At 36.5% G+C, this 57,671-nt stretch carries 47 protein-coding genes and 1 pseudogene (2 of these 48 running past the window's edge); 19 read left to right on the plus strand and 29 right to left on the minus strand.

The genetic code is table 11. From position 1 onward, the window contains the following. From L2586_RS16790 to L2586_RS16820, 7 genes are all read right to left on the minus strand, one after another. A protein-coding gene (locus L2586_RS16790; RefSeq protein ID WP_235294091.1) for a S26 family signal peptidase crosses the window boundary here: on the minus strand, positions 1 to 1,491 show its 5' portion. The gene continues 282 nt to the left of window position 1, outside the view; the window shows 1,491 of its 1,773 coding nt (coding positions 1-1,491); it begins with the start codon at positions 1,489 to 1,491; its stop codon lies beyond the left edge, outside the window. Positions 1,492 to 1,655: 164 nt separating this feature from the next. Next, positions 1,656 to 3,131 carry a magnesium chelatase gene (locus L2586_RS16795; protein WP_235294092.1) on the minus strand — a complete coding sequence of 492 codons (1,476 nt, stop codon included), beginning with the start codon at positions 3,129 to 3,131 and terminating at the stop codon, positions 1,656 to 1,658. Continuing rightward, the gene (locus L2586_RS16800) at positions 3,128 to 4,231 is read right to left on the minus strand and encodes a vWA domain-containing protein (RefSeq protein WP_235294093.1); all 1,104 of its coding nucleotides are present in this window, start codon (positions 4,229 to 4,231) and stop codon (positions 3,128 to 3,130) included. The genes L2586_RS16795 and L2586_RS16800 overlap by 4 nt, the downstream gene beginning before the upstream one ends. 106 nt (positions 4,232 to 4,337) lie before the next feature. After that, positions 4,338 to 4,760, minus strand: coding sequence for a DUF2452 domain-containing protein (locus tag L2586_RS16805; RefSeq protein ID WP_235294094.1), 423 nt, complete (start codon positions 4,758 to 4,760; stop codon positions 4,338 to 4,340). A gap of 1,170 nt (positions 4,761 to 5,930) precedes the next feature. Beyond that, entirely contained in the window at positions 5,931 to 6,686 is a 756-nt protein-coding gene (locus L2586_RS16810; RefSeq protein ID WP_235294095.1) for a LytR/AlgR family response regulator transcription factor, read from the minus strand. A 300-nt stretch (positions 6,687 to 6,986) separates the two neighbouring features. Then, on the minus strand, positions 6,987 to 7,913 hold the full coding sequence (locus tag L2586_RS16815) for an FAD:protein FMN transferase (protein ID WP_235294096.1): 927 nt from the start codon (positions 7,911 to 7,913) through the stop codon (positions 6,987 to 6,989). Positions 7,914 to 7,989: 76 nt separating this feature from the next. Further along, entirely contained in the window at positions 7,990 to 9,321 is a 1,332-nt protein-coding gene (locus tag L2586_RS16820) for a Gfo/Idh/MocA family protein (protein WP_235294097.1), read from the minus strand. A gap of 345 nt (positions 9,322 to 9,666) precedes the next feature. Here L2586_RS16820 and L2586_RS16825 point away from each other — a divergent pair, with 345 nt between their 5' ends. Both L2586_RS16825 and L2586_RS16830 read left to right on the plus strand, forming a co-directional pair. After that, positions 9,667 to 12,033: a glycoside hydrolase family 95 protein gene (locus L2586_RS16825; protein WP_235294098.1), complete on the plus strand. Its 2,367-nt coding sequence runs from the start codon at positions 9,667 to 9,669 to the stop codon at positions 12,031 to 12,033. 44 nt (positions 12,034 to 12,077) lie between these two features. After that, entirely contained in the window at positions 12,078 to 12,659 is a 582-nt protein-coding gene (locus L2586_RS16830) for a TetR/AcrR family transcriptional regulator (protein WP_235294099.1), read from the plus strand. Positions 12,660 to 12,685: 26 nt separating this feature from the next. Here the strand turns inward: L2586_RS16830 and L2586_RS16835 are convergent, their stop codons facing one another. Together L2586_RS16835 and L2586_RS24860 are read right to left on the minus strand one after the other, a co-directional pair. Continuing rightward, positions 12,686 to 13,465, minus strand: coding sequence for an alpha/beta fold hydrolase (locus tag L2586_RS16835; RefSeq protein WP_235294100.1), 780 nt, complete (start codon positions 13,463 to 13,465; stop codon positions 12,686 to 12,688). A gap of 163 nt (positions 13,466 to 13,628) precedes the next feature. Further along, positions 13,629 to 13,757, minus strand: a pseudogene (locus tag L2586_RS24860) (helix-turn-helix domain-containing protein); the annotation flags it as partial. 62 nt (positions 13,758 to 13,819) lie between these two features. Between L2586_RS24860 and L2586_RS16840 the strand changes: the two are divergent. Then, positions 13,820 to 14,332 carry a zinc-binding dehydrogenase gene (locus L2586_RS16840; protein ID WP_284284040.1) on the plus strand — a complete coding sequence of 171 codons (513 nt, stop codon included), beginning with the start codon at positions 13,820 to 13,822 and terminating at the stop codon, positions 14,330 to 14,332. Between the two features lie 133 nt (positions 14,333 to 14,465). Here the strand turns inward: L2586_RS16840 and L2586_RS16845 are convergent, their stop codons facing one another. The 5 genes from L2586_RS16845 to L2586_RS16865 form a co-directional block, all read right to left on the minus strand. Beyond that, the gene (locus tag L2586_RS16845) at positions 14,466 to 15,263 is read right to left on the minus strand and encodes a DUF4097 family beta strand repeat-containing protein (RefSeq protein ID WP_235294101.1); all 798 of its coding nucleotides are present in this window, start codon (positions 15,261 to 15,263) and stop codon (positions 14,466 to 14,468) included. Positions 15,264 to 15,276: 13 nt separating this feature from the next. Then, positions 15,277 to 16,140 (minus strand): DUF4097 family beta strand repeat-containing protein, encoded by an 864-nt coding sequence (locus L2586_RS16850; protein ID WP_235294102.1) that lies wholly within the window; start codon positions 16,138 to 16,140, stop codon positions 15,277 to 15,279. Positions 16,141 to 16,191: 51 nt separating this feature from the next. Continuing rightward, complete coding sequence (locus L2586_RS16855; protein ID WP_235294103.1) at positions 16,192 to 16,947, minus strand: HEAT repeat domain-containing protein; 756 nt, start codon at positions 16,945 to 16,947, stop codon at positions 16,192 to 16,194. Position 16,948: 1 nt separating this feature from the next. Beyond that, positions 16,949 to 17,497 carry an RNA polymerase sigma factor gene (locus L2586_RS16860; RefSeq protein WP_235294104.1) on the minus strand — a complete coding sequence of 183 codons (549 nt, stop codon included), beginning with the start codon at positions 17,495 to 17,497 and terminating at the stop codon, positions 16,949 to 16,951. 237 nt (positions 17,498 to 17,734) lie between these two features. Beyond that, on the minus strand, positions 17,735 to 18,151 hold the full coding sequence (locus tag L2586_RS16865; RefSeq protein ID WP_235294105.1) for a cupin domain-containing protein: 417 nt from the start codon (positions 18,149 to 18,151) through the stop codon (positions 17,735 to 17,737). Positions 18,152 to 18,249: 98 nt separating this feature from the next. On the opposite strand from L2586_RS16865, the gene L2586_RS16870 reads away from it, so the two are divergent. Together L2586_RS16870 and L2586_RS16875 are read left to right on the plus strand one after the other, a co-directional pair. Continuing rightward, a complete protein-coding gene (locus tag L2586_RS16870; RefSeq protein ID WP_235294106.1) occupies positions 18,250 to 19,785 on the plus strand; it encodes an arylsulfatase in 1,536 nt (511 codons plus the stop codon). 58 nt (positions 19,786 to 19,843) lie between these two features. Next, complete coding sequence (locus L2586_RS16875) at positions 19,844 to 21,286, plus strand: sulfatase family protein (RefSeq protein WP_235294107.1); 1,443 nt, start codon at positions 19,844 to 19,846, stop codon at positions 21,284 to 21,286. Positions 21,287 to 21,295: 9 nt separating this feature from the next. Here L2586_RS16875 and L2586_RS16880 read toward each other — a convergent pair whose 3' ends face one another. From L2586_RS16880 to L2586_RS16890, 3 genes are all read right to left on the minus strand, one after another. Next, positions 21,296 to 22,333, minus strand: a complete 1,038-nt coding sequence (locus L2586_RS16880; RefSeq protein ID WP_235294108.1) for an LLM class flavin-dependent oxidoreductase — start codon at positions 22,331 to 22,333, stop codon at positions 21,296 to 21,298. A gap of 102 nt (positions 22,334 to 22,435) precedes the next feature. Beyond that, entirely contained in the window at positions 22,436 to 23,209 is a 774-nt protein-coding gene (locus tag L2586_RS16885; RefSeq protein ID WP_235294109.1) for a formylglycine-generating enzyme family protein, read from the minus strand. A 142-nt stretch (positions 23,210 to 23,351) separates the two neighbouring features. Further along, positions 23,352 to 24,332 (minus strand): coiled-coil domain-containing protein, encoded by a 981-nt coding sequence (locus tag L2586_RS16890; protein ID WP_235294110.1) that lies wholly within the window; start codon positions 24,330 to 24,332, stop codon positions 23,352 to 23,354. Between the two features lie 227 nt (positions 24,333 to 24,559). On the opposite strand from L2586_RS16890, the gene rpe reads away from it, so the two are divergent. Next, the gene (gene rpe / locus L2586_RS16895) at positions 24,560 to 25,231 is read left to right on the plus strand and encodes a ribulose-phosphate 3-epimerase (protein ID WP_235294111.1); all 672 of its coding nucleotides are present in this window, start codon (positions 24,560 to 24,562) and stop codon (positions 25,229 to 25,231) included. Between the two features lie 20 nt (positions 25,232 to 25,251). After that, positions 25,252 to 27,768 (plus strand): TonB-dependent receptor, encoded by a 2,517-nt coding sequence (locus L2586_RS16900; RefSeq protein ID WP_235294112.1) that lies wholly within the window; start codon positions 25,252 to 25,254, stop codon positions 27,766 to 27,768. Between the two features lie 656 nt (positions 27,769 to 28,424). Here L2586_RS16900 and L2586_RS16905 read toward each other — a convergent pair. The 4 genes from L2586_RS16905 to L2586_RS16920 are packed head-to-tail and all read right to left on the minus strand — an operon-like array spanning position 28,425 to position 34,082. Next, the gene (locus tag L2586_RS16905) at positions 28,425 to 32,681 is read right to left on the minus strand and encodes a choice-of-anchor L domain-containing protein (protein ID WP_235294113.1); all 4,257 of its coding nucleotides are present in this window, start codon (positions 32,679 to 32,681) and stop codon (positions 28,425 to 28,427) included. 55 nt (positions 32,682 to 32,736) lie between these two features. Continuing rightward, complete coding sequence (locus L2586_RS16910; RefSeq protein ID WP_235294114.1) at positions 32,737 to 33,126, minus strand: c-type cytochrome; 390 nt, start codon at positions 33,124 to 33,126, stop codon at positions 32,737 to 32,739. After that, on the minus strand, positions 33,116 to 33,739 hold the full coding sequence (locus L2586_RS16915) for an SCO family protein (RefSeq protein ID WP_235294115.1): 624 nt from the start codon (positions 33,737 to 33,739) through the stop codon (positions 33,116 to 33,118). Before L2586_RS16915 ends, L2586_RS16910 begins: the two co-directional genes overlap by 11 nt. After that, positions 33,714 to 34,082 carry a hypothetical protein gene (locus L2586_RS16920; protein WP_235294116.1) on the minus strand — a complete coding sequence of 123 codons (369 nt, stop codon included), beginning with the start codon at positions 34,080 to 34,082 and terminating at the stop codon, positions 33,714 to 33,716. Before L2586_RS16920 ends, L2586_RS16915 begins: the two co-directional genes overlap by 26 nt. Before the next feature lie 72 nt (positions 34,083 to 34,154). On the opposite strand from L2586_RS16920, the gene L2586_RS16925 reads away from it, so the two are divergent. Beyond that, the gene (locus L2586_RS16925) at positions 34,155 to 35,450 is read left to right on the plus strand and encodes a DASH family cryptochrome (RefSeq protein WP_235294117.1); all 1,296 of its coding nucleotides are present in this window, start codon (positions 34,155 to 34,157) and stop codon (positions 35,448 to 35,450) included. Here L2586_RS16925 and L2586_RS16930 read toward each other — a convergent pair. From L2586_RS16930 to L2586_RS16940, 3 genes are read right to left on the minus strand one after another with little or no spacing between them, the layout of a single operon-like run. Next, positions 35,447 to 36,553, minus strand: coding sequence for a glycoside hydrolase family 3 protein (locus tag L2586_RS16930; protein ID WP_235294118.1), 1,107 nt, complete (start codon positions 36,551 to 36,553; stop codon positions 35,447 to 35,449). The genes L2586_RS16925 and L2586_RS16930 overlap by 4 nt on opposite strands. Further along, positions 36,550 to 37,974 carry a TIGR00341 family protein gene (locus tag L2586_RS16935; RefSeq protein WP_235294119.1) on the minus strand — a complete coding sequence of 475 codons (1,425 nt, stop codon included), beginning with the start codon at positions 37,972 to 37,974 and terminating at the stop codon, positions 36,550 to 36,552. The genes L2586_RS16930 and L2586_RS16935 overlap by 4 nt, the downstream gene beginning before the upstream one ends. A gap of 5 nt (positions 37,975 to 37,979) precedes the next feature. Continuing rightward, positions 37,980 to 38,633 (minus strand): ABC transporter ATP-binding protein, encoded by a 654-nt coding sequence (locus tag L2586_RS16940; protein WP_235294120.1) that lies wholly within the window; start codon positions 38,631 to 38,633, stop codon positions 37,980 to 37,982. A gap of 261 nt (positions 38,634 to 38,894) precedes the next feature. On the opposite strand from L2586_RS16940, the gene L2586_RS16945 reads away from it, so the two are divergent. Further along, positions 38,895 to 40,109 (plus strand): glycosyltransferase family 4 protein, encoded by a 1,215-nt coding sequence (locus tag L2586_RS16945; RefSeq protein ID WP_235294121.1) that lies wholly within the window; start codon positions 38,895 to 38,897, stop codon positions 40,107 to 40,109. Between the two features lie 16 nt (positions 40,110 to 40,125). On the opposite strand, the gene L2586_RS16950 is transcribed toward L2586_RS16945, so the two are convergent. Further along, positions 40,126 to 41,538 carry a sulfatase family protein gene (locus tag L2586_RS16950; protein WP_235294122.1) on the minus strand — a complete coding sequence of 471 codons (1,413 nt, stop codon included), beginning with the start codon at positions 41,536 to 41,538 and terminating at the stop codon, positions 40,126 to 40,128. Between the two features lie 56 nt (positions 41,539 to 41,594). On the opposite strand from L2586_RS16950, the gene L2586_RS24695 reads away from it, so the two are divergent. From L2586_RS24695 to L2586_RS16970, 4 genes are read left to right on the plus strand one after another with little or no spacing between them, the layout of a single operon-like run. Beyond that, positions 41,595 to 42,788: a glycosyltransferase gene (locus tag L2586_RS24695; RefSeq protein ID WP_235294123.1), complete on the plus strand. Its 1,194-nt coding sequence runs from the start codon at positions 41,595 to 41,597 to the stop codon at positions 42,786 to 42,788. Further along, positions 42,748 to 43,893, plus strand: coding sequence for a 3,4-dihydroxy-2-butanone-4-phosphate synthase (ribB, locus tag L2586_RS16960; protein ID WP_235294124.1), 1,146 nt, complete (start codon positions 42,748 to 42,750; stop codon positions 43,891 to 43,893). The genes L2586_RS24695 and ribB overlap by 41 nt, the downstream gene beginning before the upstream one ends. A 1-nt stretch (position 43,894) precedes the next feature. Beyond that, positions 43,895 to 44,662 carry a hypothetical protein gene (locus tag L2586_RS16965; RefSeq protein ID WP_235294125.1) on the plus strand — a complete coding sequence of 256 codons (768 nt, stop codon included), beginning with the start codon at positions 43,895 to 43,897 and terminating at the stop codon, positions 44,660 to 44,662. A gap of 3 nt (positions 44,663 to 44,665) precedes the next feature. After that, a complete protein-coding gene (locus L2586_RS16970; RefSeq protein WP_235294126.1) occupies positions 44,666 to 44,950 on the plus strand; it encodes a hypothetical protein in 285 nt (94 codons plus the stop codon). A gap of 56 nt (positions 44,951 to 45,006) precedes the next feature. On the opposite strand, the gene L2586_RS16975 is transcribed toward L2586_RS16970, so the two are convergent. Then, positions 45,007 to 46,350: a DEAD/DEAH box helicase gene (locus tag L2586_RS16975; RefSeq protein WP_348535555.1), complete on the minus strand. Its 1,344-nt coding sequence runs from the start codon at positions 46,348 to 46,350 to the stop codon at positions 45,007 to 45,009. A 239-nt stretch (positions 46,351 to 46,589) separates the two neighbouring features. Here L2586_RS16975 and L2586_RS24865 point away from each other — a divergent pair, with 239 nt between their 5' ends. From L2586_RS24865 to L2586_RS17000, 5 genes are all read left to right on the plus strand, one after another. Then, the gene (locus L2586_RS24865; RefSeq protein ID WP_284284002.1) at positions 46,590 to 47,051 is read left to right on the plus strand and encodes a cold-shock protein; all 462 of its coding nucleotides are present in this window, start codon (positions 46,590 to 46,592) and stop codon (positions 47,049 to 47,051) included. Positions 47,052 to 47,185: 134 nt separating this feature from the next. Continuing rightward, positions 47,186 to 48,877, plus strand: coding sequence for a thioredoxin family protein (locus tag L2586_RS16985; RefSeq protein WP_235294128.1), 1,692 nt, complete (start codon positions 47,186 to 47,188; stop codon positions 48,875 to 48,877). A gap of 57 nt (positions 48,878 to 48,934) precedes the next feature. Continuing rightward, positions 48,935 to 50,611 carry a TlpA family protein disulfide reductase gene (locus L2586_RS16990; protein WP_235294129.1) on the plus strand — a complete coding sequence of 559 codons (1,677 nt, stop codon included), beginning with the start codon at positions 48,935 to 48,937 and terminating at the stop codon, positions 50,609 to 50,611. Next, positions 50,608 to 52,251, plus strand: coding sequence for a T9SS type B sorting domain-containing protein (locus L2586_RS16995; RefSeq protein WP_235294130.1), 1,644 nt, complete (start codon positions 50,608 to 50,610; stop codon positions 52,249 to 52,251). Before L2586_RS16990 ends, L2586_RS16995 begins: the two co-directional genes overlap by 4 nt. A gap of 191 nt (positions 52,252 to 52,442) precedes the next feature. Beyond that, entirely contained in the window at positions 52,443 to 53,480 is a 1,038-nt protein-coding gene (locus L2586_RS17000) for a bestrophin family protein (RefSeq protein WP_235294131.1), read from the plus strand. On the opposite strand, the gene L2586_RS17005 is transcribed toward L2586_RS17000, so the two are convergent. Further along, on the minus strand, positions 53,472 to 53,819 hold the full coding sequence (locus tag L2586_RS17005; RefSeq protein WP_235294132.1) for a DUF2752 domain-containing protein: 348 nt from the start codon (positions 53,817 to 53,819) through the stop codon (positions 53,472 to 53,474). The two genes, L2586_RS17000 and L2586_RS17005, sit on opposite strands and share 9 nt — an antisense overlap. Before the next feature lie 65 nt (positions 53,820 to 53,884). Then, on the minus strand, positions 53,885 to 54,328 hold the full coding sequence (locus L2586_RS17010) for a YqaE/Pmp3 family membrane protein (RefSeq protein WP_235294133.1): 444 nt from the start codon (positions 54,326 to 54,328) through the stop codon (positions 53,885 to 53,887). A gap of 282 nt (positions 54,329 to 54,610) precedes the next feature. On the opposite strand from L2586_RS17010, the gene L2586_RS17015 reads away from it, so the two are divergent. After that, positions 54,611 to 56,134: a SulP family inorganic anion transporter gene (locus tag L2586_RS17015; RefSeq protein WP_235294134.1), complete on the plus strand. Its 1,524-nt coding sequence runs from the start codon at positions 54,611 to 54,613 to the stop codon at positions 56,132 to 56,134. A 477-nt stretch (positions 56,135 to 56,611) separates the two neighbouring features. On the opposite strand, the gene L2586_RS17020 is transcribed toward L2586_RS17015, so the two are convergent. Beyond that, positions 56,612 to 57,671: the 3' portion of a hypothetical protein gene (locus tag L2586_RS17020; RefSeq protein ID WP_235294135.1), read on the minus strand. It continues 161 nt past the right edge of the window; the window shows 1,060 of its 1,221 coding nt (coding positions 162-1,221); the start codon falls outside the window, past its right edge — the gene reads right to left on this strand; the stop codon is at positions 56,612 to 56,614.

A 57,671-nucleotide genomic window follows, 5' to 3' on the forward strand; every position in this document is an offset into this window, starting at 1 on the left:
AATCCCAATATTTTGCGGTGTGATGATGACTTCATCACCTTCTTTCGGAACGTAAATTGGCCCAAAATTATCAACGGTCCACTCTTCTGACATTTTATTGTTTGGGAATAAATCTCTGAATGGATTGCCAATGTTAAAGTTCTTGTAGCTAGGTAATTTTTGAATAGCTTCGAATTGCTCTGGACTCAACTTTAAGTGTGTTATCGCTTGCGTACCTGTAGGGAATACTTGATCCGCAAGTCCAAGCTTCTCGGTTAATCCAGTAGCCTCAAATGCAGGTTTGTTAAAATAAACATTTAAGTATGGAAAGATCTTCGCATCTGGATATTTAGCCTTTAGTTGTTCTCTTTCATTTTCTGTGAGGAATGCTACGATTTCTTTGCCATCACTTCCTCCTATTTTATTCTCTCGATCGAAAAAAGGCATCTTTTCTATATCAGATCTTAACACACCCTTAGGAGGTAGGATAAAGGTCTGCAACTGCATTTGAGATGGATTATGTTGCTTTTCACCATTAATATAAACTTGGCTATTAATAATCTGAAGACTATCTCCTCCTATCGCTACACATCGTTTAATGTAATGATCCTTTTTATCAATTGGTCTTACTCTATAATCTTGTTTTTGCCACATTGATGCTAATTCTGGAATATTTCTAATTCTACCTGATTCGGCTAGTTGTTTAACTTGATCATAAGAAAAAGATCTACTGCTGGTAAGAAAAATAGAATCACCTACAGGCCAGTTGAAAACAATCGGCTCTAATCGGTCGATTGATTCAATTGCTGGTAATCTATAATAAGGCAGTTGTGGTTTTTTTAAGTAAGATTCACTTCCAGTTCCTGGGATAACATTATGAAGTAATGGAATCATTGCAATCGTCATCGGCGTTCTGATTCCGTAATGTGCTTTTGAAACAAATAGAAAATCACCTACGAGTTGTGATCCTTCCATAGATGGAGTAGGAATAACATAGGCTTCTATTAGAAACATTCTAATAAATGCTGCCGCGAATACAGCAAAGAATATGGATTCTACCCATTCTCTTGGTGCAGATTTTTTATACGGATTATCTTTCATTAACCTATTATAGGCCAGATTATCGTTGTTCTTTTTAGCTTCTTCTAATTGCGCAGCGTATGCTTTTTCTTTAGGAAGAGTAGGAGCGTCATACTGATCTGTTTCTGAAAGACCTATCGAAGCAAAAATCGCTGGTGCATATAAAACAGCAATTGCAGTATGGATAAATTTGTATTTTCTAAATGACCTAACCAGATCAACTGCCATTCCACAGAAAATGAAAATATTGACAATAGGGAATAATAGCCAAAGCGCATAAATAGGTTTTCTACCTATCAGTTTACACCATTCTATAAAGTTAACACCTGGGATAAGCCCCTTGATAGGATCAACTTCTGTTTTCTTAAATAATAAGAACAAACTAATGCTCAACAAAACATAGGAAACAATCAAAAATATTAATACACTCACAACTTCTTTTTTTAAATCGCAGCAAAGATAAATTAAAATCTAATAGCGGTGCATGCAACAATTATTTTCTATACTAAGTATAAATAAAAAGAGACCAATCTGGTGGATCGGTCTCCTTAAAATTCTATTTTGTTTAGTCGATAGGAACTTGATTTCTATCGATTTTAGAAGCTGTCATCATCAAAGTCGTCGAACATTTCTGACAGTGGGTCAGAGAATTCTGTACTTTTGTCTAAGAAATCCTTAGAGATAATATCCAACTCAGAAAGTCCATGAATGGCTAATTCTTTATAGAACGTTTCTTTTTCTTTATCTAGATTTAAACTCTGAATCATCTTTTTTAAACCAGCAACTCCATCTAGGCTTGACTCAAATTCAGCATTAGAGGCATCATTTAATAATTCTAAGTGGTTACCTGCTCCGAACCATTCCTTGATCACGCCATAAGGATCTTTTTCTTCTCGCTTACTTCGTTTATCAGGATTCGGGAATATGGATAGAAACATTTCTTTGATGGCTTGACCGATTAACTTGATCGCTACATTGTAAGGACCTTCTTGTTCACCTTCATAGACTAATTCTACCTTACCTGTAATTGCAGGAATAATTCCCCATAAATCAGTTACTCGAACTTGGGTTTCATCATCACCACTAATTAACATCCTTCTTTCTGCTGTACTAACTAGATTTTCATAAGCACTGATAGAAAGTCTTGCAGAGACACCAGATTTTTCATCTATTAATTCTGATTCCCTAGCATTAAATGATACCATTTCAAGTAGGCGCTTGAGCTCGTCTGGGAAAGATATCTTCTGAGCTTGAATTTCTGTTATACCAGCTTCTTGTGCCGTTATTTCCATGGCCGTTTCGATCTCTCTAGGATAATGGGTTAGGATCTGTGATTCTATTCTATCTTTCAGTGGCGTAATAATGCTACCTCTATTCGTATAATCCTCCGGATTTGCAGTAAAGACAAATTGAATATCTAAAGGTAGTCTTAGTTTAAAACCTCTAATTTGTAAATCGCCTTCTTGAAGAATATTAAATAAGGAAACTTGGATTCTTGGTTGTAGATCTGGCAATTCATTGATCACGAAAATACAACGGTGAGATCTTGGTACCAATCCAAAGTGAATGACCCTTTCATCCGAATATGGAAGCTTCAATGTGGCCGCTTTGATTGGATCCACATCACCGATAAGATCAGATATACTTACATCTGGTGTAGCTAATTTTTCCACATAGCGATCATCTCGGTGCATCCATTCCACTTCGGTCTTATCTCCATGCTCTTGGATTGTTAATTTCCCTTGCTTAGTAATCGGATTCAAAGGATCATCATTCAGCTCATTACCTTTGATTACCGGAATGTATTCATCCATCAATCTTACTAATAACCGAGCAATTTTTGTTTTTGCTTGGCCTCTTAATCCGAGAAGTAATACATTGTGCTTAGATAATATTGCTCGTTCTAGATCTGGTATTACCGTATCTTCGAAACCTTTGATTCCTGTAAAAATTTCTTGCTTGTTCTGTAGTGCCGTAATTAGATTATCTCTTAATTCTTCCTTTAAAGACTTAGAAACGTATCCACTCTTTTTTAAGGCGCCTAGTGTTTTTATCTTTATCAATTCTGTCATTTCTTTCTTCGTCTTTTATTTTGTTTGTAATCCATGAAAATAAATTCACCTAAGCCTTGCAATGAACTATAGAATGCTTTCCCATCATTCGCTTTCGTAAATTGATCTACAAAATTGACTAGGTAAGGATCTCTAGCGATCATAAAGGTGGTGATCGGTATTTGTAATTTTCGGCATTTTACAGCAAGACCTAATGTTCTGTTTAAGATTGTTTTGTCCAGCCCCATGCTGTTTTTGTAATATTTTTTTCCTCTCTTGATGCAGGTAGGCTTCCCATCTGTAATCATCATAATTTGTTTGTTAGGATTTTTGCGCTTTCGCAACAAATCCATGGCTAACTCGAGACCAGCGACTGTATTGGTATGATAAGGTCCTACTTGGAGGTAAGGCAAATCTTTTATTTGGATCTGCCATGCATCATTTCCAAATACAATAATATCAAGTGTGTCTTTCGGGTATCTAGTGGTAATCAGTTCCGATAAGGCCATTGCCACTCTCTTTGCTGGAGTGATACGGTCTTCTCCATACAAGATCATAGAGTGAGAGATGTCTATCATTAGAACCGTACTCGTCTGGCTTTTGTAATAACTCTCCTGAACTTGTAGGTCTTGTTCGGTCAATTTGAAATCGTCTATACCGTGATTGATTTGAGAATTCTTAATGGATTCTGAAATGGCAATATTATCTAGATTATCTCCAAAATTATAGGGTCTAACTTCAGATGTAGTCTCGTCCCCTTGACCAGTGAAATTTGTATTATGATTACCTCTTTTAGACTTTTTTAATTGATCGAAAACATCATCCAGCGCTTTTTTTCTGAGTTCGCCTTCCATTTTCTTTGTTGGAACACTGCCGCCTCCTGTTCGGCTCTTTTCCGGATCGGAAATAAATCCTTTATCTACAAGATCTTGCACAAAATCCGCAATTCCATAATCAGGAGTTGTCAGATTGTATTGTTTATCAAGTTCAGTTAACCATGAAATAGCTTCGGCTACATCACCTGAGGTGTGCAATAAGAGATCTTTGAAAATTTTCAGAAGACGTTCGAAAGGATCTTGCGGTCCCCTTTCCTCTGCCTTTGAAAAAACATATCCTATCATCTATTTATTTGCTTTTTAGCGAAGTAAGGTTAACAATAAGTTTAGGTATTTTGTTTTAGAGAATATCTGCTAAAGAAAAATGGACTGTGGAATTTTTGCGGATTATTTAAGATTCAATGATTTCCCACGTGTGATCTGCAAGCAGTTTTGCAGTGCTTACAAAGTGGTAAGGACAGTTATCTCCCCATTCTTCAGGTGCAATCATGCTCAAGATCCAATTTTTATCACTTTTCTCGTACAGGTGATATATTTTTCCGATTAGAGGCTTGAACCCGCAATCAGCTAGATAAATTTTTTCTGAAATTTCAACTCTATCTTGAATGGTTTTCGCTTGTTGTGCGAGCAAGTCTACTTGTTCTTTAATCTGTTGCAATTGTAGATCTGTCTGTTCATACATTGCGGAAACCGCTAATCCTTTAATTCTGCCTTTGTCTAGTGGTTTCACAACAGCACTTCCAACACTATGGCCATATTCTAGTGAATGCGGATTCAGTGCAATCTTATCCTTGTCTATCGGATTTTTCTTCATATTTACCTTAACACAAAATACCAAATATTGTTTGTAAACAAATTAATTTGGAAGATCGGAAATTCGAGAAATAAATTGTGAAAAGTGGTAGAATAATTTAAATTTTTCTCTTTAAGAAAACTTAAATTAATTAAAGTATAACATGGCAATGAAAATGGATAGGAAAAAAAGAGGAGAAGCAAGCTGCTTTGTACACCCTAAAACAAAACATCTGCTTCTCTCACTTTAAATAGAAATTTAGTTTAAACCCTCATAGGTACTTCTACCTTATTAAACAACTAACTTTAAATTTTCAATTTATTAAAAATCTTATGTGAAATTTCTGCCTAAGAAAATCATACAATCTTTTAATAAATGTTTAAGTTTTTCTTTAACCTGATTCAAACATACGGACTAATTACTGATAAATACAAGTGATTTAAGTAAACGCTATTTGAAAATTGTAAATGATACCTACTATTTAGTAATCGATATGTGAAACATTGAAGATTTTGCTTGAAAGTCAGTTTTTTTCTAAATAGTGGAGGTCAATATATAGTAACTTATATAGTAACTTTTTTATGATTGCTAACTAGTTTCTGCGATTGTCAGTTACACAAAGCCATGCAATTGCGTATAAGTTGCAGACCTCACATAATAGGTTTCAAGTGATTGTATTTTTCTTCACAATCGGAATTGCAAAATGATTTAAAAATAAGAATGGGAAATCAATGTTAAAGAATGGAAATCCAAGATGGTAAATTGGAAGTGGAGTATAGAAGAATTCAGGTGTTTCTAATGAAAGGTTGCTTGACCCTTTAAAATATTTGATGGTAATGATAATGGGTAAGTTAAAAGAAAGAAGAGAAGCAAGCTGCTTTGTACACCCTAAAACAAAACATCCGCTTCTCTTACTTAATTCAAATAGAAATTTAGTTAAAAATCCTCTTAGGTAATTAAACCTATATTCAACTAATTTTAAAGTATCTTTTTTATATAGATTTCAGTATTCAATTTCTGCCTATAAAAACTAAATAAAATCTATAAATGACTACAGCTAATCTGTAATCTAAAACAAACATAAAGACATTTTTTGGGAAATTTATAATGATTGCGCTAAATGATACGTGATAACTGTAAACGATACGTATATTTTTATGTTTGATATGTGAATGGCAGATTATAGCTAAGTTATTCAAGTAAATTCCTTAAAGTTTCCTTTAAAGAAATTGCATATGATCTCCCTACAGGAATAAATTCTTCTCCTAGACCAGCTATATAAAGGCGATAAGCTCCTCCTGCGTGGTATTTCATGCTAGTAACATTGTGGATGTTCACAATAAAAGACCTGTGAACTCTGTAGAATTGAGGTTGAGGTAATTCTTCTAATATACTCTTGAGCGATTTCTTGCAGGTATATTCTGAGTCTTTCGTAAAAATTGTAATTTGATTGTCTAAGGAGGAGATATAAAGAATGTCTTTTATGATCACACTTATGTCTTCCCCTAATTTGTTAGGTACTTTTAAGAATATATTAGTGAAATTAATTTCTGTAATACCAGTAAGCCAATTGAAAGCTTCTTGATATTCGTCAAAAGCCTGCCCTTCATACTCTGTGTTAACTTCTAGTAGGCGATTTATGGAATATTTTGCAGCATCATCTCGTGAATAGATAAAAGCAATTCTAGTCGTTCCTGCCCTAACAAGGTTAGACATGTATTCATTTTTGAGCCAGTTTATTGCTTGAGTAAATGAACCAAGTAAAAGTCTATTGTCATTTAATATTAAATGCAGTTTATATTTAACGACAGCATCTAACATAGCTTGACACCCCTCTTTTACCTGATCCACATTTAGATAACCGCACCAATTAGCGTACAATATAGAATCATTGATAATAAAGATTTCTATAAATGATTTACCACTAATTTTTACAATTTTTTGCATTAGCGATTTACTTAATATGAGTAATTAAGGAGAAAATAGGCATAAGAAATATTTGATACTTTTTACACTTTTGTAATTTAATAAATTCCCTTCATAATTAAGATTAATTTTTAACCAGAATTTATGTTAAAGTTTTACAAAGCGTTATATTATAAGGGTTTGAGGTGGTTTTGTTTAATTTAAATATTTATTGTAAAAGGTTTTATTTGCTTCTTTTTCGTACATATTAATTCAACTTAACATATATTAATATTTGTAATATGTTCTGAAGTAATGTGTTTAGGGAAGATTGTCTTGTGTTCAAAATTCTTTTAAAACATATTCCCCATCATCTTTTATCCTAACTTTAAATTGATAGATGTTTCTAGTCTTTTCAAGAAGTGGATTAACCGAGAATGCAGTTGCTAATGCATCAGCTGTAGTACAGTCATCAGCTATGATAGAGACACCTCTCTTTAGTTTAATAGATAGGAAAGTTCTTGGATCTAGGATATGACTGTATACGATATCACCAATTCGGAAATTTTGATAGTCATATCCTGATGTGGCAATAGCACAATTTTTTAAGATTAACATTTTATCTGGTTCATTGAGAACCATTATTCTCCAACCTTCTCGACCAAATGGAGGTTCGCCCATTCTGATGTCTCCTCCGCCATCTACTAATAGCGTATCATAGCCCATTTCCTTAAGCTTTAAAAACGCTTTATCAACGGCATAACCTTTTGCAATTCCACCAAAATTTAAGATTGTATTTTGATTGGTCTTAACAAATTTACCAAATCTGAAAATCTTCCTTCTTTTACTTAATGCTTGATTAATCAATTGAACATCTGGCAAGCTTGTTTCCTTTTTTGAAATCTGCCAAAAGTTTATTGCTTGACCAATCTTGATGTCAAATGCACCTTCAGTATACATGTTTAATTGTTCGGAAACCTTGATCAAGTCCCGTAAATCTTTTGAAACTCGAACCCAATTCGTTGTAGAGTTGATATGGGTGACTTCACTAGACGGTATATAAGTTGAGAAAATCTCGTTTATTCTTTCCACTTCTGCAAATGCTATATCTGCAATACTATCATTTCTAGGATCATCAGGAAGGAGAATCGTGAACTTTGTACCCATGATTCCCTTAGAGTGCGTGCTAAGTTTTGCTTGCGCTAAGAGATGATTAGATATTGCACACATGAAGAATAATGCAATTAATCTGTAGTAAGTACCGGTCATGAAGTTGAAATAAAAAAAAGAAAGAAATTTTAGCTACTAAAATTTCTTTCTATATCATAATTATAATAAATCGTATTTATAATACTTCTGTTATTCCTGGAATAGGTACTGGATAGTTTCCATTTTCATCCGGCATTACAGGTGGATCAGCATCAAATGAATACTTAGTCGGCATTAAACTTTTAGTCGAATTCAATGCATCGTCCCATGAAACTTCTTTTCCACTATAGCTAGCAGCTCTTCCGAGAAGAGAGGTCATGGTACTTTTTGCTCCATTTTCTGCATCTGCATATTTGTAATCTCCATTGGCTACTGCAGCAAATAATAGATCATGCTCTACTTGATATGGGTTCGGAGCATTCCGTTTATTAAAGTCCTTAATTACTTCTCCAGTTTTTGATTTTAGAACGCCAGGAGAAGGAGCCGATCCATTTGTTCCTTGGAACATTTCGGTCACTCTGTTATCACAACCTGGTTGGTGTCTACACTGACTAAACATCATAGAACCGTCAGCATATTCAAACTGTACATCGTGATGGTCAAAAATCTGCCCATGATCTTTTCCATGTCTTATTTCTCTTCCACCCATTCCGTATGCTTTAATAGGGTAGGCCTTCTTAACCCAGTTTCCAACATCCAGATTGTGGATATGTTGCTCTGTAATATGATCACCACATAACCAATTAAAGTAATACCAATTTCTCATTTGATATTCCATTTCAGTCTGACCTGGTTTTCTCTCTCTTACCCACACACCAGCACTGTTCCAATAAACTCTAGAGGATACAATATCACCAATTGCACCTTCATGCATCGCATTAACCCAATCAATATATTTAGCTTGATAATGTCTCTGAAGACCTACAACTACATTCAACTTCTTAGCTTTTGCAACCTCAGCCATTTCTAATACTTTACGAACCCCATTAGCATCTGTTGCAACTGGTTTCTCCATAAACACATGTTTGTTAGCATTAATTGCTGCCTCAAAGTGTATAGGCCTGAATCCAGGAGAAGTCGCGATAATAACAACATCTGACATTGCGATTACTTTCTTATATGCATCGAAACCACTGAAAATTGTTTCATTGGTCACGGCCAGTCTTGCCACATCCATTTCTTCAGACTCTAAAGATTTTTTGATGTTTTTCACACACTTTTCTGCGTTGTCTTGAAATGCATCAGCAACTGCTACCAATTTAACATTTTGCTCAGTTGCTAAGGCTTGAAAAGCGGCTCCAGTTCCTCGTCCTCCGCATCCTATTAAACCTACCTTTATAGCATCGTCTCCTGAAATATAAGATCTTGCTGAGATATTTAGTGGATTCAATGCAACACCACCTGCAATCAGCGCACTGGATTTTACAAATGTTCTCCTTGATTGATTATTAAACAAACTATTTTTCATTGGTATTAATATTTTCTAAAATTTTGTGATTTGTTAAAGTAATAGGAAGGTAATAAAAAAATCAACTTACCACAAAATGGTAGTGGAATAAAAATGTAATTTTTAATTCTGATTTATAATGCTTGCTCAATAATTAATTTGCTGAAAAGCATAGAATGGAGTTTAACTATAAAATGGATGATGATTAAATATCATTGATGACGAATGGTGTAATTCCTTTTGAATTAGATTGGTTAGCATTATATAATTATTGCGACTTTCTCGGTATAATGTATTTTAAACTATATTTGGTCTAGCAGCCAAATCCAGGGAGATTTGCATTGAAATCATCAGTATTACAATATCATGAAGAAACAAAATTTTAAGATTAATCCTTTTGTATACACCATTTTATTTCTATTCGGGATTAATTGCTATTCAGATGCTCAAGTGAATGAAGACCGAATATGGTATAAGCAACCCGCTAAGAATTGGAACGAAGCTTTGCCTCTAGGTAATGGGAAGTTAGGAGTGATGGTTTTCGGAAATACAACGAATGAGCGCATTCAGCTGAATGACGATTCTTTATGGCCTAATAATAATGAAGAGTGGACAGAGCCGATAGGAAATAAAGAAGACCTAAAAGTACTCAGGAATTTATTATTCGAAGGTGAAAATGTGGCAGCGGATAATTTAGTTGTTGATAAATTTTCAAATGGAAAGATTATCAGGTCGCATCAGACATTAGGTGATCTGCACATCAATTTTGATCATCAAAACATAACGGATTACCAGCGTGATTTAAATTTTGGAAATGCTATTTCTACGGTTTCTTATAAGTCAAATGGTGATCTTATTACTGAAAAAGTATTCGTTTCTCATCCTGACAAGGCCATCATAATAGAACTAAGTTCAGAAGCAAAGGAAGGTCTTAATGGAAAGTTGATTTTAGATAGGCCGGAGGATAAGGGCTTTCCGACTGTAAATACATTTACTACGGAAGATGGATTGTTGATTATGCAAGGTGAAGTCACGCAGCGTGGAGCCGTATTTAATTCTCAACCTAAGCCAATTTTAGATGGTGTAAAGTTCGAAACCTGTTTGAAAATCAACAATGAAGGTGGAGATGTTAGTAAAGGTAGTGACTTTTTAGAGCTGAAAAATGTTAGAAGAGCAACGATTTATATAGTATCTAATTCTTCCTACTATTTTGATGATTATAAAAGTCAGAATAAAATTGACCTTCAAAACTTAAATTCTAAAAGTATTAGTGAAATAGAAAGGGCACACATCGAGGATTTCCAAAGTTTGTATTCTAGATTGGATTTGCAATTAATCGGTGATAACATGGATGGTATGCCAACTGACCAAAGACTGAAAAATGTTAAAAACGGAGTAGTTGATATTGGCTTAGAAGAATTGTTGTTTAAATATGGTCGCTATTTATTGATAAGTTCTTCAAGAGTAGGTACTAATCCAGCTAATCTACAGGGTTTATGGAATGAATTCATAGAAGCTCCATGGAATGCTGATTACCATCTGAATATAAATCTGCAAATGAATTACTGGTTAGCAAATGTGACTAATTTGGATGAACTTAACCGACCACTCTTCGAATATATAGATCGAGTAGTGGAAAATGGGAAGGTGACTGCGGCCAAGAATTTTGGAATGAATGGATCATTTATGCCACATGCAACAGATTTATGGGCGCCCACTTGGATGAGAGCTGCCACTGCATACTGGGGTGCTTCAATGGGAGCTGGAGGCTGGATGATGCAGCACTACTGGCAACATTTTGAATTCACAAAAGATACTGCGTTTTTAAAAAGCCAAGCCTATCCAGCAATTAAAGAGGTTGCGCATTTTTATAGTGATTGGTTGGTGGAAGATCCGAGAGATGGGACTTTGATTTCTGTTCCGTCTACTTCTCCGGAAAATCGATTTGTAAATGCTAAAGGAGAAAATGTATCGACTTGCTTAGGAAGTGCGATGGATCAACAGGTTATCGCAGAAGTTTTTCATAATTACATTAAAACTTGTGAGGTCTTGGGTATCGAAAATGAGCTGTTAGAGAAAATTGTAGACCAAGAAAAGAAGTTACGTCCTGGGTTTGTGATCGGTGAGAACGGAAGAATCCTAGAATGGGACAGACCATACGAAGAACTCGAGCCAGGTCATAGACACATGTCTCATTTATATGGATTTCATCCAGGTGTTAGTGTCTCGCAGGATAAAACACCGGAAATATTTGATGCGGTAAGAAAAACGCTGGATTATAGATTAGCGAATGGAGGAGCTGGTACAGGGTGGAGTAGGGCTTGGTTGATTAATTGTAGTGCAAGATTACTAGACGGCGAAATGGCTCATGACCATATTCAGTTGTTGCTACAAAAATCAATCTTTAACAACTTTTTCGATGGACATCCACCTTTTCAGATTGATGGTAATTTTGGTTATACCGCAGGCGTCGCAGAAATGCTGCTGCAATCCCACGAGGAAAATATCATTCGAATTTTACCAGCTTTGCCAAAAGCATGGAAAACAGGACAAGTTTCTGGGCTTAAGGCAAGAGGTGGAATGACGGTAGATATAGAATGGAAAGACGGTAAGCTTGAAAAAGCCATTCTGAAATCTGAGTTTGACAATAAGTTTGATCTAATATATAAGGACGTTAAAGAATCTGTAGAAATAGCGAAAGGTGAAACGTTTGTGTTTGAACCCAAGTGGTAAGGAAAAGAATAGTTCTATTTTTTACTTTAAAAAATTAGAGTCGATTGACGAGTTCTACAAAAGAGAAAATAAGAATTGCGGCTTTGAAGCTGTTTAATCGTGACGGCCTTGTTAATGTTCGTTTGCAGCATATAGCAGATGAGGCATTTATCAGTGTGGGAAATTTAGCATACCACTATCCGAATAAGGAGTCTATTCTTTCTGCTCTATACGAAAGATTGAGCATGCAACAAAAAGCATTATTGGCTGAATTTCGAATTGTTCCATTATTTGATAATATTGACAGATTAATTCAACAAACCTTCTTACTTCAAAGGCAGTATGTATTTTTTTATTTTGATACGCTAGAAATCATACGAGCTTACCCGAAAATTGGCGAAGCCCATCAAGATCACATTTCTTCTCAGATCAGCCAACTAAAAATAATACTTGATTTTAATACTTCTAGGGGCGCATTGAACGCAGAACCAATAGATGGTGTATACGATAAACTCGCTATTCAGAAGCGCGGAAGTCTGTCTGAGTATTCTAAAGAAGAATTAGAGCAATTACTTAGGCAGGTATTGGCAAAAGAAGATTATGAAAGTGCTTCTAAAATTAGAGATGCTTTAGATAAAAAGGAGTAACCAGTTAATTTAGGCGATCTGTTTCCTTACTGCAGCTTCAAAAAAGCAATGACTTCTTTATTGAATTCATTAGGTTGCTCCACATTGACCACATGCCCGCAATCTTTAATAACGTGTAATGTTGCACTTACATGGGAACTTACAATTTTCTTAATGGATGGAAGAAACAGATGATCTTGTTCTCCCATAATGTAAAGTGTTGGAATCTGAATGTCATTCATTCTGAAAAACCTTAGTAAGGGATTAACTTCCGCGGTCAATTTATACCACCTTAGAAATTCTTTTTGGTAAAGTTTTTTCGCCTCTCCAACGAATAAGATCCTAGATTCTTTATGGTTCTTCTTCGGCATGATGATGAAGGCGAAAAGCTTGTATAGGAACATATAAGGAACAACAGACTTGAACGCATTTCCAAATCCCATTAAAACCTTAGATCGAATATTTAGCTTTAGAATCGCACCGCCCATGACCATACTTTCTACTAATTCTGGGTTCCTTTCTGCAAGACTTCGGATAAGTATTGTTCCTAACGAAATTCCAATAAAGTGAGATCTTTTTATTTTTAAATGGTCCAGTACTTCTATGATGTCATCCGTAATAAACTCAAAAGTATATTCTGGATTAAAGCTTTCTTTTATTTTTGGTTTGCTATTTCCATGTCCCCGAAGATCAATCAATAAGACATTAAACTCCTTTTTGAACGACCTGATCTGCCGAAACCAAATAGAGCTACTTCCGCCGGCACCATGGATAAAGGTTACCCATTTAGTGGTTTCGGGATTTTCGTATAATGAATAGCTCAGCATGAATTATAAATGGATTGTTATGTCTTAATAAGTTACGTGCATAAATGAAATATTAGATGCTTTGCTCGAAGATATGATTTCAGAATTAAATGGAAGCAAAAAAATACATCATTGATCACGTTAGAGCATAAAGACTCCTAAATAAATGTGATCAAAATTAGGATTAACCTGCACAAACCTGCATATCTCCTTTTCTGAATTCTTGAATCGTTGTCTTGTAATACTTCTTGAAAGTCTTCGATAAATGACTCGAATCCGTGAACCCAAGCAAATGAGCAATTTCCTTTATGGCGTATTGACTATGTTTGAAGTAATTCTCAGCTAAGTTTAATTTTGACTTGAGGCTCCATTGCCATTCAGTTAGCTAAGAAAATCGCTGGACTTACTGTTATAGCACCCGCATCAAGACCTGAATCTGAGAAATGGTGTAGAGAAATGGGAGCTGATTTCGTTGTGAATCATAGAAATCTTAAAGAAGATTTAGGGAAAATGGGACATAGTCAGGTAAATTATATTTTAGACTTTGTGCATATCAATGCATACTGGGAAACAGTTGCAGATATTATAAAACCTCAAGGTCACATCGTTTCGATTACAGGGAGTAGTGATCCACTTAACCTTAGCTTATTAAAAGTTAAAAGTGTCACTTTTTCATGGGAGTTGATGTATACCCGATCTATGTTTACCACGGATGATATAGATAGACAACATGAAATATTAAATGATATTGCTAGATTGATGGATGATGGGACACTGAAGACAACATTGACCACAACCTTAACTGGATTCACAGTTGAAGATATGAAGAAAGCACACGAAATGCAAGAATCAGGGAAAACAATCGGGAAAACGGTCGTCTTGTTTTAAGGAATTCATTAAGAACTCTTAACGAACGTAATCAAAAAAAGCAGCTCTCTCAGAGCTGCTTTTTCATTTATCTTTAGCAATAGTAATATTATATATTCTGTGAGTAGAATGATATCAGTAACCTAATTAGGTTTTAATTCTTTCGGATAATAATATCTCCGTGATAGGAACTCAACATGTATTCCTGTCCTCCACTTCCGACCACGCCATGTCTCCATCCGCCTATCTCTACTTTAGTGCCTTTGCCTGTACTCTCGACTTTGTTGACACTAGTTTTCATATCGATCTCATAATCGGTATAAATATCTCCCTTTGTCGTTTTTAACTTAGTGTTAAAGTTTGCTCCTGGAGGCAAACTAATATCTACATCTCCGTGGTAAGTCGTTAAGACCATAGGAAGTTTAGAATCTACGCTTCTGAAAGTCGCTTTGATCTCTCCATGATGAGTATTTACATTGGCAGATGACCCCACACTTTCTAAAGTAACATCTCCATGATGAGCGTTAATTTCAGAAGTTCCATCGATCCCCTTCACATACACGTCTCCGTTATGGTGTGTGCTTAATATTACGTCAAAATCTCTTGGGACTTGAACTGAAACATCGACTGTATTCTGCGACCCAGTTTGAATCTGGACAACATTATCTCCTTCAGAAATTTCCGCATTTACGGTACCACCTGAAATTTTCTTTAATCCATTTTTAGACTTGTTCTTTCCTTTATCATCGTCGTCAGCATAAAGGGTTACGATAACTTCATTGCCATCATAGGCAGTTACCGTCATGCTACCTCTATGTGAACTAGCTTCGAGAACTCCGTGACTTCCAGGATTAGATAAGGCGACTCTAATTTCCTCACCCTTACTATTTTGAGCATTGGAAACCATACAGGTTCCAAGGATCATTGCTATTACTAAACTATATATTTTCATTATTGCTATTGTTTTAATTTTTATTGATAAATGTATCTCCGTGATGCGTTCTGTAGGTCAATGTTCCATTGCCAGAACCAAGTTTAATACTGGTCGCACCAGAATATTTGTATTTAGCTTTCGTACCGTCTTTTTTGATATTTACTTTTTGTGCAACATGCTGATAGTCGAAATCTGTGTAGAAAGACCCATGGTGACTGTCCATCGAAGCCATCGCTGATACGCTTGGAAATGATGTTCTTATATCTCCATGATGCGTCTTGTAAATCCCTTTTTGTACTTGACTAGAACTGTGATCCACTGTGACATCTCCATGATGAGTTTTCGCAATTACTAAGCTTCCTCCAGTGGATGCCTTAACACTTCCATGATGGCTTTTTACGGTAGTGTTACCTTGGATTCCTGAGACTTCGACATCTTTGTGATGTGTCGCTGCATATAGATTCACACCAGGTGGAACCGTAGCTTCTATTTCGAATTCATATTCCACACCATAGTCTTTAATGTTTTTCTTAGACCAGTTATCCCAGTTTTCCCCTTGATAGTAGCTAGAACCATCGTCGTCTATCTTGAAATGCTTGTCTGGAGCGATCATGAAAACTATGAATTCTCCATCGATGCTAGTTGTATCCAAGTAAACTTCTTCCTTTGCTGCTTTTAGTTTTTGATTCGATTTTGACTTCAAGGTTCTGCTTACTTTTAGTCTTAATTCATTTCCTTGTTTAGCCTTAACTTTCACATCTCCTTTGAAATTATGGATTCTGATGCTTTGGTAAGCCTTTACGTCATATTTTAGATCAAATTTGTCTGTCGATTGTTGCCCATTTAATAATAGTGGGAAGAGTAACGACATCAGTAAAATGTATAATTGTTGCATTTTTATTCTTTTATGGAATGATTAATAAGCTGAATTAACTCAAGACGCTAATCAAAGTTTTAACACCGGCGCCAGTGTTTCCTCGAGTTGCGTCTTCACATCAGCTTCTATTTTATCTGATTTTAATAGGGTTCTCCATTCATCCGCTGAATTGCGTTCTTCTAGTGAAATCATCACTTCAGCTAGCGTGAGTTGAATAATCGGTGATTCTTGGTATGGAATCGCTTTGATTAAATTCGCTCTTACTTTAGGATTATCAGCATAATGTAACATTGCTTCTATTGCACTTAATCTCACATTTATATTCGGGTCATTGATTAAGGCCTGATTCAGTGCATCTATTATCTTGTCATTTAATTCAGGAGCTTTGCCCATTTCAGCAATATCTTCTAATCTGTGGATCGAGGAATTGCTCGCAAGAATCATGTGTTTATCCTCTGTTGTGTCTTCAGCCATAAATGGCGTAGCATTATCTTGTTGCATCACATAAAATCCAACCATTGCGCCCACTACAAAAATGGAAGCTGCTACCATTAGATTTCGAAGCCAATTGTTGCTTCTTTTTATCGTCAGGTTTTTCTTTGGTTCTGAAGCGAGCATCGCATAAAACTTAGCATCCATTCGATCAGAGGGTTCCACTTTCTCTAATTCATCCAGATCTTTGATTACATCGTAAAATGTGATGAGCTCTTGTCTACAATCAGCATGCTTTTCCAAGAATATTTCGAAGCCTGCTGGAGTCATCCCTTCTTGAATTTCTTCAAGCAAAAGATCTTTAGCGTGTGAGCAATTATTTTTATCTATCATTTTATCTTAATTCAAGTTTATTCATAATAATTTTCAAGTCTTCGATTCCTCTACGAATTCTAGATTTGATATTGGTTTCAGTGCTATTCGTTAATGTCGCTATATCCTTATACTTAAGACCTTGAAATCTACTAAGAACGATCGCTTCTTTTTTCTTAGGATCGAGTCTGTTCAATGCGATATGCAACATTTCATGTTTTTCTTCTTTTTCCATAGCAGAATCGATGATGGATTCTGTGTCCTTATGGTTATATAATGCATCTTCCGTCGCTGAATTTTTCAGAACATCTTTCTTGTTAACCGTATCAAGAAATACATTTCGACCGATAGAGTACAACCAGTAATTGAACTGTTGTTCCTTCTTGAAATGATGACTGAATCTGAGGACTTTTAAAAAAGTATTTTGGACTAAGTCTTCACTCTTAAGCTTATCATTGGTCATTCTATAGAAGTAGTAGAAAAGGTCTTTTTTGTGCCTTTCATACAGTACTCCGACTTTCCCAGAGTCGCCCGCTTGTACCAGTTGAATTAATTCGTTGTCGCTTTGCAATGTCTTTTCTTTGAATATAAACTAGAATACGATGGTTTTTCTAAAAGGTTGCAAATCCGTTTTTATTTCTCGAACTTTTTTTGATTTGCTTCTAGTGAAGATAAGGTAATCTTTTGTACAAGGCGCACTAGACCTTAGCCGAAAGCCTTGCAGCTTAATTGCACGAGGAAAAATAGAACTAAGTATCCGAGTAATAATGGTTTTTTTTAGGTCAATGTTATAGCGTTACAATTAAGTTTAATTTTTAGGTTCGAATATGAGATAAACAGATGTGCTATCACCAATATTAATTACTCGGTGCCAATCTACACCATCACTTGTAAAATGTGAGCCGGTCTTCAACTCAACTTCTCTAACCCCATTTGCATCTTCTATTCTAAAAGTGCTTCCAGATAGAGCATAGCCAAAGTGAGGGGCATGGAAATGCTTATCATGGCCACCGCCTGGCGGGAAAGTACATTTCAATGTTCTAAATCGTTCGTTTTCCTTAAGCAATTCACATACTTCACCACCTTGCCATTTTGCAGCAAGTGGATCGGGAAGTGAATCTACGAGAGTGTATTGAAAGTTTGAATCTGCGATATCCCGAAATTGAATAGTATCTTTTTCTATTGAAAATACACTTAGAATGAGAGAAAGTATATAAATAATCATTGTTGATATTTTTGCAAAGATTAAAAAATACTTTCATACTTGACGATCGAAAAGATTTTGAATCCCCTGAGAATAATTAAATTACAAACAAATCAACATTGACCCAAAATTTTACAAAAGTGATGAAGCAAGGATTTTCTTTCAGTTTATTATTATTACTACTAGTGATTACCGTCGGATGCGACCAGAAATCTGTGAGCCCTAATATTATACTTGTGATTACAGATGATCAAGGTTATGGAGATATTTCCGCCCACGGAAGTCCTGATGTTTTTACGCCGAATATGGACCTGTTGAAAAGCCAAAGCGTAACATTTGAAGATTTTCAGGTTAGTCCGACATGTGCACCGACGCGGTCAGCCATTCTAACTGGAAGACATCCATTTAAAAATGCAATCACTCATACAATTCTAGAGCGTGAACGAATGGCGCTAGGAATCACTACACTACCTGAAGTACTGAAGCGCTCAGGATATAAAAGTGGGATATTCGGGAAATGGCATTTAGGGGATGAACCTGAATATCAGCCAGAAAGTCGTGGGTTTGATGAGGTCTTTATTCATGGAGCTGGTGGAATAGGTCAAGCTTATCCAGGATCTTGTGCGGATGTTCCAGATAATAAATACGATGATCCAACGATTAAGCACAATGGAACTTTTGTCAAAACAAAAGGCTTTTGCACAGATGTGTTTTTTACGCAAGCCTTGTCTTGGATTAAAGGCATGAGTAATGAGCAAAAACCATTTTTCACCTATATCACGACGAATGCACCTCATGGACCATTTATCGCTCCGGAAAGCTATAAAAAGAAATTCATCGAAAAAGGTTATTCGGCCAAGGCTCAAGGTTATTATGGGATGATAGAAAATATTGATGATAATCTAGGGATGTTGATGGAGAAATTGAAAAATTGGGGTATTGCAGATAACACCATTTTGATATTTATGTCTGATAATGGCAAAGGCATGCGGGATGGTCACAATGGAAACGTTGCTTATAATGCTGGAATGAAGGGGTACAAAGGAAGTATTCACGAAGGTGGAACTAGAGTACCATTTTTCATTAGGTGGCCGGAAAAGTTTGCAGCAGGTAAAGAAGTACAGACTCTTTTTAACCACTACGATATTTTACCGACCATAGCAGAGATACTGGATGTGGATATTTCAGATGTAAAGGATCTAGACGGAAAAAGCTTTTTGGCTTATATCGAATCAGATAACATAGATTCTGATGATCGCTACCGTTTTGTTCATCAAGGAAGATGGCCGCTTAATCCTAATAATATTAATGGTTTAGAAGTAGGAAAGATGTGGATAGGAGATGAGTTTACTTCTAATCCTGATAGTTCTCAGTATGTGCGGTTTGCAGTAAGAAGCGAGCAATATAGATTTGAAAATAATGATGCATTATACGACCTTTTCGAAGATCCAGGACAAACTAAAAATATAGCAGAAGAAAATCCTGAGATTGTTAATCAGATGAGACAAGCTTATGATGAATGGTGGGTCAATGTTAGACCTTATATGGTCAATGAAAATGTGCCATTGGCGAAGGAAAGACCATTCTGGAAAGCCTACGAGGCGCAGAAAGAAAGCAGTGGAATTAAGGATTGGGAAAAGCCGATATTAGATTAATAAATATTGCTTATTTGCAGCTGATAAGCGTGGATGAGTTAATGTATACAAATTGATTATGAAAGATTTAAAGATAAACGCAGTTGTACTTTTTATGCTTGTAGCGATGCTAACTTCTTGCGATGCTCAAGTCAATCAGCCTAATATCATCTTAATCATGACAGATGATCAAGGTTGGTTTGATGCAGGATTTAATGGAAATGAAGAAATCTTGACGCCTTGGAGTGATTCATTGGCAAAAAGTGGAGTGATTCTGAGTCGTTTCTATTCTGCTTCGGCGGTTTGTTCTCCTACTCGAGCAAGTGTTATTACAGGTAGAAATCCATTGCGAATGCATATACCATATGCGAATGATGGTCATATGTTAAAAGATGAGGTCACGATTCCAGAAATATTAAAAGGAGTAGGTTATTCAACAGGTCATTTTGGAAAATGGCATTTAGGAACTTTAACTAAGAAGGAATTAGATGCCAATAGGGGAGGGAAGGCTAAGTTTGAACATGAGTTTAGCATACCGTCAGAACATGGATATGATACTTATTTTTGCTCAGAATCTAAGGTTCCTACTTATGATCCTATGATCTTTCCTGCTAAGTTCGGCGAAGGTGAAAGCAAACATTATGGCTGGCGTGCTGTGGAGAATGGTGATTCTACTAAAGCTTATGGAACCGCTTACTGGACTGGCGAAGATAAAAAAGTCAAGCATAATCTAGAAGGAGACGATTCAAGAATCATTATGGATCGCGTTCTGCCATTTATAGAAAAATCAAAAGAAGAGCAAAAACCATTTTTCTCCACCATCTGGTTTCATACACCACACTTACCAGTTGTCAGTAATAAGGAGCATAGAGATCTTTACAGTAAGCTAGATCTACAACGACAAATTTACTACGGAACCATAACGGCCATGGATGAACAACTAGGGAGATTATGGACTCAATTAGGGGAAATGGGCATTCAAGAAGAAACGATTATCTTCTTTTGTAGTGATAATGGTCCAGAAAGAAAGACTCCAGGAAGTGCCGGAGATTTCAGAGAACGGAAGCGAAGTTTGTATGAAGGAGGCGTTAGAGTTCCTGCATTTGCAGTGTGGAAAGGCAGTATAGAAGGTGGTAGAAAAGTTGACTTCCCGATGGTTACGAGTGATTACTTACCTACGATTCTGGATCTATTGAATATGAAACATCCAGATAATCGACCGATCGACGGCGTTAGTGTGCTTGATGCACTTCATGGAAAAACGACTGAAAGAACAAAACCGATTGGATTTATTTGTAGACCAAGTACTTCATGGGTGAATAACGAATATAAATTGATCAAAGAGAAGCAGAACAGTGAATATGAGCTTTATAATCTTCTTGATGATCCATACGAAAAGAAGAACATTATAGGAGAATTTCCAGAGGTAGCTAAGGCTTTAGAAAAAGAATTAGACGCATGGATAAAGTCAGTAGAGGATAGTAAGGAAGGTGCAGATTATGAGTCGTCTACACGTTTTTGAGCCCGAAAATTAAACTTGAGTTTCCATTTCATTAACGATAGGTTTTACCTTCTGTCCTATTAATTCTATTGAGTTTAAGAGTTGATCATGACTTAGTCCGACATCCATCTGGAAAGTAAATCGTGATATTCCACCAAGTGCATTAGAATGTCTAATAATTTTTTCAGCAACTTCTTCTGGACTACCAAGCACAATGGCTCCTAGCGTATCAATCTGAGGTATAAATCGTTCCTTGCTCATTTGTGCCCAGCCTCGTTCTTTTCCGATTTTATTCATCATTTTCTCGTAACCAGGATAGAAATCATTAATGGCACCCGCCTTTGACCCTGCCACATATCCGAAAGAATGTAAGCCAACGCTTAAGGCATCAGGAGCGAAACCTGCTTTGCGACCAGCATCTCTATACAAATCAACAAGTGGTCTGAATCGATGCGTTTCCCCACCGATTACTGCAACCATTAATGGAAGACCAAGTGATCCAGCCCTAGCAAATGATGCTGGTGTGCCACCTACTCCAAGCCAAATTGGTAATTTAGCTTGTATCGGCCGAGGATAAATGGCTTGGTCATTAAGCGGAGCTCTAAACTGACCTTTCCAGGTTATTTGTTCATGTGCTCTAATTTTTAGCAATAGATCTAGCTTTTCTGAAAACAATTCATCGTAGTCTTGTAGGTTGAATCCGAAAAGAGGAAAAGATTCTATGAATGAGCCTCTGCCCGCTACTATCTCTGCTCTACCATTAGAGATGAGGTCTAGCGTTGAAAAATTTTGGAATACTCGAACGGGATCAGAAGCAGAGAGTACAGTTACTGCACTTGCTAACCGAATGTTCTTAGTTTTTGCTGCAGCAGCAGCTAAGATCAGTGTAGGAGCGGAATCTAGAAATTCTTTTCTGTGATGTTCACCGATCCCAAATACGTCTACACCAGCTTGGTCAGCAACTACTATCCGTTCTAGTAATTCATTGATTGCAGTAACGTTTTTCGAAGCTTCATAAGATTTGTTCTCAGAAGGAACTGCTGCAAAACTATCTATTCCTAATTCCATTTGAAGTATTTATCCTAATAACAATTGAAAGGATAAACAGTTGAAATAAAAATTACTCCATTAGTCTTAGCCAGTGTTAGTGACTAGGCAATTGCATTGACATTACTTAATATGTTCTGCAAAGAATGCTTCTATTTCATCTTTAGTCATAGGAGCCCTAGGATGAATGACTCGGAACCCTACAAACGAACCGTCCGTAAGCCACCAGATACTTTTGGGGATTTGCGGATCTCTTTGTTGCCAAGCTCGATCATATTTAATCACCGTATTAGCATCGATATCTTCCCTAGAATCTATAAATGAACCACCTTTTAAAATTTTTCGATCTAAAGTCCACTCGGTAACATTACCAAACATATCATAGAAGCCATTTCCATTGCTAATCAGTCCAGTTTTATGGAATTTGTCTTCGCTATTTTCTGCGAACCATCCATCTTTATTCGGCAACTGCGCAGCGACATAAGTCCATTCTTCAGGAGTAGGTAATCTGAAAAATTGTCCTGTTTTGAGATAAAGCCATTGGCAGAATCTTAACGCACCTTGTTGAGTCATACTTACCATCGGGAAGCCACCTTCTTCACCCATTCCCCAAGTCATATCTTCATACGGAGGTGATGGTCTCGTAACAGCATCTGGGCTATAGTCATCGAGTAAGTCACTTTCTGCATTATCAAATTCCTTTCTTTTAAACAAAACATACAAGTCATGCGGAATTTCATGCGTTCCCATGTAGAAATCTGGAATAGAATCATTCCCAGTTACCAGTTCCAAGTTGAATGAAACCTCCGTTCCAGGAATGGTTTGAGTCATTAGCTCTTGGCCATGAATGGAAGAAATCGTCAATAAGAAAAGGAATATTAAGTTTCTGAATATCATAGTTGCGTATTAACTCGAAATATAGGAAAATATATTTTTTTATCGCACTTTCGAAATTCTTATCAATGCTGCATAATAACATTTTTAAACAAAAAAAGCCGATAGATTGCTCTACCGGCTTCATAACTTCTATAAGATTGATTTATTTTAACTGTACGGAACCTTTCCCTGAAAGGTATCCTTTGTTGTATACTTCTACTTCGTAGTTTCCTTTTGGAAACGCTGTTCCAGGCATCCAATCTACGCATGCAGTAACCTGCTTGTTTTCATAGTTAAGTACACCTTTTTTAGAGAATCGGATTGACGCTCCGTCAGCATCATTCGTAAGAACTCCAGATCCAGCAGATTCGATAGCCATTGTTTCTCCTTGAGGATCTATGATTCTTACATAGAATATTTCTTGTCCTCCTTCAGCAACTAGGTTTTCTTCAGTATCGAAACATACTCTCATTTTCTCAACTTGTCTTGCTGATTTTCTAACAATCTCCTTACCATTGTCTTTCACTTTAAGACCTTGAGCAACAACATTGTCAACACTGATCACAGAAGCAACGTTAACTTTTGCTTCTAATTCAGATTTTACTTCTTCTAACTCTTCTTTCTCGCTCATCAATTTCGCTTGAGCAGTTTGTAACTGCGTATTGCTTTCTTTCTGAACATTTAGATTGTCAATCAACATCGTTTTATCCTTTTCAAGACTTACGTTTTTCGCATTCAGCGTTACGTTTTCATCTTTGAGATTTTGGATCTCTGCAATGTATTGATTAGAAAGTGTAGTTAAATTGGCAATTTCTTCTTTAGCTTCTTTCAGTTTTTTCTGAGTCCACAATAAATTTCCAATTTTCTTTTTCTGAACACCTAATTCAGTTTTCTGCTCATCGATAAGTGCATTTAATTGAATATTGTCTGTTTTCATTTCGTCAAGACTGGTCATCGCTTCTTCATATTGAATTTCTAACTCAGCTTGAATTTTTTCAACTTCTTGTATTTCAGCTTGCTGCTGTACATTAGCTTCTGCTAATTGAGATCTGTCGAACCATAAGTAACCAGCCAAAGCTGCAAATAATACCATTCCGGTAATTAACCATGCGATTGTGGTCTGTTTTGATTTCGTCGTAGTCATATTAATTGTATTTTTTAATGAATACCGCTTAAACGGCTTATTAGTTCAAGGATATTATAATTCCTCCAAAAATAGTTTGCAAAAGAATGAAGAATAATCGAATACGACATTTCAGAAGCGAATTAAGTGTGGAGAATGACAAATAGCAAGCAAATGTGATTTCCAGGATACATTTTATGAATTACAAATTTAAGGCTTAGCTTTGTGCTACACTAAAGCGTTTAAATATGCCTGTTATAGCACCTTCTATTTTAGCAGCTGATTTCGGAAAGCTGAAGGAAGAAATAGAAATGATTAATGAAAGTGAAGCTGATTGGTTACATGTGGATGTAATGGACGGTGTATTTGTGCCTAACATAAGTTTTGGTCAGCCTGTTGTCAGTAGAATTGCAGAACTCTCAAAGAAATTTGTAGACGTTCATTTAATGATTACGGATCCAGATCGCTACATTAAAGATTTTGCGAAAGCTGGAGCGAATAATATATCCGTTCACATAGAGGCGTGCGACCATCTTCACAGAACGATTCAGCTGATTAAAGAAAATGGGGCAGAAGCAGGGGTTGCACTTAATCCTCATACGAATGTGGATTTATTGCACGATGTATTAGCTGATATTGATTTGGTCCTAATCATGAGTGTGAATCCTGGATTCGGTGGGCAGAAGTTTATAGACAACACATTAAATAAGATCCGTAAGATCAAGCAAGAAATCACAGCGCGCAATCTCAATACCAAAATAGAAATCGACGGTGGAGTAGGATTGTTAAACGCGGAAAAGATTTTACAAGCGGGTGCTGATGTGTTAGTGGCTGGCTCTAGTGTTTTCAAATCCGAGAATCCAACGGAAACTATTAAAAAATTAAAGTCTTTAACTGGTCAGAACACTTTCAAGGCTTAAATTTCGTTCGGTTCTTAATTATGGGGAAATCAACATTATATCTTCTACTTATTTTATGCGCATTCCAACTATCAGGACAGGAAATAGAAGTCTTCGGTAAAGTTACGGATCTTGAGGCTGGAACGCCGATTGATTTTGTGACGGTCTACCTAGAAGGAGGGAGTTACGCTACGGAAACAGACAGCGAAGGTCTGTATAGACTTAAAGCACCAGCCAATACAGATATCTATATAATTTTTACCAGAATTGGTTATTCGGAAGCTAAAGTATTTGTAGAGAAAACAAAAGAAGGAATTACCCGAAATATTAATGCACAGATGGCACCTAAAACTTCAGAATTAGGTGTAACCATTACGGAGTCCAGAATCGAGGATCTAGGGATTATAAGGGAAGAAGTAGAAGACTTGGTTTACTTGCCTACTGCTTCAGGAAATTTTGAGAGTGTGCTCCCTAGCATTGCGTTAGGTGTTTCAAGTGGAACTGGAGGTGAGTTAAGTTCACAATATAATGTGAGAGGTGGAAATTATGATGAGAATTTGGTTTATGTCAATGATTTTGAAATTTATCGTCCACAGTTGATTCGAAGTAGCCAGCAAGAAGGCTTGTCGTTTCCTAACATTGACCTCATAAGAGATCTACAATTTTCGAGTGGTGGATTTCAAGCTAAATATGGAGATAAGCTCTCTTCAGTTTTAGACATTAGTTATAAAAGACCGGAAGAATTTAAAGCAACGGCAAGTGGATCATTACTTGGCGCATCAGCGCATATAGAAGGTTCTAAGCAGATCGGGAAAAATAAGTATAACAAATTCAGATATCTAGTAGGCGCAAGGTATAAGACGACGAAATACCTTCTAGGTTCGCTTGACATAGAAGGAGAATATTTGCCCAATTTCACAGACTTTCAGACCTACTTAAGTTATGATATTAATAAGTCATGGCAAGTAGGCGTGCTTGCAAATTATAATAAATCAGTATATAATTTCACTCCGGAGTCAGGACAGCAAGGTGCTGGATTTGTGGATTTTGCATTGCAATTATTGACATTTTATGAAGGTCAGGAGAAAGATGGTTTTACTAATGGGATGACAGGGGTTTCATTGACTTACTTACCAGAGCGTGAAAGAAACCCAGTCTATATGAAGTTCTTAGCTTCATCATATACGAGCCAAGAATCGGAAACATTTGACATTATAGGCGAGTACTTTTTACAACAAATAGAAACTAATTTTGGGAAAGATAATGCAGGTGAACCGATCGCATTACTAGGAACTGGTGCTCAGCATGAGTTTACAAGAAATTTATTATTTGCCAATGTTAATAACTTCCAATATAAAGGAGGAATAGAATTACAATCAGATAATGGTTCGGGATCTAACCATTTTTTAGAATGGAGTGCTAAGTACCAATCAGAATACATTTTTGATAAGATCAATGAGTGGGAACGCTTAGACTCAGCTGGATATTCGATTCCATATAATGGAGAAACGATACCTTTGAACTTTTCATACCAGACCAACAATACCTTATTGTCTAATCGATTTACTGCTTACTTTCAAGATGCCTATTCACTTTATACTGGTAGTGCAGAATGGAGATTTGTAGCAGGAGCAAGGTTTTCTTACTGGGATTTAAATAAGGAATCATTTATAAGTCCTAGATTTCAAGTTTTGTATAAGCCGATAAATAACAGGAATGACTTGACCTTTAAGTTGTCAGGAGGGGTTTATAATCAATCACCATTTTATAGAGAGATGAGACTAGAAGATGGTTCTTTGAATACGGACTTGCAATCTCAGAAGTCTCTTCATCTTGTAGGAGGACTAGGGTATGACTTTTATTGGAGATCGGTAAGTTCGAAGAAATTTCGGTTGATATCAGAGATTTATTATAAGAAGATGACGGATATTGTTTCTTATGAAATAGACAATGTGCGGATCAGGTATTCTGGTGAGAATGATGCGAATGCTTATGCTGCAGGAATCGATGTTCGGGTCAATGGAGAATTTGTTCCTGGAGCTGAATCTTGGGTGAATTTGTCATTTTTGAAAACGAATGAGCAGTTAATAGGGGTCGAACATTTACAACGATCAATCGGTGATTCGATTGCAACTCCAGTTGATTGGGTTCCAAGACCTACGGATCAATTCATGAGTCTTAATATGTTTTTCCAAGATTATCTACCGATGAACAAGAACTTTAAGATGAACTTGAATTTGGGGATCAGTACTGGTTTACCATTTGGATTAAAAGGAAATAATAAAGTCTATCGAAATACATACAGGTATCCACTTTACCAGCGAGTCGATATTGGTTTCGCTTACATGCTTTGGGACCGTGCGAACAAAGAAAAGCGACCGAATCATCCATTGCGTGTCTTCAGGAAGTCCTGGTTGAGTTTGGATGTTTTGAATATGCTTCAGATTCGAAATATAGCCTCATACACATGGGTGAAAGCAATTAATAATCGTCAGTTTGCCATTCCTAATGCCCTTACCTCAAGGAGGGTTAATTTACGTTTCAAAGTAGAATTTTAGATTGATATTTCTAAAACAGCAAGTTGTCGTTCTTCTGGGACTAATTAGATCGGTACGCCGAGCAGCGCCATGAGTGCAAGCAAGGATTGCCGAGCTATTATCAGTGCAGTCATTTGTTTTTTGTTTTTAGTTTTCAGGCAAGACTGGTGAAATTAATATTTATAAAATAGCAAGTTGTCGTCCCTCTGTGACTAATTAGATCGGTACGCCGAATAGAGCCATGAGTGCAAGCAAGGATTGCCGAGCTATATTGAATGTAGTTATTAGTTTTTTGTTTTTAGTTTTTAGACAAGACTAATGAGATTGATACTTTTAAAACAGCAAGGTGTCGTGCTTCTGGGACTGATTAGATCGGTACGCCGAGAAGCGCCATGAGTGCAAGCAAGGATTGCCGAGCTATACTGAGTGCAGTTATTAGTTTTTTGTTTTTAGTTTTTAGTCAAGACTAATGAGATTGATATTTCTAAAACAGCAAGGTGTCGTCCCGCTGGGACTGATTAGATCTGCACGCCGGGCAGCGCCATGAGTGCAAGCAAGTATTGCCGAGCTATTTTGAGTGTGGTTTTTAGTTTTCAGCATAAGGACTAGAGAGGTTGAGATCAACCAAACCAACTTTTTAAATTCATCAAACCTGATCCACTCCAATTAACCCTAACCTACTGATTCCTCAACAAAGTCACATCACCTCTATAATCTATCGTATCACCATTATCAATTTCAATCTGAATCGTATAAATATACACATCAGAAGGAGCCAATTTATCATTTGGTAATCGACCATTCCAACCAGTCTCTAAAGCACACTCGATATCTTCACATTCGAAAACCTTTTCTCCCCATCTATTGTAAATCGCAAATTTCTTAACATCCCAGTTATCTAATTCTGCTCGCGATCTTTGGACAAGTCTGAAAACATCATTTGCTTCATCATTATCAGGAGTAAATGCGTTCGGTAGATCGAATTCAGGAAATGCACCTACTGCAAAAGTGTTGCCTTCCCATGTACATCCGTTTTCATCGATTATTCGAACTGAATAACTAGTTCTACCTGTATCTTGTGTAGTAGTAAATGGATTACTTGAAACACCTAAAGAGCTTCCCTCTTCGAACCATTCAAAGGTTGTATTCGGGCCGAAAGATGTTTGTTCATCTGCCATCAAAGTAATTTCTCCCCCAGCTGGTACGGTATCATTAGGCGATACAGTAACCTGAATCGGTCGAATCGAGGCATCAATTTGCAATGTATTCTGCGCTGAATATTCACAACCATCTACATCCACTGTTACCGTAAAAGTGGTACTTTCATCCACAGTAGCTATTGGATTAGGACAATCACTACAAGATAAAACACTTGCAGGACTCCATTTTATATTAGAAATTTCTCCATTGGCCTGTATGGATAGTTGTACGGGCGAGCCCGGGCAGACATTATTATCACTGAAATTGATCGCTAAGAAAGCATCTAATATTTTCACAGTCCCCATTGCTGTCGTCGGACAACCATCCGCTTTCATACTGACCGTAAAGGTCGTTGTACTGCCTACAGAAGCTATCGGATCTATACAGTCATCACAAGTTAAGTCTGGCATACCTGGATCCCACATGATCTCTTCTAATTCATGCTCTGTCTCTATCATCAACTGAACAGGATCAAATGGACATAATGCAGAAGTATCAGAAACCAGTACTTCAACTGCTGGATCTAAAACAAATATTTCTTTTTCTATGGTGTCCATACAGGCACCATTCGTAGCTATTCTTCTAAACGTTGCTGTATCTGCAGCAACTATCGCTAAGTTTCGATCATCAAGATCACTAACGATGCCCGGTGCAGATTCCCACATAAATGATATATTAGGGAAATGAGTTTGATTATATCCTGAGGAAACTATTGTTATTACTTCACCGATACAATACATATCCTTTTCTTGGATGATTTCAAATTCCATTGCAGGAAGTGAATCAACTTGAATCCATGTTGAATCAGTTGCAATACAGCCATCGAAATCCATTGTCGCTATCGCATATCCAGATACAGTTGGCTTTGCAAGTACTTCCGGACCTTCCATAGATGAAATGTTTTCTATATCACTATTTGCCCATGAAATATTAAGACCATTAGAAGTGCCTTGGGTGGATAACATGATAGAATCTGGAAAACATAAAAATACGGTATCTGGCGGCGTAATGGTTAATTCATTAGGCTGAACGGTAACATTGATCTCAGTTGAATCTGCACACGCCCCTGAATAACTAGTTGCAACAAGTTTATATGTTTGATCTTCCTTAGGTGTCAATATTGGATTAGGGATTGTATCATTACTTAGATTATCAGATGGCGTCCATTGATATTTAGTACCTACGCTTAATGGATCTTCAGCTAATAAAAGCGGATACCCCTCACATATCATGGTATCTGTTACGAGAACTTCAGGAAAAATAAACTCATCCACTTGTAGGTAAAGCGTATCACTCGCTACACATCCATTTAATTCTACAAAAACAATATAAGGTATAGGTTCGATTGATGTCGTTGTTGGTTTTATTACAGTTGTCTGAGAACCAGGTGAAAGAACACCTAGATCTGCGTTGTCCCACGTAATCCCCATCCCATTGGTGTTGGTTTCTATACTAACAGTGATACTATCACCTAGACACATTCTTAGATCATCATCGGTTACAATACTTACCTCTGGTTCTATAGGAACAATGGTAACAGTTGCTGTACCTGCACATGCAGGATCCGTGAATGGATCGATACTTCCCATTACGGTGAATGTTGTCGTCTCTTGTGGATTTTCGAAAACTGGATTCTGAATATTAGGATCACTAAGATTATCCGCTGGTGACCAAACGTAATTCGTTGCACCACTTGCAGATAAAGTATAGTCTATTCCTGAACAAACGAAAACTGTATCTTGCCCATTCTCTAACTCTATTTCTATCGATTCTCTTATTTCTATCGTTAGTGTGACTATTTCTATTTCACCACATCCGAAATCATTGTTGAAAGTTATTTCTATGGTTTCTGTTCCTTCATTAAGGTCATCTGCAAAAACTGTTACTGGAAAAGTAACTAATGTTTGTCCTGCTTCGATGACAATAGTATCTGGTAGGTCAATTTCGTAATCTACTCCCAAAGTAGCAGTACCACCTAATTCAGGTACAAATTTTAAGTCATTTTCCTGTGCTGTATTTAATTGGATTACTAACTGATCTTGACCATCTGAACATTTTTCTAACAGGTAATCAAAACCATAAGAAGTAATTAGCGATAAGTCTGGAACCGTATTCGTTAGTTCTGAAATAAATACGCCAGAATCCCAACCAAAATCTACTCGATCAGCAATGGCAAATTTTAGATTATAAGTATTACAAGGAATCACTTGAGCTGAAGCCGTTAAACTTTTAGTATTGCCATTTCTTCCTACGATTAATCCATCATATTCTGTACTCTTACCACCTTCATTATTTCTGAAATATTCCCAATTGGATTCACTATTTACGCTGTTAATCTCTATCGCAGTATTTGTTCCAGGGATAAGCGCTAAATTTTTCTTACCACCTAATTCAGGCAGTCCTTCTATTCCAGGGCCTTCTATAAATAATGCAAAAATATCGTTGAACTCTGAAGTTTCAAATTCTGGATACTCTTCAGAACCAAATAAGAATTCGAAATTTAATTCATTTGAATTTACAGTAGCTTCCACCTCTATGATACAAGCATCTGTAGAAGCAAGGTTAGTTCCTAGTAATTTAGATAATGCATCTAAGTCCTCATCACCTTCTGTAATTAATTCCGCACCAGTTTCTGAACTGCTGTTAGGGCCAACTGCTAAAGCTGCCGATCCCGATGTAAGCAATATCCCTTTTTCAAGACCAAGGTCTGAATTGTCTCCAGCCTGAAAGGTCCCGAATGCACCATCAGCGCAGTCTATATTGGTAACGACAATATCTACTAAAGAAGAAGATAAACTCTCTATTAGCGCTTCTGCCGTTGCCCCTGTGTTTACATTTATTGATCTCGGAGTTTCACACTTTCTATCACTACATTGCCAGCTAGCTTTAAAGCCTTCCATCTCTATACTGCCATCCGTTATCATTCTGACCGTTAAGCAATTACTACCATAAATGGTTTTGCATACACCTCCATTTCCATTGACATCATCAAAGTCAAATCCTGAAAAAGAGGTAATAATTTCTGAATCAGTGTCTGGTCCATCATAAAAGATAAATTGATCACTTCCATTTTCAATATTATAGTACTCAAGATTGAAAGCTATACATTGATTAACCACACTTGGACAAATCGTGAAAACATTATCTTCATTTGAGCTATAATTTCCGTTCGCGCCTCCAGTATCATAAAGTATTCCTTCACAGTCCGTAGTACTATCATCTAACATCGTATACTCAGCACTTTTGGTAACTACACAAATCGTGAAATCACCTGCTGCTTCATCTCCAGTAAAATTATCAACTCTGATATAATACAAATCATTAGGCGTCAGGTTAGTTACTTCAAAGTTTAAAGTGGATTCTCCTGCTTCTGATGTCGCACAAGTATTTAAAGCAAAGATGTTATCCGGACAAAATCCACGGTATAATCCAGCTTGAATATTAGTTAGAGGACTACCATTTTCATCGGATCCATTGATCTGAATAACGTAATCAGTTAACTCTGAATCGGCCACAAAACTAAACCAAACATCTCTGGATGGATCGTTAATGAAGCAGTCCGGAACGTTATTACTTCCTATGTCAGAAGCAGTTGCGCCAGTGTTAGAATATATGATATCCTGGCATACAGGAGCTGTACCTAAGTTAATTGTTCCTGCACAGTCATCATTTACGGGTTGACCATAAAGGGTTGCTGTTAGGAATAAAGCAATAATTGTAATAAGGTTCTTCATAGATCTTGAAGCGATGGATTTAATTATAATTAGTTGACAAAATACAGAAATAATTTTAATTGCAACTTTCCAGATTTTTCTTTACTTCTTGGATACTAGTTTCCGGAAGTTTGTTGTCCCAAGCTGAATTAACATAATTTATAATATTTGTAATATCTACATCAGTTAAATTTTTAAAACCTTCCATAGGCATCATGTATTTTTTTCCATTAACCACGATCTCTTCTTCGAGTCCATTTAATATAATGCAGGCAAATTTTTCATTGTTTTCCTTTAGATAATCACTGTTGTTCAAAGGAGGGTAGAGGTTTTTCAAGCCATTCCCATCTAAGCCATGACAGTTAGAGCAATACGTCTGATAAAGTCTTTCTCCCTGAGCATAGATATTGTTCTGGCAATAAATAAAAGTAATACTGACTAAAATTAATAAGATGCTATTCCTCATTTTCTGCTAGTAATTTTTTGATGTCAAGTATAAAGTCATCCACGTCTTCTGAATCTGTTCCTTCACAAAACGCACGAATGTGTCTATTTTTATCAATGAGTAGCAATTTTCCTGTGTGATTAAATCCTCCAGGTGCATCTCCATCTTCTATCACTACACTAAAATAATCAGTAGCAATGTCATGTAATTTATCCTTATCACCTGTTAAAAAGTGCCATTTAGGTGCCTCGACTTCTAATTTAGAAGAATAATTCTTCAGCTGGGCAGGTGTATCTCTTTTCGGATCCATGGTAAATGAAACCAGTTTTACATTTTCATTTTTGAATTCATCATGAATTCTGAGCATTTCCTTCGTCACTAGCGGACAAATAGAAGGGCAGTGGGTGAAAAAGAAATCTGCAACATAAATCCCGGAATTTAAATCTTCATTGGTAACTACGATGCTATCTTGATTCAGAAAAGAGAAGTCAGGAATGCTGTGCGCAACTTCCACGCCATCGATAACCTCTTTTTCCCCGAGAATAGGCAGTGGCTGATCATTCTCGCAGGAAGCAAATAGAAATATTAGAAGAATACCAAGTAATCCTTTAATTGTCAATGTGTTTTTGTGCATTTTCGATGCTTTTATATATAGCGTCTGCTACTTTTTGAATTTTAATTTTTTCTGAGGTATAAAAACTTTCCAGTTTGTCCTCTGCTGGTTCTTTATAATCCTGCATCCAGAGCATCATGCCTTCTTCTGCTGATTCTAGTTCGCTGATGATATTTAAGATTTCCGTTGAATCTGAACTGGATTTTGCCTTTTCTTCTAATTTCTTAACATAAGATCTAATTTTTCCCATCTCTGCCATGGAATCATCGTGTACTTTCATCACTTGTGCTCTTTGAGCTTCTAGGGAAGGTGATTTAGGTGCACAAGCGTAGACTAAAACTAGGAGTGCAATAAAGTATTTCATTTCTTATGATTTATGCCGCTAAAGTATAAACAATAATTCGTTTAACCTTGTTGTAACACAAATAATAAATGTATGAGGAAAAGAGGAATTGTCTGGTTTCGTTCTGACCTAAGATTACATGATAATGAAGCTATTTTCGAAGCTATTAATCATGTTAAGGAATTATTATACGTTTATGTATTTGATGAACGAGTTTTTTTAGGCAAAACGAAGTACGGATTTAGGAAAACAGAGAAGTACAGATCTAAGTTTATTATTCAAAGTATTCACAACTTAAGACAGAATTTAAAAGAAAGAGGCTGTCGATTAATAGTTAGGGTAGGGAAGCCTGAGCTTATTCTACCTGAGATATGCAAAGAAAGTGATTCAAGTTGGATCTTCTGTAATAGGGAACGAACCAGTGAAGAAAAGTATGTGCAGGATGAATTAGAAAAGAATCTATGGAGTATCGGAAGAGAAGTTAGATTTTGTAGAGGGAAGATGCTTTATTACACCAGTGACTTACCATTTCCGATAACCCATACACCTGATACTTTTTCGGCATTTAGAAAAGAAGTAGAAAAATTCGTTCCAGTCCGAAAGCCATTACCTACAGCGGATATAGAAATTCCTGATTCTAGGTTTAAAATAGAAGACGGAGAAATTCCAGACTTAAGTGATTTTGGATTTACAGATGAAGAGCAAAAATTTGATCCACTATTACTTGGTGGTGAATCTGCAGGCTTGCATGAAATGAACTACTATTTGTGGGACTCTAATTTGGTAAGTACTTATAAAGAAACTAGAAATGGACTTCTAGGGCGGGATTATTCTTCCAAGTTTTCAGCATACCTTTCGGCGGGTTGTCTCTCGCCTAAACTAGTTGCACACCAAGTATTTTCGTATGAAAAAGAACGTAATAAGAATGAATCAACCTATTGGTTAGTCTACGAACTAATGTGGAGGGATTTCTTTCGACTGATGGGGAAGAAGTATGAAAATTCAATATTCCAACTAGGAGGCATTCAACAAAGATCTGATGTGAACAGCGAAGAAGACATGGAGGCTTTTGAGAAATGGTCAAGTGGAAATACTGGTGTTCCGTTTGTCGATGCGAACATGACTGAATTGAACGAGACTGGATTTATGTCTAACAGAGGTCGCCAAAATGTGGCAAGCTACCTAGTTAATGATATGAAATTGAGCTGGTTACTAGGCGCTTCATACTTCGAGTCTTTACTGATAGACTATGATCCATGTAGCAATTATGGAAACTGGAATTATATTGCAGGAGTAGGAAACGATCCTAGAACTGATCGGTACTTTAATATCGAAACTCAAGCAAAGAAATATGACCCAGAAGGTATGTATATTAAGAAGTGGTCTTAATTTAGAAACGCTTTCTCTCTCATGATTCGGTCGTAAGATGCCTTGATTCTAGATTCTTCTATAGCACCAGATTTAACCATTTTCGAAACACTTTCGATGACCTTGTTCGGGATATCTTCATCATACTTTAGATTGTTTCCGAAAACAAATACATCTACACCAGCATTAAGAGACATTTCAATGATGTTATCGAAGTCGTACATTGCGTTGACCGCTGCCATATGAAGATCATCAGAAAAAAGAAGTCCATCGAACTCCCAATCCTCCCTAAGTATTTTCTTGATTATTTTCTCAGACAAGGTAGCAGGGACAGAGTCTAAGTTAGTGTTTAATACATGTGCCGTCATAATAGCCACCCTTTTTTTCGGTGCCAATGCCTTAAAAGGTTCTAATTCAATTTCTGACCAATACTTCGTGATGTCTGTTACTCCTAAATGAGAATCTGCATCTGAACTGCCATGTCCAGGGAAATGCTTTAAGACAGAAATGATGCTTTTTTTGTTGTGTTCGTCTATCCATATTCCAGCATGCTTGGTTACAGTTTCTACATCTGGACCATAACTTCGTTCTATTTTGCCAATAACTGGATTAGTCGGATTTATTTCAAGGTCTACATCTGGTGCAAAATTGACATTGAAGCCCATACGAGACAGTAAGTCTGCGTTTTGATGAGCATAAAATTTTGTAGAATCTACATCATCTAATGTGCCTAGATATTTATTGGACACACTTTTAGGGAATCCATATTTAGTCTTTAATCGATTAACTCGTCCTCCTTCTTGATCCACAGCCATAAAAAGTGGTGTGTCACTTAGATTCTGAATATCTGCAATTAATGTTTTTAATTGTCCAGGAGATGATATATTTCTCTTCGCTTCTTTCTTGACGACGTCATAATCGAATAAGATAATGCCACCTACTTTTTCATCTTTAATACTAGTCTTAACAGACTCGCTTACTTCATCGATATTCATACCTCGAAATCCAATCATGATCATCTGACCAATCATTTGTTCCAATGTAGGAGTAAGCTGGGACGATGATGGAGAAGTCGGGCTACAACTAAGACTGATCATCACAAATAGTAAACATATTTTTTTCATTCTGAGACTATTGAAATTGACGAAGTCCGAAAAAATCCTTCTAGATAGGCTTTGATCTGATTTTCTTTTTCATAAATTATAGGTTCTGGAATATCAGATTTCCACTTTAGAATTGCTACCGGCTTAAAGGCGCTTTCTTTATCCGTCTCAGATTTCATGATATTTCCTAGAGAAACATCTTCGAGCTCCTCGTAACTTTTTAAAATACTGTTCTTGGCGGACAGTAAATCAGCGTCTGAAGCTTTATTCTTATTGATTTGCTTATTCAGTTCATTTCTAGCAGCTGCATTTAATTTCTGCAAATTATTAATGGAATCAATGTAGATTTCGTCCAGGCTATTCACTTGATCTTGTAGGATATTAAAGTGATTCAGATCAACTTCCGAAGTATATAAAACTTTGACATTTAGATTAGATAATCCTAATTCGTTCAGTTTTTGTTGACAATTGACCTGAAGCATAGAATCATTAGCATAGCCATAGACTTTAAGAATCAATAAGCTATCTTTTGTTATTAATTTGTAGTCATCCAGGTATTCCTTGTCTTTGCCGAAGTTAGCGACCAGCATTTTCTCAATATTATTTTCTCTGTCAATGTTTTGGATGACTTTATTAAGGATGAACAAACTCGGAATAATGGTGATCAAAGAAAAAAGAGTTACATAAATCATGTTTCGCTTCTTCTCTCGCTTATTAGGATACTTTCGAAATGGAAACTTCAGAAGTCTGACGATCACATAGGTAGATAAGCAGATAAAGAAGGTATTCGAAAAGAAAAGATAGAAGGAGGAAAGGATAATTTCTGTTTCCCAGTTAGCTATACCATATCCTGTTACACAGAGCGGAGGCATTAAGGCTGTGGCAATGGCAACACCTGGTATGGTTGTGCTAATATCTTTTCGTGCGACAGAGATTATACCGGCAACACCTCCGAAGAATGCAATAAGCACATCTAGTATAGTAGGTTCCGTTCTGGCTTTTATTTCAGACCCAAACGTTCCGATAGGCGTAATGGTGAAATAGATGGTACTTACGAGAATGGCAATAAAGATGGCAACAGAAAAATGTTGTAGCGAAGTTTTAATAACTCGACGATCATTAATTCCTACTCCTAGTCCAATTCCTAAGATGGGAGCCATTAACGGAGAAATTAACATCGCGCCGATGATGACTGCAGGTGAATTTCTATCCAGGCCTATAGAAGCGATCATGATGGAACATATAAGCATCCACGCATTTGCCCCAGAAAGACTTTTTCGACTATTAATTTCTTCGATGGTTGCGGCTTTATCTACACCGTGCTTGAGATCCCAAATTTCATTTAGAATGTTTAGAAAGAAATTTTTAACATGCGAAAACTCAATCTGAGGTTCATCGTTTATCGGTGAATTGCCGTTAGCGTCATTATCCTGAAGTGCCATATTACCTACTTTTTAATTAAGCCATCCTCCATTGTTAGTGATCGGTCACTCATATCAGCAAGTTCATTGTTATGGGTTACGATTACAAAACTTTGATTGAAATCAGTTCTTAGTTTGAAAATAAGATGATGTAGTTCTTCAGAGGTGACATTGTCCAGATTTCCCGAAGGTTCATCTGCGAATATAATTTGTGGATCATTGATCAATGCGCGTGCGACTGCAACGCGCTGTTGTTCTCCACCTGATAACTGGTTAGGCTTATGAGTAAGACGGTCAGATAATCCAAAGTAATCAAGTAACTCTTTTGCTTTATTTGTAAGCTGTTTTTGATTGGATTTCGCAATCATTCCAGGAATCATTACATTTTCTAGTGCTGTAAATTCATTCAGCAGGTGATGGAATTGGAAAATAAAGCCTAATTTTTGATTTCTGAACTTTGCTAACTGTTTAGGGTTGAGCTTTGATATTTCTTGATCTGCAATGATTAATGATCCCTCATCTGCTGAATCTAATGTCCCTAGAATATGAAGCAAAGTACTTTTTCCGGTTCCAGATTTCCCGACAATGCTGACGACCTCTGCTTTCTGAATCTCTAAGTTAATGCCTTTTAATACTTGTAGATCTCCGAAAGATTTTTTTATGTTCTGTGCAATTAGCATTGTTAGACTTCAAAATTTTAATATAAAAAAAACTAAATATATGTTTTATAAAATTGAAATATAATCAGGTTCACATTATTTGCACAAAGAATTTGATTTTTTTAAATATATTTTGAATTTCTAACGTTGTAGTACTTGAATATAAACCTTAAAATGAATTGTTAATCATGACGTATTACTCAAACTTAATTCGGAATTAACAATTATTCTCTTATTTTTGGGCTATAGATTAAGTGAGAAACATAGTTTTTATCAACCGATATGAAGATACTTCAACTCTGTAAAAAATTTCCCTATCCATTGAAAGATGGAGAGACTATTGCTGTTACTTATCTAAGTAAAGCCTTGTATGAATTGGGTTGTGAAATAACGCTTTTGTGTATGAATACTAGCAAACATCATACGGATGTGGCTAATATTCCTGATAATTATAATCATTATAAAGATATTCATTTCGTAGATATCGATAATTCAATAACGCCGTTTGGAGCTTTTACCAACTTGTTTAGAAAAGAATCTTACCATGTTTCTAGGTTTATTAGTGATGAGTTCAAAACTGCAATTATTGATATCTTAAGCAAAGAAGAATTTGATGTTATTCAATTAGAAACATTATACTTAGCACCATATGTAGATCTGATTAGAGAACATACGAATGCCATCATTACGATGAGAGCGCATAACGTAGAGCATGAAATATGGGAGCGAATAACTAAGAATACAACGTTTTTTCCAAAGAAAATTTACCTTAACTACTTAACTAAGAAGCTTAAGAAATTTGAATTAGATAACCTGAACGCATATGATTATTTAATTGCGGTTACGAAGAAGGATCTAAAAACTTTCAAAGAATTAGGTTATAAAAATGGCGCAATTGCTTCTCCTATTGGGATTGAGACAAAATCGTACAAGATAAAGCCTACCGCAGCTCGGGAAAATGAGTTTTCTCTTTGCTTTATTGGTTCTTTGGATTGGCGTCCGAATACAGAAGGCCTTGATTGGTTCTTACAAGAAGTCTGGCCGAGCATGCATGTTAAATTTCCAAATTTGAAATTACACATCGCTGGTAGAAATACACCTTATAGTATAATGAGCTTGAATCTTCCTAATGTTATCATTCATGGGGAAGTAGAAAGTGCCATCGGATTCTTAGGAGAACATACTGCTTTAGTTGTTCCATTATTTAGTGGTTCTGGTATGCGAGTGAAAATTCTAGAAGGAATGGCACTAGGGAATGTCGTTATAACTACAAGATTAGGATTAGAAGGAATCGATGCTAAGCACGGAGAAGAAGTTCTAATCGCGGATACGACGGATGCATTTATCAATTGTGTAGAACAGTGTATTAATGATGAAAAATTGGTAGAACGAATTAGTGAAAACGCTATAGAATTTGTCGCTAATACCTATGATAACATCGATAATGCGAAAGAACTTCTAGATACTTATAAGGAGTTAATGATTAAGTACGCTTAAGAGTTATAACCGAGATTTATTCCACTCGTCCTACTTCTCGAAGTCCTTCACCGATTCTATCTGTTAATGCATCTCCTAAATCTTTGCGAGCTCGTTCTGCATACTTTTCAATTTCAGCAACAATATTTAAGTTTTCTGCGAATACATTCACGGTTTCACTCGGATCGTCCTTTAGATTATATAACTCTGTTCGCTCCATGTCTATGAATCGATAACTTCCTGGTAAGCCATCTTTGCCTGGTTCCTGACCATGCATGGTTCTGTATCGATGTGGAAATACCATTTTCCAATCACCATATCTAATCGCGTGGAGTTCATTAACTTTATAATAGTACAGAAAGATTTCGTGTGGATTTTCCTTTGTTTCTCCAGTCCAGATATCCCACACATCTAGACCATCTATTTTCAAGTGCGGAAGTTCTGCTCCTGTTAATTTAGCAACGGTAGGCAAGATGTCCATTGCATAGAATGGAGTCTGAATTTTTTCGTCGGCACTGATCTTCCCTGGAAAGGAAACAATAAATGGCGTTCTGTGTCCACCCTCCCATGAAGTACCTTTCGCTTCCCTGAATATTCCTGAGTTACCAGCATGGTTGCCATAAGCTTTCCACGGCCCATTATCCGAAGTGAAAATGACGAGTGTGTTTTTATCTAATTCCAGTTCTTTAAGGGTTTGTAATATTTCCCCCACACTCCAGTCTAATTCAAGCATCACATCACCATAAAGCCCGTTTTCTGATTTACCCTTGAATTTGTCAGAAACAAATAAAGGCACATGTGGCTGGGGATGAGCTAGGTAGAGGAAAAATGGTTCTTCTTTGTGTCTTTTGATGAAATCAACACTGTGATTAGTCAAGTCAACCGTTAAATTAGACTGATCAGTCAATGTATCAATTACATCATTTCCTTGAATTAAGGGCAGAGGCTTGAAATTGAAAACCGGTCCCTGTTGAGGATGAAATGGCCACATGTCGTTTGAATAAGGAATTCCTATATATTCATCGAATCCATGATTTAGAGGCAAGAACTTTGGATCATCGCCTAAGTGCCACTTCCCAAAAGCACCGGTGTGATAACCTTCCTTTTTTAGCATCTCTGCGATGGTGATTTCGCTAAGGTTAATTCCGATTTTTGAATCTGGCATCATCGCATTATGAATTCCGACTCTATTCGGGTAACATCCCGTAAGTATAGAAGCTCTAGAAGCAGAGCAGATGGGCTGCCCAGCATAATAGCCTGTGAATTGTGCACCTTCCTCAGCCATTTTGTCTAGGTTCGGAGTTTGATTCAAGGTAGAACCAAAGCAGGACAGATCTGCATAACCCATATCATCTGTTAAGATAATGATCACATTCGTATGCGCTAATGGAGTTTCTTCATTACAAGAAAAAAGAAGAAGTAATGGTAATAACAATAACGATAGCTTCATGCAAACAAATATAATAGAATATAGACACCGAATTATAGTTGAAAGTGTATTTTAGCGTGAAATTTAGAGAACTTAAAGTATTGAAATTAGTTATCCTATCTTCACGATTCCCATTTCCTTTAGAGAAAGGCGATAAACTTAGATTGTATCACCAAATTCAAGGGTTAGCTAAGCATCATGAAATTCACTTAATTTCTTTATCGGATTCAGATGTGTCAAAGGCTGATCTTGATAAGATGAAAGAGTGCTGTGAAACGGTTACTATATTTAATTGCTCGAGAATGTCTTCTGCTTTGCACGCTAGCAGAAGCATATTCAATACCATTCCATTTCAGGTCAATTATTTCTACTCGAAGAAAATTCGAAAGCAAGTCCAAGCTCATATTCTCAAATTAAATCCAGACGCTATTTACTGTCAATTAATAAGGATGGCAGAATATACAAAGGATCTACCTTATCCTAAGATTCTAGATTACATGGATGCTTTTTCATTGAATTATTCTAGAAGAGTGAAGCATGAATCCTTTCTGAAAAAGGCATTTTTTAAGATGGAATCGAAGCGACTGCAGCGATATGAAGTCAACATCGCAGGGTCTTTTGATAAATTGACCATTATATCAGAACAAGATAGCAAGTCTATTATTACGAGTAAAGACATCACTGTGATTTCGAACGGCTTAAATGCAGAATATTTTAAACCTAGAACACAAGATAAACCTTATGATCTTCTATTCGTTGGGAATATGGGTTATCACCCTAATATTCTAGCGGCTAAGTTTATCGTTAATAAAATAAAGCCACTTTTGGCAACAGAAACTAAGTTGCAGATTGCAGGGGCAAGACCAAGTGGAGCCGTAAGAGCTTTTGCTTCTGAGCATGTTGAGATTACAGGCTGGGTTGATGATATAAGAACGGCATATGCTTCTGCGAAAATTTTTGTTGCTCCGATATTTAGCGGCGCGGGCCAGCAAAATAAGATTTTAGAAGCGATGTCGATGGGACTAATTTGTATAACAACTCCTACGGTCAATGAAGCGATAGGAGCTGAAAATAAAAAAGAATTATTTATTGCCACTAAACCGGAAGAGTTTGCTAAGTTGATTAAGGAGATTTTAGCAGACCCAGAAGCGTTTAAAATAATAGGATTAAATGCCCGGAAATTTGTAAAAGAGCATTTTTCTTGGGCGATAGAAAACAAAAAGTTGAATGATGTCATTATTAATTGCAGAAAAGAGAAAGAAAATGCATAACCAATTAAATACTATCGAAGAAGCTGTTGAAGATATCAAAGCTGGAAAAATCGTCATTGTAGTCGATGATGAAGATAGAGAGAACGAAGGAGATTTTATCTGTGCAGCTGAAATTGTTACACCGGAGATTATCACCTTTATGGCTACGCATGGGCGTGGGTTAATTTGTACTCCATTAGATGAAGATCGTGCAGAAGAGTTAGAACTGAATATGATGGTAGGAACGAATACTGCACTTCATGAAACAGCATTCACGGTTTCTGTAGATTTAATAGGACAAGGATGCACGACTGGTATTTCTTCATATGATAGAGCAACTGGAATTAAGGCATTAATTGATCCTAAGTCTAAGTCAACGGATTTTGCTAGGCCAGGACATATTTTTCCGTTAAGAGCTAAAAAAGGTGGCGTATTGCGTCGAACAGGACACACAGAAGCTGCGATTGATTTAGCAAGACTTGCTGGATTTGAACCTGCTGGTGTCTTAGTAGAGATTCTGAATGAAGATGGGACGATGGCTAGATTACCACAATTGGTGAAAATTGCTGAAAAACACGATCTTAAGATTATATCTATAAAAGATCTTGTGGAATACAGAATGAGAACCGAGCGAATCATTAAGAAAGAAATAGAAGTGGATGTTCCATCTAAATTAGGTGATTTTAAAGTTGCCATTTATAGCCAGTTAACTACTGGAGATAGGCACCTCGCTATTTATAAAGGTGACATTAAGGCAACTGATTCTGTTTTGGTAAGAGTACATTCTCAGACTGAAACTGGAGATATTCTAGGCACTTTGTTTGGTGAATACGGCACTCAACTTCAGTCTTCTCTGAAAATGATCGAAGAAGAAGGGGTAGGCGTATTACTGTATATGAGACATGGCGAAAAAGGTGATTCTATCATTTCAAAGCTGAAGGAGCTAGATAACAATCCGACAAACGATCCACTTAAGAAGGAAGAGCAGAGAGATTTTGGAGTAGGCGCTCAGATTTTAAGAGATTTAGGTGTAGATAAAATAAAGCTAATCAGTAATCATCCTAAGAAAAGAATCGGACTGATAGGTTACGGATTGGAAATTGTTGAGAATGTAGCATTGGTTTAATTTGAAGATCAAGAATAAAAAGGACATTCAGGTATTGCAAGATACCATCACTAGGGAGCTTGGAGTTGATATTTCGAAGTATCGCGATGAAGATGTTGCGGATAATTTGGTGGATTTACTAGTCTTTCCGAAATACATCTTTAAGTGGATTTCAAGGCCAGTCTTAATAGCATTCTTAGTATACATAGCAGGTTTTTTCTTGATCGATTTGGTCCATGTTCAATATCTGATTTATGGTATTGTTGGTTTAGTGTTGTTTCTCTTAGTGGGCTTTTTTGGAGGGGTTTTGAACTTGAGTAGAAAATTGAATGAAGACTTAGTTAGTATCTCGGAATATTCACTTGGAGTGTTGAAAAACAGCTTGTTAGATGTGAATGATGTGGGTTCTCGGATCAATAAAAATAATATTAAAGATGTCGTTGCCATGCTTTTTCAAGGCGTTATTCATATCGTAACGCTTCCGATGCTAGGGAAAGCGATCGAAAACAAGGTTCCAGTTGTTTCCGGTTTGGTAAAACGTGTCGTAGAAAAGTCGCTTGTGGGCATTTCGAATAGACTCACGTTTGATGATGAAAAGATAGATGAAACCATTATTAATGTTGATGGTGATTCAGTTTTTGTGACTAATTATCTTGGAACGATTGATAAAGCAGGGAAGGGAATAGATGGAACTTTAGGGACTGTGACGAAGGTGATTAGAACTCCGTTCAAGTTGGGTTTTTATATTGCACTGTTTTTTCTGGTGTTATTCATTTATTTAATCTGGTAAGAGATGTGGAAATTAGTATTGGGTCTTCTTTTTTTAGGTCAATTTGTCTATGGGCAAGATGTGAAAAAGGAAGCCTTTAAGATATTGGAAAGTAAGTGCAACGACTGCCATCGTATAGAGAAAAAAGAATCCATTTTTTCATTAGAAAACATGGATATGTATGCGAGGAAGATTAATCGGCAAGTATTCATCTTCAAGATCATGCCTAAGGGCGATGAGGTGAAATTATCAGATAAAGAAAAAGCAAGTCTGAAGACTTGGATTAGGTGGGTGAAAGATCAGAAATAGACGAGTTAGTTTTTGTACAGTAAATTAGTGATCAATGTATTTATACACCTCATTTCTTACCGCTTCTTCTTTTTGTTCTTGGCTCCTCTTTTAATCGGTTTCTTATACTTAAGCTTCATTTTTTCAGCTCGATTCAATTTCTGATTGGTCTTTTTGTTCTTATCCTTTTTCTCATGGAATGCAGCCCCAGCTTCTGCCTTTGTTGCTCTTGGCACCACGACATTCTTCATAATAATTTTCGGTAACTCCTCATCTATCAATACGTCTGATATCTCAACATGCTCAGGCATCTTATTCAGAGGAATGGCAAATTTCATTAAGGCTTCGATATTTGCTAGATATTCCTCCTCAGTTTCAGTTACTAACGAAATCGCAATACCTTTCTTATCAGCACGCCCTGTTCTTCCTATTCTGTGAATGTAATTTTCAGCCTCATCTGGAATGTCAAAATTGATAACATGCGATACTTCCGAAACATCGATTCCTCTTGCAACGATATCTGTCGCTATGAGTAACCTGTATTCGCCACTTGTAAAACTATTCACAGAATTAAAACGGTAATTCTGAGATTTGTTGGAGTGAATTACTCCTATTTGCTCGGGAAAAGTCGGATCTAATTCATCAAATAATTTGTCAGCAAATTTCTTCGTGCTGGTGAAAATTAAAACTTTATTGAATTCTTCAGAATCACTAAGAATGTCTTTTAGTAAATTGACTTTCGTATTGAAGTTCTTAACATAATAAAGAGACTGATCTATATTTTCAAGCGGTGTTCCCATCGGAGCAGCCTCTATCTTAACCGGTCTATTAAAGAAATCTAAAATAATAGCCTCTACTTCTTCTGTCATCGTTGCTGAAAAAAGTAGATTTTGACGTTTTTCTGGAAGGTATTCAAGGATTCTTTTTAATTGCGGAAGGAAACCAAGATTCAACATTTCATCTACTTCATCGATGATGAACTTCTTAATGTTCTTCAGTTTTAGGGCGCCCTTTAAACATAGATCTAATAACCTACCAGGTGTAGCGACGACCACATCAGATCCAGCTTCTACTGCTGCAACTTGCGGCTTGATATTCGCACCTCCATAAGCACCGACAACGACCAAGTTTGTATATGCACTCAGTTTTTCCACTTCTTCGACAACCTGCACGACTAGTTCACGGGTAGGAACAATGATTAATATTTGTGGAAAGCGCTCTTTAGAATACTTCCAAAGTCTTAGGGAAGGGAGCAAATAAGCAAAAGTCTTTCCAGTACCTGTTTGTGCAATACCGATCATGTCCCTCCCAGACATAATAGTGGAGAAGGCTTTCTCTTGAATACTGGTAGGATGGGTTATTTTTAAATCGTCAAGTGCCTTAATTAAGCTCTTGTTCAAATTCAAGTCCCGAAACGTGATTTCACTCATAGAATGCAAAATTAAGAAAATAAGGTAGATGGTAAGATAAGATTCTTATAATTGACAATGAAAAATTGAACTATTTTTTAAGAAAATCGGTTTAATCATTTAGGATATGGTATTATTTTCAATATCTTCGCAATCCTAAATTGAATTTGTTTCTTACCGGTAGGCTTTTTTTCGCATTTGTTTGCCATTAGTATCAATATCAACCAATATTTTCTCACTAAATTAATAATATGGCGAAATCACAAGAATCGTTTGCGAAAAAAGAAAAAGAAAAAAAACGGAAAAAGAAGGCTCAAGAAAAAAGAGAAAGAAGAGAAGCTAGAAAGCTTGCTAAAGAAGAAACAGGCAAGGTGGAATTCGAAGATCTTATACGCTACGTAGATGAAAATGGAAACTTGGTTAAAGAAAAACCAGATCCAACTAAACGTAAAAAAATTAAAATCGAAGACATCGTACTCGGTGCAGCACCTCAGTCTGGACTAGAAGCAGATCCTAACAGAAGAGGAAAAGTTAAGTTCTTTAATGATGAAAAAGGCTATGGCTTTATCATTGACTCTGAAACTAAAGACAGTATTTTTGTACACATTAATGCAGTTGAAAGTGGAGAGCTTAAAGAAAATCAAAAAGTAACTTTCCAGATCGAACACGGTCTTAAAGGTTTAACTGCTGTTAGAGTGGAGCATGTTACTTAAAATGTACAATTAGTTTTCGCAAATCCTTTAATAAGTATTATCCGTCAAGACGTTATTAGTCCTTATATTTGATAATCCTTGATTGTAAGAACAATTATGATTTTTTTGCATATGTTCTAAAAATTAAAGAAGAATTGCGAAAACTAACTACTTACTTACTAGCCTTTTTTTGGATAGGTCTCTTTGCTCAAGAAAGAACTAATCTAGAAAATCCACTTATCGAGAAGCAAATTTTTGATAAAGATAGAATTCCTTTAGTAGAAGGGAAATTACTAAATTATAGTCCTTCCGACGCTCCGAGTCTTTCTATAAAATATTCATTTGCTACTCCTACGATAAAGAAACAGGTTACTCGATCAGCTGAAATCGCTTCAGATGGATCTTTCAATATTAAGCTCGATTTAGGTATCGGTTATCAGGAAGTCTGGTTATCTGTAGGTGATTTATACTATGGACGACTGCTCGCGAATAAAGATCTCTACATCGAACTAGATTTAACTCTTTTACAAGAATCTCCGATTAACCATATTGGAGAAGGAGTTGCATTTAGCGGAACTGACGCGAAAATGAACATGTTCATTAATGAATTTGAAATCTATAAGAGTGATAAAAGAGCCGAAATCGATGATGAAAAGATAAGCATCATCATGTCTAATTCTTTTTCGAAATTAGAAAAGGAAAAAGAACTCAAAAAGGTTTATAAAAAACAAGCCACGATAGAGCATCAGTTCGCTAAGAAAAATGGGAAGAATTTTGAATGGATTCTTGCAAATGATCGAATAGCATCCATGTATGCTGATCTCTTTTCGATTCACTGGGGTAAGAAAATGAGTGATCTACTGAAACAAGAATGTTTGGCTTTTAAGCCATCTATCGTCTCTAATGCAAGTATTCGATACTATGATTTTATAGGGTTATATTACAAAATTCCTAATCGGATAGAAACAAAAATGATCACGGAAAGAACGCTCCGAGCTCAGCTATCTGAAACCACAAGTAGTGCTAACTTAGATCAGTTTCTGAGAGAGTACGACAAGAAAAGAGATCACTTGCAGTACAACGCCGAAGTATATGAACAAGGAGAAATGCTATACCTTGATACCTATGAGGCGGAATTGGAAATGGCCAGTCTAGATTTACAACTCCAAAAAATTAATAAACTTTCGAAAGAGAAATCTGCGTTGGTAAAATTATTAAGCCAGCCAGACAACTTGCGACTTCGGGCTATTTTTATTGAAAAAGTCAAATCTGAAGATCCGAGTAGCTGGATCATTTCACTAATGACTAAAGATTTAGAAACGGATATCAAGTTAGTTGATAATCTCACAAGCGTCCTAAAGCAGAATAAGGATCAGAATAATATTTCTATCGGAACAGAAACACATCTTACAGATTGTTTTATTGCAGATTCGATAAGTATGGAATCCTTAATTTGTAACATTAAGGCCATGTATCCAGAGAAAGCAATCATTCTTGATTTTTGGGCACCTTGGACTTCCATTTGCAAAGATGATCTAACCAGAAATAAATCATTTAGTGAAGCGTTAGATACACTTCCTATTCAGATGGTTTACTTATGTAGTAGCCTTGATGTTAGCCAGAAATCTTGGGAAGATGCACTTGCTTCGTTTCCTGAATCAGGAACTCATATTTACTTGAATGACCAACTAACGGCTGAGTTTATGGAATACTTCCAGATAAAGAAGTATCCCACTTATTTCTTTATTGATCAAGATGGAAATTTTGACCGAGACCTAATTCCAAGTGTAAGTCAAGTTAAGCCTAGAAAGCTTGCGGCTAGAGTAAGTAAGAGTGAGCGAATTTAGCCCTATTGATTTGGCATAGATTTCGCATCATATATGTAAAATATATAATACATTTTTATGAGAAATCTAATTTTCGCATTCTTAATAGCTGTTTCCTTTTCTCAATTGTCAGCTCAACTAGCTACAGGACTAGAATCTAATGAATTATTAGACAGCCTTCCCAGAGTAGATGGAATGCTTCAAAATTATGATGCTAACTTCAATAAAGATTTATACATAAATTATACACTTCTTGCTCCGAACCAGCAAGGGATGAAGCAAAAAGTAGCCGAAATCAAAGAAGACGGAAGTTTTAAGATTGTAGTAGATGAACCCTTACCATATCAAAAAATAATCCTAAATATTGGCGATTTTTATAAGTGTAATATCATTGCGAACCAAGATGTAAAAGTTGCTATTGACATTAATGAGGTAGGAAAAAAGCACGATAATTTCGACAATAAAGGACTCTTTTTCTCAGGTACAGATGCCGGATTAAATCAATTCTATAATGAATATGTAGAGTACAAACTAGATAAAAAGCTTGATGTCAGAAGACGAAAGTATAGCGCGATCATCAATCGTACTTCTCAGACTGATTTTAAAGTCCGACAGATTCGAGATTTTTATACAGAGCTAGAGAAAATTGAAGCTACATTTACTAGGAAAAAGGGGAAAGAGTATAAATGGCTTTTAGAGAATGAGCGAAATTCAGAACTATACGGAGACTTGGTTTCTATTTTTATTGGTAAAACCATGAATGGCAAGTTGTGGGAGGAATGCTTGTCTCATCAGCCTGCAATGGTTTCAGAGTTAAGTAACCGGTATTATGGCATCCTAACATCTAAGTTATGGAGTCATGAAGAAAAAGAAATAAGATCATTATCTAGAATGATCTTTAAGGCAGATGTCGAAGATCCAGAAGAGAAGAAACAAGTCGATCTATTCTTAGTAGAGCAAGACAAGAAAAAAGCCGGAGTTCCCTATGATAAGGATATTTATCAGCAAGGATTAGAAGATTATATAAATAAGTACGAAAACCAACTTGCTGATGCGAAGCTTAATTTGTTTGCAGAGAAGTTAGCGCAGATTCCAGAAACTAAAATCGGACTTGTTGCGATGAAGGGGCAACCAACGGTAGCGGCTGACAAAGAGCGATATCTCGAAACGGTACTACCATTAATTAATGTTTCATGGCAGAAAGAGAAGCTGATTAGGGATGATAAGAATAATCAAGATTGGGTTTCAGCGATTAGCGAACATATGATTGCAGAAAGAGTTGAAAATTCGGACCCTACTTTAGGTGAATTTCAGGAATACTTAGTGAGTGGGGCAGGAACGTGGTATGCTAAAGCGAATAACGTACAAGAGCTTCTAGGTCAAATAAGAAACTTCTATAAAGGAAAGTCTGTAGTCATCTTTATCTGGGATACATCCTGTGAAGCATGCATCGAAGAACTTACTCGATCAGGTGTCAGCTATGATAGAATAACAAGTCAACCCATAGATATATTAACGCTAGCACTGGACAGAAAATCATCTCGCGCATTATGGAAAGATAAGCTTGCGAAGACTTTTGCGAAAGGTGAACATATTTACCTGGATAAGAAATTGAGCTCAGAAATCTTTGAATATTTTCAATTACCGCCCGTTCCTTCGTACATTTACTTCGATAATGAAGGAAATTTTGTTCCTTTTAAAGTAAGTTCTATCTCCGGCCTAGATGTCGATGAGGTTTTAGAAACGGATGGATGAGAATCGTTTTAATGCTTTTGCTAGTTTTTGCTGCCTTTTCCGGAAGGACTCAAGAGTTTTTGGCAAATGATAGTAATGGCAGACTTGTAAAGCTCAATATGGACGGTTGTGTAACCCAATCGCTCGGCAACATTGGAAGCTTTACAGATATTGCTGCACATCCCGATGGTTTTATTTATGCCATTACTGCTAATGGCGAACTACACAGAGTAGACTTGCAAGGAGCAAATGTCGAACAAGTTGCCAAGCTTCAAGGTAGTTCCTACTATGCTTTAACAGCTTCTTCTACTGGACTAATATACGCTGCAACTGGTGGAGGAACATTGAAATCCTACGAGCCAGCAACAGATGAAATCCGAGACTATCCTAATATGGGATATGGCGCTTCTGGTGATCTGACATTTTACAAAGGACAATTATACATGGCTTCCTTTACCAACGAATTAGTCAGAATCCATCCTGAAAATCCAGCCTTGAACACAGCGATCATTGACTTTGCATCGAAGAACGTAGAAATTTTCGGGATTGTAAGTACACTTTATGAATGTGAAATCAGAACATTTGCCATTTCTGGAGATTTCACGGCTCGTGTTTTCGAAATTGGCTGGGAAGATGGCTCTTTTAATGAATTTTGTACAGTAAATGCTAGAATCTACGGTGGTTCTAGTGAATTCGAGTTCAAAGGTTCTAGAGATGTCTTATTCGTAGACTCTTATCGTAAAAGCAATGAGTTTTGTGATAGTGCTGATGTAAGTGTAACCTTAACAGGCGATGGAATCGGTGATGATTTTTCTTATAGTTTAGATAATATCAACTTCCAGAGCAGTCCTACTTTTACGGGTTTGGATTATGGTAAGCACTATATTTACTTAAAGAATGAACTAGGATGCGAAGGAAAGGATAGTATTTTTTTAGAGCCTGGAAATTTGACATTGAGTATAGCAGAAAGTGTCGATGCCAGCTGTGATGAAGACAATGGAGAAGTCTACTTTACTATTGAAACAAATGCGGATAGCTTTAATATTACGGGCTATGGTTCTGTAAATTCAATAGCGGATCTAGAACCGGCTGCATACTTGTTTACCATTAAAGATACAGACGGATGCGAAGATTCAGTTGCAGTAGACATCGCACAATTGCCAGCTTTAGAAATAGAAAGTTTGGTGATCGAAGCAACATTATGTGGAGATGATAATGGCAGGATTGAAATCGAAACGAACAGATCGGAATACCAAGTAATGCTCGACGAGATGTTGGTGAATAACAGCATCATTAATGACTTACAGGCGAAGGAATATTTGCTGTCAGTCGTGGACGAAGCAGGTTGTAGAATAGATACGACGATACAAGTATCGGCATCACCAGATTGTAACATTTACATACCTAATATTTTTTCTCCGAATGACGATGGGTTTAATGATGTTTTCGAAGTGTACTCACCAGATCGCCTAGAAATTTTAGAATCAAGAGTATATGATCGATGGGGCTCCATACTCTATCAGCAGAGAAACGGACTGACGGCATGGGATGGCAGGTTTAATGGAGTTTATGTAGAACCTGGAATCTATACCTACTTTATTAAGGTTCAGGGAAAAGCTAAGTTGCTAGAATTTGTAGGTGAGGTGAGTTTGACTAAGTAGAATTTTAATTTTGTAGGTCAATGTTTTAAGCTTCAACATCAAGTTGACGCAGTCCATAGACTGATTGTTTTATATATTATACAGACCAAGAATACTTCGTACAAACCTGTTTCATGCGTATGATATTTAAAACTGGCATTGCGTTTTATAGCCTTTTTTTCATATTTTGATTCTTATAAACTAAACAAAACATGTATATACAGAAGAATTTTAGCGTAGTAGGACTTTTGAAATTTTCTGGCGGACACTTGATTTGGATAACGACATGGGTTTTGTCAATTGTTCTTCTTCATGAATATACGTCTTCATCATGGATGTCTATTCCATGGTTACCCATTTCTATTATCGGTACAGCTGTTGCATTTTACGTAGGATTTAAAAACAACCAAGCTTATGACAGACTTTGGGAGGCTCGGAAAATATGGGGAGCGGTAGTGAATAGTAGCAGAGCTTGGGGAAGTTGTGTAAAAGCATTTATTATTAACAAGCATGCAGAAAGTCCCATGTCTGAAGATGAATTATTTGCAGTGAAGAAAAAACTGATCTATCGGCATATTGCTTGGTTATACACCTTAAGAAATCAGCTTTTAATTCCGACACCATGGGAACACATTAGCCAAAATGGATTAGTGGCAATGGTCACTAGAAGAAGAATGAAAGAAACCGGTGTGGGGTTGTATGATGATGGGCAAATTGAGAATATCTTAGGTGAATTTCTTCCGCTAGATGAGAAAGATCGACTGATCGCTTATCAGAACACGGCAACACAGATCATTGACCAGCAAACTAGTGATATTGCAAATTTAAGAGATGAGGAATTCTTAGATGGTTTCAAGCATATCAAATTACAAGGTATTTTAAATGACTTGTACGATCACCAAGGAAAAGCAGAAAGAATAAAGAAATTCCCGCTTCCTCGTCAATACGGAGCTGCGAGTTTTATATTTACTGGAATTTTCATCTTTCTTCTTCCATTCGGAATGGTTTCAGAATTCCATAAGTTAGGAGAATTCGGATCATGGGTTTCGATTCCTTTCACGGTGCTTATTTGTTGGGTATATATCACGATGGAGTTAATAGGCGACTACTCGGAGAATCCTTTCGAAGGACTAAGTAATGATATTCCGATGTTGTCATTGTGTCGAGTGATAGAAATTGACCTAAAAGAAATGTTAGGAGAAGAGCATATTCCAGAAGGAATAAAAGCTAAGAATGGAGTATTAATGTGATGCTTCTATTGTTTGTGTTTGGTCAGCTTTGACTCTTTTATAAGCTTTATAGACCCACATTCCCCAAACAAATATTAATGCTGGATAAACGATAAGACCTAAAGTGTTATAAAAAACTGCATCGTCGAACTGGAAATGATGCATATGCATTACAGATCTAGTTATTCCGCATCCGTAACATTCAATCCCGAAAAACAATCGTGATGGACATAAAACTAAGCCGTCATTGTCAAAGAAATCTCCAGGCAATATCCACAAAACAAACGGGAAGACAATAAGAGCACCAAGCCAAATTTTTTGACCAAGTGGAGAGAAGAATATTTTGAATAACTGGCGCATGAGATATAAATAAAAAGCGGAATCTAGTATTAAAACTTGATTCCGCTTTTATTAGTTAGAATATACTAAGGATAGTAATCCTTCATTTTCATTAAAGCATGAATAACTCCTGGTATCCAACATAAAAAGGTTAAAATAATATTAACCCACCAGTTGTTTCCTTCCCAGTCATCCATTAAACCCATCGCAATAAATCCTAATCCTAAGATAGCAAGTACGATGTAAAGTCCTTTGTCAATATCTTCTGCACCATTCATCTTAGCTTTGATAAATTTTTGTGCAGCTTTTAATTGCAATGTTTTTTTCAATCCTAGCTTGTCGCCAGTCATTTCTTTGTAAGCTTTAGGAGTTAAAGCTAAAAATTGGTCCACAACTAAATGTGTCATCTCGGGTGTTAGCATCTGAATTTTAGGTTCATCGCCAAACTGTTGTGCCCAGCTTACACTGTTCACTGCTTTAGCTCCGAAACCCATAATCAAGAATAAACTGAATAGTAATATTTTCTTCATAGATTTTAATTTTAGTCCAATATAGGAGAATTGAATATAAATGGAAAGAAAATTCGCATAAATATAATTGATGTTCTTAGTTGTATTTTTATGTTTCGGGATTGTTAAGAATGTCCAACGATTGTTTTAGAAGGTTTGTTGAAATCAATCAATTCTATTACAGACCATTGTGTTGCTTAATTATATTGGGTGGGTTTTTTGCGAACTATTTAAATCATTGAATAAGAATAGCTTATAAATATATAAAGTAGTACTTTTGTGCCGCCTTATTAAAAATTAAGCATGAAGAAGTATTTTAATTTGTTTGATCTTTCTCAGAAAGTCAATTATAGAATAGAAATTTTATCTGGATTAACAGTTGCAATGGCGCTGATTCCAGAGGCTGTTGCATTTGCATTGATCGCAGGATTATCTCCATTAACGGGTCTTTATGCAGCATTTGTAATGGGGTTAGTAACTTCTATTTTGGGAGGACGACCTGGGATGATATCAGGAGCCACAGGTGCAGTTGCCGTTGTAATTGCATCATTAGCGCTTACTTACGGAGTAGAATATGTATTTGCTGCTGTAGTGTTGGCAGGAATATTTCAAGTCACTGCTGGTTTTCTGAGGCTAGGTAAATTAATGAGGCTGGTTCCACATCCAGTGATTTTTGGATTTGTGAATGGACTAGCCATTATCATTTTCATGTCACAAATATCTCAATTTAAAGATGGAGATGGCAATTGGTTACAAGGTTCACAGATGTATTGGTTTCTAGGATTAACGATACTGACGATGGTAATTATTTGGGGCTTACCTAAATTGAGCAAGGCAATACCAGCATCTTTGGTAGCTATCGTTGCGATATTTGCCATTGTAATTGGCTTTGGAATTGATACGAAAACAGTAGGAGATATCGCATCTATTAGTGGTGGATTTCCTCCTTTTCACTTACCAATGGTTCCATTGACTTGGGAAACATTTATGATCATATTGCCATATGCAGCGATAGTTGCAGGAGTTGGTTTGATAGAGAGTTTATTAACCTTGAATATCATTGATGAGATCACGGAAACGCGTGGCAGGGGTAATAAAGAAGCAGTTGCTCAAGGGCTTGCGAATATGCTTTCGGGCGTGTTTTCGGGTATGGGAGGATGTGCGATGATCGGACAATCATTAATTAATATTTCATCTGGTGCTAGAGCTAGATTGTCAGGTATAGTTGCTGCAGTTATGTTATTGGTTTTCATTATGTTCGGAGCAGGTCTTATCGAAAGAATGCCAATGGCTGCCTTAACTGGTCTGATGATCATGGTTGCAATAGGAACCTTCGAATGGGCGAGTTTCAGAACCATCAATAAAATGCCTAAGTCTGATATTTTTGTAATGGTATTGGTAACTTTGGTGACAGCTGTTCTTCACAATTTAGCGGTTGCAGTATTAGTAGGTGTAATCATTGCGGCGTTGGTATTTGCATGGGATAATGCTAAGCGAATTAGAGCACGAAAATCTGTTGATGAAAATGGTGTGAAAATCTATGAAATTTACGGTCCATTGTTCTTTGGATCGGTTTCTGTGTTTAATGATAAATTTGATGTTCTTGATGATCCAGAAGAAATAATCATCGATTTCAAAGAGAGTAGGGTGGTAGATATGTCTGCGATCGAAGCTTTGAATAAGATAACTGAGCGATACCAGAAAGTGGGCAAGAAGGTTCACTTGAAACACTTAAGTAAGGATTGCAGAACGTTATTGAAAAATGCTGAAGAGATAATTGATGTCAATGTAATCGAGGATCCGAAGTATAAGTTGATGCTTGATTAGGCAGTAGGTTGGAGCTATAATCATTTAGACTCGGACCTGTCCAGCTTTAGCGGGAAGCTAAATGTGGGAATACAATTCCGGTGCGCTGCACCTCATATTTCATAGATAGGTTATCTTACAAGCAACTTCGGTCCTCTGGACCTCTCTTCTCAATAATATTCATCCCTTATTTTGAAAGCATTTAGACTCGGACCTGTCCAGCTTTAGCGGGAAGCCAGCGGGTGGAAATGTAGGGAAGGCAAGGACTGCGACCTGTCCAGCTTTAGCGGGAAGCTAAATGTGGGTTTATAACCTTAATAGCATATTAGGCATTCTCTACTCTGAAAACATTTGGACTCATACAAGTTTAACAAGTCCGTAGGACTGCTCTTGTTTGTAACACAACTGATATAAAAGAGACACAAGGTGCATCGCACCGGCATTGTAACTTACTTGATGAAAATTTATATTAGGCAGTCACTCCACCAACCTTAATCTCTAGCCAATCAAAATGATTTTTCGAAGTGCAGAAAGTAAAGATTCCCAGATATGTATAAAGAAAGTCTTTTGCTGATCTCTCTCTTCTTCAAAACTTTCCTTCTTATTTATCTCCTCATTAATAAGTGAGTTCCCCAGCAAATTTAAAATCTTATCAAATCTTCGATTCATGTCAATCTTTAAATCCTTATAATCTATATCGACTTGCCCGGTTGAGGTCGACTTATTAAAACTACCATCGATTTCTAAAGAATTAATAATGCCATCTTGCACAGTGACACCTTTCGCAGATCTAAGAATGTGATTACCATGTGATAAATCCATATTGGTCAACTTGCCATATAAATCGTAGTGTGCGTTTTCTTCTCCTAGGAAATGCTTAGTAACCACATGAAGAGGTGCCTGATTTTCAATTTTTGCATCTAATTCGAGAATCATCGTTTGATTTTCAGCGATGGCTATCTGAGTATTTGTGATGTTCGAACCCGTAATATGGATGTTGTTAAAACCAATATTTCCCCTTTGATCGCTACCTTTATCCTTCAAGGAATAAGTTAAGTTCCCATTTTGTAAATCAAGTGTATCGATTAGAAATTCGGATTCAATATTCCTGAGTACTTCAGAGAGTAACATTTTTCGCTTTGACCCAGATGGAATATTGAGGTCTTCTGAAACTTCAGCTGAAAATTCATCTGCCATGATCTTCTTAATACGCTTATCCTTAACATTGACATTGATAAGATTTAAAACAGGAAGATGTAATGTGATGTAAGGCATTCTACTGTCAATTATAGACATAAATTGATCAACAGAATACGATGATTTCAAATCAATATTAGACAAAGTTATATTCGGACCTTTAGAATTTATTTTTTCTATCGTGGCATATCTTAATTCTCCTTTTATCGGCAAATGAATATTAGATAAGGAAAGTGACATGGCATTTAAATCAAATTCCGGTTTCTTAGCCAGTTTTAGCCAATTAATACCTTTAAGTTCTATTCGATCAATACTAGCATTACTAGATTCTTGGACGATGCTGTCAAGACTAACCTCCTGT

It is taken from the genome of Portibacter lacus (genome assembly GCF_021533215.1).
GTDB classification, from domain to species: domain Bacteria; phylum Bacteroidota; class Bacteroidia; order Chitinophagales; family Saprospiraceae; genus Portibacter; species Portibacter lacus.

Bases quoted from the DNA above. Each gene is read 5' to 3' on its own strand.
- L2586_RS16795 (WP_235294092.1), bottom strand. From the start codon at position 3,131: ATGACAGAATTGATAAAGATAAAAACACTAGGCGCCTTAAAAAAGAGT.
- L2586_RS16800 (WP_235294093.1), bottom strand. From the start codon at position 4,231: ATGATAGGATATGTTTTTTCAAAGGCAGAGGAAAGGGGACCGCAAGAT.
- L2586_RS16805 (WP_235294094.1), bottom strand. From the start codon at position 4,760: ATGAAGAAAAATCCGATAGACAAGGATAAGATTGCACTGAATCCGCAT.
- L2586_RS16810 (WP_235294095.1), bottom strand. From the start codon at position 6,686: ATGCAAAAAATTGTAAAAATTAGTGGTAAATCATTTATAGAAATCTTT.
- L2586_RS16815 (WP_235294096.1), bottom strand. From the start codon at position 7,913: ATGACCGGTACTTACTACAGATTAATTGCATTATTCTTCATGTGTGCA.
- L2586_RS16820 (WP_235294097.1), bottom strand. From the start codon at position 9,321: ATGAAAAATAGTTTGTTTAATAATCAATCAAGGAGAACATTTGTAAAA.
- L2586_RS16825 (WP_235294098.1), top strand. From the start codon at position 9,667: ATGAAGAAACAAAATTTTAAGATTAATCCTTTTGTATACACCATTTTA.
- L2586_RS16835 (WP_235294100.1), bottom strand. From the start codon at position 13,465: ATGCTGAGCTATTCATTATACGAAAATCCCGAAACCACTAAATGGGTA.
- L2586_RS16845 (WP_235294101.1), bottom strand. From the start codon at position 15,263: ATGAAAATATATAGTTTAGTAATAGCAATGATCCTTGGAACCTGTATG.
- L2586_RS16850 (WP_235294102.1), bottom strand. From the start codon at position 16,140: ATGCAACAATTATACATTTTACTGATGTCGTTACTCTTCCCACTATTA.
- L2586_RS16855 (WP_235294103.1), bottom strand. From the start codon at position 16,947: ATGATAGATAAAAATAATTGCTCACACGCTAAAGATCTTTTGCTTGAA.
- L2586_RS16865 (WP_235294105.1), bottom strand. From the start codon at position 18,151: ATGATTATTTATATACTTTCTCTCATTCTAAGTGTATTTTCAATAGAA.
- L2586_RS16875 (WP_235294107.1), top strand. From the start codon at position 19,844: ATGAAAGATTTAAAGATAAACGCAGTTGTACTTTTTATGCTTGTAGCG.
- L2586_RS16880 (WP_235294108.1), bottom strand. From the start codon at position 22,333: ATGGAATTAGGAATAGATAGTTTTGCAGCAGTTCCTTCTGAGAACAAA.
- L2586_RS16885 (WP_235294109.1), bottom strand. From the start codon at position 23,209: ATGATATTCAGAAACTTAATATTCCTTTTCTTATTGACGATTTCTTCC.
- L2586_RS16890 (WP_235294110.1), bottom strand. From the start codon at position 24,332: ATGACTACGACGAAATCAAAACAGACCACAATCGCATGGTTAATTACC.
- rpe (WP_235294111.1), top strand. From the start codon at position 24,560: ATGCCTGTTATAGCACCTTCTATTTTAGCAGCTGATTTCGGAAAGCTG.
- L2586_RS16900 (WP_235294112.1), top strand. From the start codon at position 25,252: ATGGGGAAATCAACATTATATCTTCTACTTATTTTATGCGCATTCCAA.
- L2586_RS16905 (WP_235294113.1), bottom strand. From the start codon at position 32,681: ATGAAGAACCTTATTACAATTATTGCTTTATTCCTAACAGCAACCCTT.
- L2586_RS16910 (WP_235294114.1), bottom strand. From the start codon at position 33,126: ATGAGGAATAGCATCTTATTAATTTTAGTCAGTATTACTTTTATTTAT.
- L2586_RS16915 (WP_235294115.1), bottom strand. From the start codon at position 33,739: ATGCACAAAAACACATTGACAATTAAAGGATTACTTGGTATTCTTCTA.
- L2586_RS16920 (WP_235294116.1), bottom strand. From the start codon at position 34,082: ATGAAATACTTTATTGCACTCCTAGTTTTAGTCTACGCTTGTGCACCT.
- L2586_RS16925 (WP_235294117.1), top strand. From the start codon at position 34,155: ATGAGGAAAAGAGGAATTGTCTGGTTTCGTTCTGACCTAAGATTACAT.
- L2586_RS16930 (WP_235294118.1), bottom strand. From the start codon at position 36,553: ATGAAAAAAATATGTTTACTATTTGTGATGATCAGTCTTAGTTGTAGC.
- L2586_RS16935 (WP_235294119.1), bottom strand. From the start codon at position 37,974: ATGGCACTTCAGGATAATGACGCTAACGGCAATTCACCGATAAACGAT.
- L2586_RS16940 (WP_235294120.1), bottom strand. From the start codon at position 38,633: ATGCTAATTGCACAGAACATAAAAAAATCTTTCGGAGATCTACAAGTA.
- L2586_RS16945 (WP_235294121.1), top strand. From the start codon at position 38,895: ATGAAGATACTTCAACTCTGTAAAAAATTTCCCTATCCATTGAAAGAT.
- L2586_RS16950 (WP_235294122.1), bottom strand. From the start codon at position 41,538: ATGAAGCTATCGTTATTGTTATTACCATTACTTCTTCTTTTTTCTTGT.
- ribB (WP_235294124.1), top strand. From the start codon at position 42,748: ATGTCATTATTAATTGCAGAAAAGAGAAAGAAAATGCATAACCAATTA.
- L2586_RS16970 (WP_235294126.1), top strand. From the start codon at position 44,666: ATGTGGAAATTAGTATTGGGTCTTCTTTTTTTAGGTCAATTTGTCTAT.
- L2586_RS24865 (WP_284284002.1), top strand. From the start codon at position 46,590: ATGGCGAAATCACAAGAATCGTTTGCGAAAAAAGAAAAAGAAAAAAAA.
- L2586_RS16990 (WP_235294129.1), top strand. From the start codon at position 48,935: ATGAGAAATCTAATTTTCGCATTCTTAATAGCTGTTTCCTTTTCTCAA.
- L2586_RS16995 (WP_235294130.1), top strand. From the start codon at position 50,608: ATGAGAATCGTTTTAATGCTTTTGCTAGTTTTTGCTGCCTTTTCCGGA.
- L2586_RS17000 (WP_235294131.1), top strand. From the start codon at position 52,443: ATGTATATACAGAAGAATTTTAGCGTAGTAGGACTTTTGAAATTTTCT.
- L2586_RS17005 (WP_235294132.1), bottom strand. From the start codon at position 53,819: ATGCGCCAGTTATTCAAAATATTCTTCTCTCCACTTGGTCAAAAAATT.
- L2586_RS17010 (WP_235294133.1), bottom strand. From the start codon at position 54,328: ATGAAGAAAATATTACTATTCAGTTTATTCTTGATTATGGGTTTCGGA.
- L2586_RS17015 (WP_235294134.1), top strand. From the start codon at position 54,611: ATGAAGAAGTATTTTAATTTGTTTGATCTTTCTCAGAAAGTCAATTAT.